The sequence below is a fragment of the Aminipila butyrica genome (assembly GCF_010669305.1).
GTDB lineage: Bacteria > Bacillota > Clostridia > Peptostreptococcales > Anaerovoracaceae > Aminipila > Aminipila butyrica.
The window spans coordinates 1,785,183-1,842,214 of the sequence record NZ_CP048649.1; the positions used below are offsets into that span (position 1 = coordinate 1,785,183).

59 protein-coding genes (2 of these 59 cut by a window edge) are annotated in these 57,032 nt (G+C 45.8%); 54 read left to right on the forward strand and 5 right to left on the reverse strand.

Annotated features, from left to right (window positions below):
• From Ami103574_RS08455 to Ami103574_RS08465, 3 genes are all read left to right on the forward strand, one after another.
• Positions 1-821, forward strand: the final stretch of a protein-coding gene (locus tag Ami103574_RS08455) for a methyl-accepting chemotaxis protein (protein WP_163066548.1). Its footprint begins 898 nt before the window's first position; 821 of the gene's 1,719 nt are visible here — the last part of the coding sequence; the start codon falls outside the window, past its left edge; the stop codon is at positions 819-821.
• 472 nt (positions 822-1,293) lie between these two features.
• Positions 1,294-3,366 (forward strand): methyl-accepting chemotaxis protein, encoded by a 2,073-nt coding sequence (locus tag Ami103574_RS08460; protein ID WP_163066549.1) that lies wholly within the window; start codon positions 1,294-1,296, stop codon positions 3,364-3,366.
• A 254-nt stretch (positions 3,367-3,620) separates the two neighbouring features.
• Positions 3,621-4,490: a GGDEF domain-containing protein gene (locus tag Ami103574_RS08465; RefSeq protein ID WP_163066550.1), complete on the forward strand. Its 870-nt coding sequence runs from the start codon at positions 3,621-3,623 to the stop codon at positions 4,488-4,490.
• 99 nt (positions 4,491-4,589) lie between these two features.
• Here the strand turns inward: Ami103574_RS08465 and Ami103574_RS08470 are convergent, their stop codons facing one another.
• Entirely contained in the window at positions 4,590-6,014 is a 1,425-nt protein-coding gene (locus Ami103574_RS08470) for a zinc-binding metallopeptidase family protein (protein WP_163066551.1), read from the reverse strand.
• A 162-nt stretch (positions 6,015-6,176) separates the two neighbouring features.
• Here Ami103574_RS08470 and Ami103574_RS08475 point away from each other — a divergent pair, with 162 nt between their 5' ends.
• The 4 genes from Ami103574_RS08475 to rpmB all read left to right on the forward strand — a co-directional run bounded on the left by Ami103574_RS08475 (position 6,177) and on the right by rpmB (position 10,263).
• Positions 6,177-6,710 carry a GNAT family N-acetyltransferase gene (locus tag Ami103574_RS08475; RefSeq protein ID WP_163066552.1) on the forward strand — a complete coding sequence of 178 codons (534 nt, stop codon included), beginning with the start codon at positions 6,177-6,179 and terminating at the stop codon, positions 6,708-6,710.
• A 352-nt stretch (positions 6,711-7,062) separates the two neighbouring features.
• The gene (locus Ami103574_RS08480) at positions 7,063-9,411 is read left to right on the forward strand and encodes an anaerobic ribonucleoside triphosphate reductase (RefSeq protein WP_163066553.1); all 2,349 of its coding nucleotides are present in this window, start codon (positions 7,063-7,065) and stop codon (positions 9,409-9,411) included.
• Positions 9,380-9,916: an anaerobic ribonucleoside-triphosphate reductase activating protein gene (nrdG, locus tag Ami103574_RS08485; protein WP_163066554.1), complete on the forward strand. Its 537-nt coding sequence runs from the start codon at positions 9,380-9,382 to the stop codon at positions 9,914-9,916. The genes Ami103574_RS08480 and nrdG overlap by 32 nt, the downstream gene beginning before the upstream one ends.
• Before the next feature lie 155 nt (positions 9,917-10,071).
• On the forward strand, positions 10,072-10,263 hold the full coding sequence (rpmB, locus tag Ami103574_RS08490) for a 50S ribosomal protein L28 (RefSeq protein ID WP_163066555.1): 192 nt from the start codon (positions 10,072-10,074) through the stop codon (positions 10,261-10,263).
• Between the two features lie 90 nt (positions 10,264-10,353).
• Here rpmB and Ami103574_RS08495 read toward each other — a convergent pair whose 3' ends face one another.
• The gene (locus tag Ami103574_RS08495) at positions 10,354-10,548 is read right to left on the reverse strand and encodes a hypothetical protein (RefSeq protein WP_163066558.1); all 195 of its coding nucleotides are present in this window, start codon (positions 10,546-10,548) and stop codon (positions 10,354-10,356) included.
• Between the two features lie 147 nt (positions 10,549-10,695).
• Between Ami103574_RS08495 and Ami103574_RS08500 the strand changes: the two genes are divergently transcribed.
• The 7 genes from Ami103574_RS08500 to Ami103574_RS08530 all read left to right on the forward strand — a co-directional run bounded on the left by Ami103574_RS08500 (position 10,696) and on the right by Ami103574_RS08530 (position 16,370).
• The gene (locus Ami103574_RS08500; RefSeq protein ID WP_163066560.1) at positions 10,696-11,097 is read left to right on the forward strand and encodes an Asp23/Gls24 family envelope stress response protein; all 402 of its coding nucleotides are present in this window, start codon (positions 10,696-10,698) and stop codon (positions 11,095-11,097) included.
• Entirely contained in the window at positions 11,094-13,133 is a 2,040-nt protein-coding gene (gene recG / locus Ami103574_RS08505; protein WP_163066562.1) for an ATP-dependent DNA helicase RecG, read from the forward strand. The genes Ami103574_RS08500 and recG overlap by 4 nt, the downstream gene beginning before the upstream one ends.
• A 226-nt stretch (positions 13,134-13,359) precedes the next feature.
• Positions 13,360-13,560 carry an alpha/beta-type small acid-soluble spore protein gene (locus tag Ami103574_RS08510; protein ID WP_163066564.1) on the forward strand — a complete coding sequence of 67 codons (201 nt, stop codon included), beginning with the start codon at positions 13,360-13,362 and terminating at the stop codon, positions 13,558-13,560.
• A gap of 165 nt (positions 13,561-13,725) precedes the next feature.
• Positions 13,726-14,262, forward strand: a complete 537-nt coding sequence (gene rsmD / locus Ami103574_RS08515; protein WP_163066566.1) for a 16S rRNA (guanine(966)-N(2))-methyltransferase RsmD — start codon at positions 13,726-13,728, stop codon at positions 14,260-14,262.
• 46 nt (positions 14,263-14,308) lie between these two features.
• Positions 14,309-14,791 carry a pantetheine-phosphate adenylyltransferase gene (gene coaD, locus Ami103574_RS08520; RefSeq protein WP_163066568.1) on the forward strand — a complete coding sequence of 161 codons (483 nt, stop codon included), beginning with the start codon at positions 14,309-14,311 and terminating at the stop codon, positions 14,789-14,791.
• A 39-nt stretch (positions 14,792-14,830) separates the two neighbouring features.
• On the forward strand, positions 14,831-15,361 hold the full coding sequence (locus Ami103574_RS08525) for an ATPase (RefSeq protein WP_163066570.1): 531 nt from the start codon (positions 14,831-14,833) through the stop codon (positions 15,359-15,361).
• Between the two features lie 37 nt (positions 15,362-15,398).
• Positions 15,399-16,370 carry a hypothetical protein gene (locus tag Ami103574_RS08530; protein ID WP_163066572.1) on the forward strand — a complete coding sequence of 324 codons (972 nt, stop codon included), beginning with the start codon at positions 15,399-15,401 and terminating at the stop codon, positions 16,368-16,370.
• A 126-nt stretch (positions 16,371-16,496) separates the two neighbouring features.
• On the opposite strand, the gene Ami103574_RS08535 is transcribed toward Ami103574_RS08530, so the two are convergent.
• The gene (locus Ami103574_RS08535; RefSeq protein WP_163066574.1) at positions 16,497-17,801 is read right to left on the reverse strand and encodes a nucleotidyltransferase; all 1,305 of its coding nucleotides are present in this window, start codon (positions 17,799-17,801) and stop codon (positions 16,497-16,499) included.
• Positions 17,802-18,098: 297 nt separating this feature from the next.
• On the opposite strand from Ami103574_RS08535, the gene Ami103574_RS08540 reads away from it, so the two are divergent.
• From Ami103574_RS08540 to Ami103574_RS08555, 4 genes are all read left to right on the forward strand, one after another.
• Positions 18,099-19,301 (forward strand): acetate/propionate family kinase, encoded by a 1,203-nt coding sequence (locus tag Ami103574_RS08540; protein ID WP_163066576.1) that lies wholly within the window; start codon positions 18,099-18,101, stop codon positions 19,299-19,301.
• Positions 19,302-19,411: 110 nt separating this feature from the next.
• Positions 19,412-19,594, forward strand: a complete 183-nt coding sequence (gene rpmF, locus Ami103574_RS08545; protein ID WP_163066578.1) for a 50S ribosomal protein L32 — start codon at positions 19,412-19,414, stop codon at positions 19,592-19,594.
• A gap of 230 nt (positions 19,595-19,824) precedes the next feature.
• On the forward strand, positions 19,825-20,550 hold the full coding sequence (locus Ami103574_RS08550; RefSeq protein ID WP_163066580.1) for a DUF1266 domain-containing protein: 726 nt from the start codon (positions 19,825-19,827) through the stop codon (positions 20,548-20,550).
• 14 nt (positions 20,551-20,564) lie between these two features.
• Positions 20,565-21,092 (forward strand): hypothetical protein, encoded by a 528-nt coding sequence (locus Ami103574_RS08555; protein ID WP_163066582.1) that lies wholly within the window; start codon positions 20,565-20,567, stop codon positions 21,090-21,092.
• Between the two features lie 300 nt (positions 21,093-21,392).
• On the opposite strand, the gene dapA is transcribed toward Ami103574_RS08555, so the two are convergent.
• Positions 21,393-22,283 carry a 4-hydroxy-tetrahydrodipicolinate synthase gene (gene dapA, locus Ami103574_RS08560; RefSeq protein ID WP_163066585.1) on the reverse strand — a complete coding sequence of 297 codons (891 nt, stop codon included), beginning with the start codon at positions 22,281-22,283 and terminating at the stop codon, positions 21,393-21,395.
• Positions 22,284-22,535: 252 nt separating this feature from the next.
• On the opposite strand from dapA, the gene asd reads away from it, so the two are divergent.
• Complete coding sequence (asd, locus tag Ami103574_RS08565; protein WP_163066587.1) at positions 22,536-23,624, forward strand: aspartate-semialdehyde dehydrogenase; 1,089 nt, start codon at positions 22,536-22,538, stop codon at positions 23,622-23,624.
• 132 nt (positions 23,625-23,756) lie between these two features.
• Positions 23,757-26,555: an FtsK/SpoIIIE family DNA translocase gene (locus tag Ami103574_RS08570; protein ID WP_246213116.1), complete on the forward strand. Its 2,799-nt coding sequence runs from the start codon at positions 23,757-23,759 to the stop codon at positions 26,553-26,555.
• 89 nt (positions 26,556-26,644) lie between these two features.
• Here Ami103574_RS08570 and cooS read toward each other — a convergent pair whose 3' ends face one another.
• Positions 26,645-28,558, reverse strand: coding sequence for an anaerobic carbon-monoxide dehydrogenase catalytic subunit (cooS, locus tag Ami103574_RS08575; RefSeq protein WP_163066589.1), 1,914 nt, complete (start codon positions 28,556-28,558; stop codon positions 26,645-26,647).
• 253 nt (positions 28,559-28,811) lie between these two features.
• On the opposite strand from cooS, the gene rimO reads away from it, so the two are divergent.
• The 34 genes from rimO to mutS form a co-directional block, all read left to right on the forward strand.
• Entirely contained in the window at positions 28,812-30,161 is a 1,350-nt protein-coding gene (gene rimO, locus Ami103574_RS08580; RefSeq protein WP_163066591.1) for a 30S ribosomal protein S12 methylthiotransferase RimO, read from the forward strand.
• Between the two features lie 2 nt (positions 30,162-30,163).
• Complete coding sequence (gene pgsA, locus Ami103574_RS08585; protein WP_163066593.1) at positions 30,164-30,703, forward strand: CDP-diacylglycerol--glycerol-3-phosphate 3-phosphatidyltransferase; 540 nt, start codon at positions 30,164-30,166, stop codon at positions 30,701-30,703.
• Between the two features lie 82 nt (positions 30,704-30,785).
• Positions 30,786-31,370 carry a CinA family protein gene (locus tag Ami103574_RS08590; RefSeq protein WP_163066595.1) on the forward strand — a complete coding sequence of 195 codons (585 nt, stop codon included), beginning with the start codon at positions 30,786-30,788 and terminating at the stop codon, positions 31,368-31,370.
• Positions 31,371-31,532: 162 nt separating this feature from the next.
• Complete coding sequence (gene recA / locus Ami103574_RS08595; RefSeq protein ID WP_163066597.1) at positions 31,533-32,732, forward strand: recombinase RecA; 1,200 nt, start codon at positions 31,533-31,535, stop codon at positions 32,730-32,732.
• A gap of 161 nt (positions 32,733-32,893) precedes the next feature.
• Entirely contained in the window at positions 32,894-33,259 is a 366-nt protein-coding gene (gene rplU / locus Ami103574_RS08600) for a 50S ribosomal protein L21 (RefSeq protein ID WP_163066599.1), read from the forward strand.
• A gap of 85 nt (positions 33,260-33,344) precedes the next feature.
• Positions 33,345-33,605, forward strand: coding sequence for a 50S ribosomal protein L27 (rpmA, locus tag Ami103574_RS08605; protein ID WP_128745471.1), 261 nt, complete (start codon positions 33,345-33,347; stop codon positions 33,603-33,605).
• A gap of 113 nt (positions 33,606-33,718) precedes the next feature.
• Positions 33,719-35,017 (forward strand): GTPase ObgE, encoded by a 1,299-nt coding sequence (gene obgE / locus Ami103574_RS08610; protein WP_163066601.1) that lies wholly within the window; start codon positions 33,719-33,721, stop codon positions 35,015-35,017.
• Between the two features lie 153 nt (positions 35,018-35,170).
• On the forward strand, positions 35,171-35,413 hold the full coding sequence (locus tag Ami103574_RS08615; protein ID WP_163066603.1) for a hypothetical protein: 243 nt from the start codon (positions 35,171-35,173) through the stop codon (positions 35,411-35,413).
• A gap of 86 nt (positions 35,414-35,499) precedes the next feature.
• Positions 35,500-36,027 (forward strand): HD domain-containing protein, encoded by a 528-nt coding sequence (locus tag Ami103574_RS08620; protein ID WP_163066605.1) that lies wholly within the window; start codon positions 35,500-35,502, stop codon positions 36,025-36,027.
• A gap of 29 nt (positions 36,028-36,056) precedes the next feature.
• Entirely contained in the window at positions 36,057-37,898 is a 1,842-nt protein-coding gene (locus tag Ami103574_RS08625; RefSeq protein WP_163066607.1) for a TIGR03960 family B12-binding radical SAM protein, read from the forward strand.
• Entirely contained in the window at positions 37,891-38,577 is a 687-nt protein-coding gene (locus Ami103574_RS08630) for a TIGR03936 family radical SAM-associated protein (RefSeq protein ID WP_163066609.1), read from the forward strand. Before Ami103574_RS08625 ends, Ami103574_RS08630 begins: the two co-directional genes overlap by 8 nt.
• A gap of 94 nt (positions 38,578-38,671) precedes the next feature.
• On the forward strand, positions 38,672-39,421 hold the full coding sequence (locus Ami103574_RS08635; protein WP_163066611.1) for a helix-hairpin-helix domain-containing protein: 750 nt from the start codon (positions 38,672-38,674) through the stop codon (positions 39,419-39,421).
• A gap of 40 nt (positions 39,422-39,461) precedes the next feature.
• Complete coding sequence (locus Ami103574_RS08640; RefSeq protein WP_163066613.1) at positions 39,462-39,932, forward strand: hypothetical protein; 471 nt, start codon at positions 39,462-39,464, stop codon at positions 39,930-39,932.
• 14 nt (positions 39,933-39,946) lie between these two features.
• Positions 39,947-41,038, forward strand: a complete 1,092-nt coding sequence (gene spoIVB, locus Ami103574_RS08645) for a SpoIVB peptidase (protein ID WP_163066615.1) — start codon at positions 39,947-39,949, stop codon at positions 41,036-41,038.
• 133 nt (positions 41,039-41,171) lie between these two features.
• Positions 41,172-41,972, forward strand: coding sequence for a sporulation transcription factor Spo0A (gene spo0A, locus Ami103574_RS08650; RefSeq protein ID WP_163066617.1), 801 nt, complete (start codon positions 41,172-41,174; stop codon positions 41,970-41,972).
• A gap of 195 nt (positions 41,973-42,167) precedes the next feature.
• Positions 42,168-42,725: a recombinase family protein gene (locus Ami103574_RS08655; RefSeq protein WP_163066619.1), complete on the forward strand. Its 558-nt coding sequence runs from the start codon at positions 42,168-42,170 to the stop codon at positions 42,723-42,725.
• A gap of 71 nt (positions 42,726-42,796) precedes the next feature.
• Positions 42,797-43,006: a DUF896 domain-containing protein gene (locus tag Ami103574_RS08660; RefSeq protein WP_163066621.1), complete on the forward strand. Its 210-nt coding sequence runs from the start codon at positions 42,797-42,799 to the stop codon at positions 43,004-43,006.
• A 78-nt stretch (positions 43,007-43,084) separates the two neighbouring features.
• Positions 43,085-43,531: a hypothetical protein gene (locus Ami103574_RS08665; protein ID WP_163066623.1), complete on the forward strand. Its 447-nt coding sequence runs from the start codon at positions 43,085-43,087 to the stop codon at positions 43,529-43,531.
• Positions 43,532-43,772: 241 nt separating this feature from the next.
• Entirely contained in the window at positions 43,773-44,942 is a 1,170-nt protein-coding gene (nifS, locus tag Ami103574_RS08670; RefSeq protein ID WP_163066625.1) for a cysteine desulfurase NifS, read from the forward strand.
• Positions 44,943-44,947: 5 nt separating this feature from the next.
• Positions 44,948-45,397, forward strand: a complete 450-nt coding sequence (gene nifU, locus Ami103574_RS08675) for a Fe-S cluster assembly scaffold protein NifU (RefSeq protein WP_163066627.1) — start codon at positions 44,948-44,950, stop codon at positions 45,395-45,397.
• Positions 45,398-45,544: 147 nt separating this feature from the next.
• A complete protein-coding gene (gene spoIIIAE, locus Ami103574_RS08680) occupies positions 45,545-46,639 on the forward strand; it encodes a stage III sporulation protein AE (RefSeq protein ID WP_163066629.1) in 1,095 nt (364 codons plus the stop codon).
• Between the two features lie 13 nt (positions 46,640-46,652).
• The gene (locus tag Ami103574_RS08685; protein ID WP_163066631.1) at positions 46,653-46,820 is read left to right on the forward strand and encodes a stage III sporulation protein AF; all 168 of its coding nucleotides are present in this window, start codon (positions 46,653-46,655) and stop codon (positions 46,818-46,820) included.
• Between the two features lie 42 nt (positions 46,821-46,862).
• A complete protein-coding gene (locus Ami103574_RS08690) occupies positions 46,863-47,075 on the forward strand; it encodes a hypothetical protein (protein ID WP_163066633.1) in 213 nt (70 codons plus the stop codon).
• Positions 47,072-47,719 carry a SpoIIIAH-like family protein gene (locus Ami103574_RS08695; RefSeq protein ID WP_163066635.1) on the forward strand — a complete coding sequence of 216 codons (648 nt, stop codon included), beginning with the start codon at positions 47,072-47,074 and terminating at the stop codon, positions 47,717-47,719. The genes Ami103574_RS08690 and Ami103574_RS08695 overlap by 4 nt, the downstream gene beginning before the upstream one ends.
• Positions 47,720-47,848: 129 nt before the next feature.
• A complete protein-coding gene (locus tag Ami103574_RS08700; protein ID WP_163066637.1) occupies positions 47,849-48,223 on the forward strand; it encodes an Asp23/Gls24 family envelope stress response protein in 375 nt (124 codons plus the stop codon).
• A 1-nt stretch (position 48,224) separates the two neighbouring features.
• Positions 48,225-48,635, forward strand: a complete 411-nt coding sequence (gene nusB / locus Ami103574_RS08705) for a transcription antitermination factor NusB (protein WP_163066639.1) — start codon at positions 48,225-48,227, stop codon at positions 48,633-48,635.
• A 2-nt stretch (positions 48,636-48,637) separates the two neighbouring features.
• Positions 48,638-49,609 carry a hypothetical protein gene (locus Ami103574_RS08710; protein ID WP_163066641.1) on the forward strand — a complete coding sequence of 324 codons (972 nt, stop codon included), beginning with the start codon at positions 48,638-48,640 and terminating at the stop codon, positions 49,607-49,609.
• Positions 49,591-50,802, forward strand: a complete 1,212-nt coding sequence (xseA, locus tag Ami103574_RS08715) for an exodeoxyribonuclease VII large subunit (RefSeq protein WP_163066643.1) — start codon at positions 49,591-49,593, stop codon at positions 50,800-50,802. The genes Ami103574_RS08710 and xseA overlap by 19 nt, the downstream gene beginning before the upstream one ends.
• 2 nt (positions 50,803-50,804) lie before the next feature.
• A complete protein-coding gene (gene xseB / locus Ami103574_RS08720) occupies positions 50,805-50,999 on the forward strand; it encodes an exodeoxyribonuclease VII small subunit (RefSeq protein ID WP_163066645.1) in 195 nt (64 codons plus the stop codon).
• Positions 51,000-51,013: 14 nt separating this feature from the next.
• Positions 51,014-51,910 carry a polyprenyl synthetase family protein gene (locus tag Ami103574_RS08725; protein WP_163066647.1) on the forward strand — a complete coding sequence of 299 codons (897 nt, stop codon included), beginning with the start codon at positions 51,014-51,016 and terminating at the stop codon, positions 51,908-51,910.
• 33 nt (positions 51,911-51,943) lie between these two features.
• Positions 51,944-53,827, forward strand: a complete 1,884-nt coding sequence (gene dxs / locus Ami103574_RS08730; RefSeq protein ID WP_163066649.1) for a 1-deoxy-D-xylulose-5-phosphate synthase — start codon at positions 51,944-51,946, stop codon at positions 53,825-53,827.
• Positions 53,817-54,614 carry a TlyA family RNA methyltransferase gene (locus Ami103574_RS08735; RefSeq protein ID WP_207710487.1) on the forward strand — a complete coding sequence of 266 codons (798 nt, stop codon included), beginning with the start codon at positions 53,817-53,819 and terminating at the stop codon, positions 54,612-54,614. The genes dxs and Ami103574_RS08735 overlap by 11 nt, the downstream gene beginning before the upstream one ends.
• A gap of 83 nt (positions 54,615-54,697) precedes the next feature.
• Complete coding sequence (locus tag Ami103574_RS08740) at positions 54,698-55,897, forward strand: pyridoxal phosphate-dependent aminotransferase (protein ID WP_163066653.1); 1,200 nt, start codon at positions 54,698-54,700, stop codon at positions 55,895-55,897.
• A gap of 34 nt (positions 55,898-55,931) precedes the next feature.
• On the forward strand, positions 55,932-57,032 hold the 5' end (the start) of the coding sequence (mutS, locus tag Ami103574_RS08745) for a DNA mismatch repair protein MutS (RefSeq protein ID WP_163066655.1). The gene runs 1,632 nt beyond the window's last position; the window shows 1,101 of its 2,733 coding nt (coding positions 1-1,101); it begins with the start codon at positions 55,932-55,934; its stop codon lies beyond the right edge, outside the window.

Sequence of the window (57,032 nt, forward strand, 5' to 3'; positions counted from 1 at the left end):
AGAAACTGAAAGAGAATATGCAGGCCCTCTTGTCGCGGCTCAATGTGACCATGGGGCAGATTAATCAGTTAGCAGATCAAGTAGCTACTGGCTCAGAGCAAATGGCTCAGGGTGCTTCGGAACTTTCTCAGGGAGCTACAGAGCAGGCTAGTTCAGTAGAAGAGCTGTCAGCAGCTTTTGCAGAAATCGGCCAGCATATCGAGCATAATGCACAAAATGCCAAGTTAGCTCGAGAAAAGGCAGATCAGGCAGGAAAGGAGCTGTCAAACAGCAACCAGCAGATGAGCAGCATGGTAGAAGCCATGGGCCAAATCACTGTTAAATCTGCTGAAATCTCTAAGATTATTAAAATCATTGAAGACATTGCCTTCCAGACCAATATTTTGGCTTTGAATGCAGCGGTAGAAGCTGCTCGGGCTGGGGAGGCTGGAAAGGGCTTTGCCGTGGTAGCTGACGAGGTGCGTAATTTGGCTGGCAAATCCGCAGAGGCGGCGAAGAATACGACGGCATTGATTCAGCAGACTTTGGAGGCCGTTGAAAACGGTTCGGAGCTTTCTGACCAGACGGCTGCATCTTTGGGAGAAAGTGCACGGATTACCCGGGAAGCGATTTCTCTGATTGATAAAATTGCTGATGCGTCCAGGGAACAAGCGGTGTCCATCGTGGAAATTAATGCCGGTGTAGAGCAGATTTCCATGGTAGTACAGACCAATGCGGCCACTTCGGAAGAGAGCGCCGCGGCCAGCGAAGAACTATCCAGGCAAGCTCAGATCTTAAAGGGCTATATACAGAATTTTAAATTGCAAGAGCTAAACTCATAAAGCAGAAGCCGCTAGGCATGGCCATGGCGTACCGGATTAGAAGGAGCGGGATGAATTGATAGAATTCATCCCGCTTTTTTGTATTATAACAGAGGCGGACCGAAGCCTTATGTTTCTGCTTCGAAGATATCTGGTATATATTTGCCTTTGTTTTTACATTTGCCACAATTATTCCTGCTAAGGCCAAGAAGGAATCCATATAAGGCGTTCACAATTGGGCTGCTGATCTCCTGCGGCAACTTTATTTTACCGAGATTTTTTTCTTTGTTTTTTCTTTTTACATTAAAAAAAGCGGCGAGCACCGGGGAGCCGTTTATTTGGTTGCGTTTAACGACATAAAAGGCTATAATGTTCTTGAAATCTTATTAACGTGGGAGGAATAGACACGCCTCGTCATTTATTTTTAATGGGGGAATGAAGAAAAGAAGGCTTATTGTTTCGTATTTAATAATAGGTGGAAGGAGAAAAAAATATGAATGAAGGAAAGATTTTGTGGAGGAACAAGCTAGCGGTAAAGATACCCATTATGATGGCGGTGGTCATACTAATTGTTATGGTCATCATGTGTACCAGCCTGAGTTTTTTAACAGGGGCGACAGTTAATAAAATGACCCAAAAGGAATTGAATTACATCGCTGATGCCAATTCAAAAGCTGTCTTGTCTTATTTGGACAGTATGAACATCTTTTCCCAAGCCTTATCCCAAGAGGTTCAGCGGTTTCAGCTGCTAGATAAGGAAAATGAGCACAAGATGCTTATTGAATCGCTGGAAGGCGTGCTCGAAAGCAATGATAAAATTTTTTCTGCTTACTATGCTTTTGAACCCAATAAATATATGCCGGATACGCCAAATGGGTTATCCTATTATGTATACCGGGATGGGACCAGCACCAAGCTGGACATTTTGAATGATTTTGATTCTTATGGGGAGGCGGAATATTATCTGCCGGCCAAGGAAAACTTGTCTACTCATGTAACAGAGCCCTACGAGTATCAGTTGACTAACGGGGAGACGATTTGGCTCATCACCTTGAGCAGCCCAGTGGTCAACGATCAGGGAGAGTTCCTGGGTGTGGCGAATTGTGATATTGATATGGGGAACATCAGCGATTTAAATTTTGCTAATGGAGAATATAAGGCCTCATATAGCTATATCGTCACCAGCCAAGGCTTTTGTATGGCCCATACCAAGGATGGGAAGGCCGTAGGAGCTGTGCCTACATCTATTTCAAACAATAAAGACATTGAATCCGCGGTGAACAAAGGTGAAGCGGTCACCAGCGAATTTGACAACCCATATGATAATAATAAGAAAGCCCTTATCATACATAAACCTCTTCAACTGGCGGGAACGGATGTAAACTGGTCCAGTGCTTTTGTGGTCAGCAAGAGTGAAGTAGAGAGTTCTGTGACACGTATGCTTTTGGCTTTGGGCGGCATCGGTGTGATGGGACTAATTATCTTAGTGGTAATCAGCTCTCTTACCGTAAAGCGGAGCTTGGCTCCGGTAGGTGCAGTTATGTGCCTGGCTGAAAAGATGAAAGGCGGCGATTTAACTTGTGATCAGGAAGGAAATGCCTGTAGCAAGGATGAGTTAGGCGTCTTGGCTCGAATATTTGCCGAAACTTCCGCCACCCTTAACGGACATATCAACGAAATTTCAACTATTTTGAAAAACGTAGGGGATGGAAACTTAGCGATTAGCATTGACCAGGATTTCATTGGAGACTTCAACAAAATAAAGATGGATTTGAACCATATACTGGATTCCCTAAATCAGACCTTCGTAGAGATTCGAACCTCTGCTGACCTAGTAGCCAGCGGAGCGGAACAGTTCTCAGAGGGGTCTCAAGCCTTGAGTCAAGGGGCAGTGGAGCAAGCAAGCTCCGTAGAGGAACTGTCGGCTAAGGTTATGGAAATCACGGAACAGGTGAAAGAGAGCTCCAAACACGCGAATGACGCGAATGATAAAGCAGAATCTGTAGGTGCTGAGTTAGAAAACAGCAATCGGCAGATGAATGAACTTTTAAGAGCTATGGATGAGATTACCGCTACATCTTCGCAGATTGGTAATATCATCAAGACCATTGAAGATATTGCATTCCAGACCAACATTCTGGCCTTGAATGCAGCAGTTGAAGCAGCCAGAGCAGGGGAGGCCGGAAAGGGCTTTGCTGTAGTGGCTGACGAAGTGAGAAACCTGGCTTCTAAGAGTGCAGAAGCGGCTAAGGATACCACCGGCCTGATTGAAAGCTCCATGAATTCTGTACAGGAGGGCGCTAAATTTGCAGAAATTACAGCGATCTCCTTGGGCAGTGTCGTTATGGGCACACAAGAGATTATTTCGGCTATTTCTGAAATTTCAGCTAAGACCGATGTTCAGTCCAGGTCTCTGGAGGAAGTGACCGCAGGAATTGAACAAATTTCTCGAGTGGTGCAGACCAATGCTGCCACAGCAGAAGAGAGTGCAGCTACCAGCCAGCAGCTATCGGCGCAGGCGCAGCTTCTGAAAGATTCCGTAGACAAGTTCCGTACCAGAGGATAGGTGCAGCCGTTTAGAAGTAAAAAGATTCGGGTGAGCTATTCCTCCCGTATAACCGTTTATAATTGACAAAACAGGCTTATTCCGCATGGGAGAAACGGATAAGCCTGTTTTGTCGTCTTAGCCAGATCGGGGCAACAAATTATTCAAAATTATTCAAAATTTTTGAGAATTTATTTGCTGGATATGATAGAATCTAAATAAGAGATGGACAAGGGCTGAAAAGCTGTATGATTCCCATGAAAAGGAGGTCTGAAATGTTTGAGTTGAAAGATATGAGTGAATCCATTAAACCCTATTGCTCAGGGGAAAGCATCTTTGATTTTTATCGGCTGATTGATCCCATGAGCCACGAGGTTTTTGAATATGATAAAGAAAATCACCTAAATAAAAAAGAAAGCCTTTGCTATGAGGCCTGGGGCCGGGAAAAGGCCTGTCCAAACTGCGTATCCAGGCATTCTTACGTAAAGCAGCGGCAGTATGTGAAACTGGAATTTCTCCAGGGAAAGGTGTTGCTGGTCATTTCCAGGCCCATCAAGATTGAGGACAAGATGTTGGCTATGGAGTTAATTAAAGACATCACCGCTAGCATGATTGGCTTCAATTATTACCGGGCAGAAAATAAAAATGTAGAAGAGATGGTATCTCAGTTTAACGAACTGGCAGTGAGAGATATCCTGACGGGCAGTTACAATTTGGATTACATAAAAAATTATATCGGCATCTTCCTACAAAAAGAAATTGCGTTCAATACCCTGACCGGAATTGCTATAGATATTGACGACTACACTTTAGTAAATTCTATGTATGGGTATATGGTAGGGAATAAAGTCTTGCAGCATATAGCTGATATACTAGAGCAGCACGCTGAGGCTCAGGGCGGTATCGCCGGCCGCTTGGGACCAGATGAGATGGGACTTTTTTTCATCAATAAGACAGCGGATGAAATTGAGCACATTTGCAGGCAGATTCAGGAGGACGTGACGGGCACACCGCTGGAAGTGAGAGATGTGAAGCTGACTATTCACGTTACCCATGGCGTAGCCTCTCTGGAGCCAGAAGACGAGCCTGATGACTTCATCGGTCGACTTTATTTTAACCTGCGGGTGGCACAAGTAGGTAAGTAATTTAAAAAAAAGCCTCTGGCTATCCGATTCACATGAAGTGAACGGACTGTCAGAGGCTTTTGAGTCCCTTCTATTCTCTTCTTTGCTTGGGAAGTACCATTAGCTGTTTTTCTCTTCAGCCGCAGGAGTCCAAGGGGTGTTAGAGCTCTCCAGGAATCGTTGTAACACGCCAATTTCTTGAATTCCGTTTTCAAAATTGACGCTCATGGAGAGGACATCTAAGTATGGCACCCGGCTTTTAAAGATGGCACATTCTGTATTTTGCATGATGGACTTGTGTTTAATTTCCTTGTTAAATTCCGTCTGAAACAGTTCGGTCAGATGAAGTTGCAAAGGACTATCCTCCTGAGCAGTCCAGATCGGGAACTGATCCGTAATCTTGTAGGATTCATCGTTAAGGCCGCAGATAATTTCAAAGGTAGAAGAAATTTCAGCCAAGGCTTCTTCCGTTTGGCTGCGGGCACAGATGGTTACATCTAAGTTTCCTGTATCCGTACGGATTGTGCCGATATTGGAGGTTGCTACAATGTTGCCTTCATCAGATTTCTGGTAGATGCCGTTAATCATGGTGTATAACAGACTGAATACGTTGGTGCTGTCGTCCTTAGAGATGACGTAGGCCGGAGGAGCAACCGGGGTCAGGGTATAGGTGTAATTCTCCTCAATATCGCCGTAGTTATCTTTAAATTTAGAGGCATCATTGTCAAACCATTTTTGGAAACGGTTGACATCATTATCATTAATCAGCACCACAGCAGTGGCACCAGTTGGATATTGAGCGGTATCTTCACCGCCATTAAAGGAGGCTAGCTCGATGAGAACGCCCTTGCTCTTGGCGGAAGCCAAGAAGTCTCCAATAAGCTTGATGGGATTAGGATGGCTGCCGGAGGTAATGCCAGAGCTGCCTCCATTCAGACCTTTGATGGAGAGCTCATAGGCGTTGGGATAAGTCGGTTCAATCCATTGCAGCTGCTTGGAAAAATCATATTCGGCGGTACCGGCACTTCCTACGGTGAAGCTGGTCTTTTCCGCCCAAGTTAAGTTGATTAGGTTGTCACCCCGCAGGTAGTTGGCGCTGATATACTGAGCACCGGGGAACTCGGTATCTGTGGCGGCGGTAAACAGGACTCGAACAAAGCCGTGGTTTTCCACCTGATCGATTAAGTAAAGGGCGGTGGCCATAGCCTGATACTGCTGAGCAGGGTCACCGATGCCGATGGAGCATTGGAAGGTGGTGGTCTGAGCCTCTTCATATCCGGCAGTAGCCTTTTTGGACATGATGACGTTATTTTGCTTGTCGTAAGACACTGGTATATTCCGGGCTCCAGCCCAATCTATTAAGTATTCTTGACAGGCTTCCAAATCGGCAGTATTGGGAAGATTTTTCAGCAGATCTTGATAAATGATATCCAGTTGAGTATTCAGTGTTTCTTCAAACTCTGTCTCGCTCTTGTTGAAGAAACAGCCTGTAAAGGACAGCATCGTCAACAAGCTGATGAGACATATCGCTACTATTTTTTTCATAAACTGCTCCTATTATCGTATTAAACGCTTTCTATTTTAAGTATTTTCCATTATAATAATAATGTGCCTGATTATCATAACACAATGTTAAAAATTTTTACAGCCATTTAATAAAATCTTCATAATTTAAAGTGAGGGAAGCATTCAGAAGGAGGAATGAGCATGGAATCCATAAACATTACAGTACGACCTACTATTTTCAGTGATTGTGAGCTTTTTGCCAAGTGGGAAACAGACCCTTTGGTGACCAGGTTTTTCAGTATGAATTCCGACCGGAGTTATGAAGACATCGTTCGAGAGTTTGTTTCCAGAGAGGTAGACAAAACAAAATTACAGTATACCATTTGCCAGGAGGACCAGCCCATCGGACGAATTTACATCAGCCGTATAGATGAGGAGAGTGATTCCCTGGACATCACTCGCATATACATAGGAAATCACGACAATCGGGGGAAGGGCTATGGGGAAGAAGCCTTGAGGATGCTCTTGGAATATTGTTTCGTAAACCTCCACATGGAACGGGTAACGCTGGATCACTTTGAGGGCAATGATGTAGCGGCGGCCCTTTATAGAAAGCTAGGCTTTCGTCCAGAGGGCGTGGCACGAAACGCTTGTAAAAAGGACGGCAGATATTATGATTTGTATCTCTTATCTCTTCTGAGGTCAGAGTATTACGGCAAGATTCGAGATAAATAAAGTAAAAAAGCGACACGGCTTTACAAGAGCACAGAGTAAAGGACAACGTAGTCCTGCTCCTGGGACAAGGTATGTACTCTGTGCTATTTTCATGGTGAAAATTTTTTTGGTCCTGCGTTAAAGTCATACAAAGGCTTTCAGGAAAACTATGGGAGCAAATAAGATAAAACTCTGATTTTCTTACTTGACTTTGCGGCTTTAACGGGTATAATTTTTATTGGGGCCACACTAGATATAGTGGAAGTCGCCCCAGATATGACGGATAATAACAATATATCTTGTGAAACGTTGAAAAACGGGGTTTTGCATTTATATTGCTTTTAAAAGAGTAAAAGCATAACAGGAGGAGACAATGGATACGATTAAACACATTAAAAAGCGGGATGGCCGCACGGCTCGATTTGACATCGATAAAATTGCTGCTGCCATTTACAAGGCAGCTCAAGTCTTAGGGGGGCATGACTATGAGATGTCTAGATATTTAGCTAGACAGGCTGAGCTTTATCTGATTGAAATCAAGCATACGGAGGCTCCTACTGTAGAAGAGATACAAGACGCGGTGGAGAAGATTCTCATCGAGAATGGTCACGCTAGAACGGCCAAGGAATACATCTTATACCGAGCTGAGCGGACCAGAATTCGAGAGATGAACACGAGACTGATGAAAATCTATGAAGACCTGACTTTTAAGGAAGCCAAAGAAAACGATATTAAGCGGGAAAATGCCAACATCGATGGAGATACGGCCATGGGAACCATGCTCAAGTACGGGTCCGAGGGTGCCAAACAGTTTTATGAGATGTACGTGCTGAATCCGAAGCATTCCAAAGCGCATACGGAGGGAGACATTCATATTCACGACTTGGATTTTCTGACTCTTACCACCACCTGTTGCCAGATTGACTTGATTCACCTGTTTAGAGGGGGATTTTCTACGGGGCATGGATTTTTAAGAGAGCCGAATGACATTCAGAGTTATGCGGCTCTGGCTTGCATTGCTATTCAGTCCAATCAGAACGATCAGCACGGCGGACAGAGCGTGCCGAACTTTGATTACGGCATGGCCGATGGCGTGAAAAAGACGTATAAGAAATTGTACTGGAGCAACCTGGGTAAGCTGATGAACATTCTCTATGATATCGAAGACGGCGTGGAGTCTGCTAAGACCATGGGCCGTAAGATTGAAGAGCAGGAAGGCTTATATCCGGCTATGGGAGATGATAGTGCCTACAAGGAGAAGGAAGCGGAGCTGTTGGCTGACCGAGTGGAAACGGCAGATATCCCTAAACTTCAGAAAAGGGCGCAGAAATATGCCGACCAGGAAGTGCGGCGGGCTACTTATCAGGCGATGGAAGCCTTTGTACATAACCTGAATACGATGCATTCTAGGGCTGGAGCGCAGATTCCATTCAGCTCCATCAATTACGGTACAGATACCACACCAGAAGGTCGATTGGTCATCGAAAATATTTTGCTGGCTACCGAAGCTGGACTGGGTAACGGCGAGACGGCCATTTTCCCTATTCACATCTTTAAAGTGAAAGAAGGAGTTAACTATAATCCAGGAGAGCCCAACTATGACTTGTTTAAGCTGGCTTGCAGAGTGTCGGCCAAGCGGCTGTTTCCGAACTTCTCCTTTATCGATGCGCCGTTTAATCGACAGTTTTATAAAGAGGGAGACCCGGACACCGAAGTGGCTTACATGGGCTGCCGGACCAGAGTTATGGCTAACGCATATGATCCAGAACGTCAGGTGGTGGGCGGCCGCGGAAACCTGAGCTTTACCTCTATTAACTTGCCGCGGATGGCTATTAAAGCGAATGGAAACCTGGATATTTTCTTTGAAGATTTGGAGAGGAAGCTGCAACTGGTCTTTGATCAGCTGTTGGAACGCTATTACATCCAGGCTTCTAAAAAGGTTAAAAATTATCCATTTCTCATGGGACAGGGGATTTGGCTGGATTCTGGCAAGCTGAAGCCTAACGACAGCGTAGGCGAGGTTTTAAAACATGGGACCCTGACGGTAGGCTTTATCGGCCTGGCTGAATGCCTAAAAGCACTTATTGGCAGCCACCATGGCGAGACGATAGAAGCGCAGAACTTGGGTCTGAACATCATTGGCTACATGCGCAAACGCTGTGATGAAGAAACTAAAAAGACAGGCTTTAACTATTCCTTGATTGCCACTCCGGCGGAAGGCTTATCCGGACGCTTTGTGCGCATGGATAAAGCTAGATACGGGATTATCGACGGTGTCACGGATCGGGAATACTACACCAATTCCTTCCACGTGCCAGTATATTATCCGATTTCCGCTTTTGAAAAGATTAAGCTGGAAGCTCCGTACCATTCTCTGACGAACGGTGGTCATATCTCCTATGTGGAGTTGGATGGGGATCCGTGTAAGAATCTGGATGCTTTCGAGCAAGTAGTTCGCTACATGAAGGAGAGCGGCGTGGGTTACGGATCCATCAACCACCCGGTAGATCGGGACCCGGTATGCGGCTATACCGGCATCATTGATAACGAATGCCCGCTGTGCCACCGGACGGAAGAAGATTCGGATACCGGCTTTGAGCGAATCAGACGGATTACCGGCTATCTGGTAGGTACTGTGGATCGGTTCAACAACGCCAAGCAGGCAGAAGAAAAAGAGAGAGTGAAACACGATGTGTCAACAGGACAAATGGAATCCATCTAAGACAGAGACCCTGCGAATTGCTGGGGTGATACGGGAGTCCATCGTAGACGGGCCGGGTATCCGCTTTACGGTTTTCTGTCAGGGTTGTCCCCATGACTGCCCTGGCTGTCACAATCCCCATACTCATGATTTTGCAGGAGGCTATGATTGCAGCATCGCTAAGATTTTGGCAGAGGTGGATAAGGACCCGCTGCTGACGGGAGTAACCCTCAGCGGCGGAGAACCCCTGTGTCAACCAAGGGCTTGTGCTGAATTGGCCCGGCAAGTTCAGGAAAGGGGTCTAGATGTGGTATTGTTTTCCGGTTACACCCTGGAGGAGCTGGAAGCCATGGCAGAAAAGGAACCAGCTGTAGGCGACCTGCTGGCCCGGACTGATTATTTGATTGATGGCCGATTTATTCTCGCTGAAAAAGATTTGACTTTACAGTTTCGCGGGAGTCAGAACCAGCGGGTTATCGACATGAAGGCTACCAGAAAACAGGGGCAGTTAGTACTGGCTACTTAAAAGAATCGTTACCATTGGTAAAATAATTTACGAAATATGTAAAAAAGCCTTGTACAAGAGAGAATAGTTGTGATATAATATCGCTTGTTCGAGTTCATTCGAAGGATTTGAAAAAATGCTTAATTGCTTAAGATATTTAAAGGAGGTGCGGCAAGATGTCAAGAAAATGTGAAGTTTGTGGTAAAGGACAGGTTTCTGGAAACAATGTATCCCATTCAAACAGGCATACCAAAAGAAAATGGAATGCAAATATTCAGTCAGTTCGAATCAATGATAGCGGAACTGTCAGAAGAGCTAACGTATGCACAAGATGCATCCGATCCAACAAAGTAAACCGTGCCATCTAATCATAAGATAGAAAAAATTAGACCTGCTGTATAGCAGGTCTTTTTGTATGTATGTGTGAGTTGTTTCGGCCGTCGGGCCTTGCCAGCAAGTTATCGCAGCTTCAAGCCGCAGTACACCAGCAACCCGCCCAGCAGTAGAATCCAGGCTTTTATAGGCAGGAAAAAAGCGCAGACCGATACCAAGCCAAAAACAATCATGATGAATGCCAGATTCTTGGAGTCGCTTTTTTTGCAGTTGCCATGATTTCTTGCCGGCTTTCCACAGCCGTATTGCTTGTTTCCCATGATATTACACCCCATATAGCTTATGCGGTTAACCGCCGATAGGTGCCAAGAAAAATTCAGATTAGTCGTTTTATTCCTACAGCTAATGTGATAAAATATCAATAATATACGGAACAGGCGTTTAGCGCCTTTGGGGAGGAAAGCGGTTTGCTATATAAAAAGGATTTGGAAGAGGGCAGCATTACCATTGGAAAGGCGGTTATCGCCAAAATTGTTACGGAGACTGTGGCTCAGTTTAGGGGTAAGGTCCGGATTTCTAATTATAAAAACAAGGCCATGAGTTTTGCGGCTAAGCTCGGTGTCACGGATGAGATGAACAATATGGAGATTTCCATGGGAGCCAAAGGGCTGGATATCAAACTTTATATTGTGGTGAAGTTTGGCACCAGTATTGGTATGGTGACCAATAAGCTAATCGGCGATATTCACGACAAAGTATACCAGTATACCTCCATCGAACCGAATAGCGTGGCGGTGGTGATTACTGGCACCATGTCGAAGAACATTGCCAGGAGAAATATTGAAGTCAGGAGAGACAGCGAGCGATGAATTTGAAGGATGCAGTTTCTGCCATCAAAGGCGTTGGCCCTAAAAAAGCAGAGGCCCTGAAAAAACTGGATATCGACAGTGTTGAAGATTTCTTGTACTTCTACCCTCGGAGTTATCAAGATTGGAGGCAAGCTACGCCGGTGGGTCAGCTGCGGGACGGAGAATTGTCACTGATTCAGGGGACGGTGAAGCTAAAGATCAAGGGTGGTTATGGAAAGAAGCAAACGCTAAAGCTGTTAGTATCTGACGATAGCGGCAGCGCTGAGGTAGTATTTTTTAACGCGGCTTATCTGCTGAACAAGTTTGAAGTGGAACAAGTCTATTTTTTTTATGGCAAAGTATCGGTAGAATATGGCAAGGTGCAGCTGCGCCATCCGGAATTTTTAAAAAGCGGGCAGAAGCCAGCTTACGGTATTCTGCCAGTTTATCCCTTGACTCGAGGCATTTCCCAGACAGACCTATATAAATGGCAGCACATGGCTCAGCATCTTTTGAATCAGCTGGAGGAACCTCTGAGTCAGCAAATGCTGGAGCGAAACAAACTGTGCAGTTTAATGTATGCCTTGGAGAACATCCATTTCCCTCAGGATAGAAATCACCTGAAGGCGGCAAAATATAGATTGGTATTCGACGAGCTATTATTTTTGCAAATTGGGCTTTTATCGGTAAAAAACCGAATTACTTCTGAGGAAAAAGGCATTGTCTTTCCAAAAGAAATAACAACGGAGTTTTTTGTCAACCGCTTACCCTACAGCCTTACAGAAGCTCAAGCGCGGGTGCTGGAAGAAATTGAGGCAGATATGGAGACGGACAAGGTCATGAATCGCCTGGTTCAGGGTGACGTTGGCTCTGGTAAGACGGTAGTGGCCGAGGCGGCTTTGTACAAGACGGTAAAAAGCGGCTTTCAAGGCGTTTTGATGGCGCCCACGGAACTGTTGGCGAAACAGCATTTCAATGGGCTCAGAGAAGAGTTTGAGGGCCATGAGGTGGAAGTGGGGTTTTTATCTGGCAGTATGACAGCTAAAAACAAGCGAGAGACCCTGGAACGATTGGCAGAAGGCAACATTCATGTACTGGTAGGCACTCATGCGTTGATTCAGCCTACTGTTCAGTTTAAAAAGCTAGGTTTGGTTATTACCGACGAGCAACATCGTTTTGGCGTCAATCAGCGAAACCTGTTGACGGAAAAAGGTCAGAATCCAGATGTGCTGGTGATGACCGCCACACCCATCCCACGTACCTTAGCGGTGGTTCTCTATGGGGATTTGGATATTTCTGTAATTGATCAGCTGCCTCCGGGCCGGCAACAGATTATTACCCAGGCTTTTCATAAGAATAACCGAGCCAGTGCTTACAACTTTGTGGGTCAGCAGGTAGCAGAAGGGCGACAGGCTTATGTGGTGGCTCCGCTGATTGAAGAATCAGAGACACTGGAAAATGTGATTTCGGCGGAAGAATTACATCAGCAGCTGCAAAAAGAATTTAAAGAAGCGAAGGTAGGCCTGCTCCACGGAGAGATGAGACAAGCAGAGAAGGATGTAATCATGGAGCAGTTTTATGAGGGGACCATTCACATTCTGGTGTCTACGGTGGTGATTGAGGTGGGCATCAATGTGCCCAACGCCACGGTTATGGTTATTGAAAATGCGGAGCGCTTTGGTCTGGCGCAACTGCATCAGCTTCGAGGCCGAGTAGGCCGAGGTCGTCATCAGTCCTACTGTCTTCTTTTATCAAAAGGGGAGACGGAGGTGTCCAAAGAGCGAATTAGCACGATGGTGTCTACCTCCGATGGTTTTGCCATTGCAGAAAAAGATTTAGCCCTTCGTGGTCCAGGAGAATTCTTTGGCTTTCGTCAGCATGGTCTGCCAGATTTAAAGCTGGCGGATTTGGGCCGCCACACCAAGATTCTTCTTCAGGCGAGAGAAGAGGCCCGTGCTATTTTGCAAAAGGATCCCAAGCTTCTCACAGAAGAAATGGCGGGTATTCGGGCAAAAACCATTCAGCTTTTTGGTGAAAATGCGGTATTGAGCATTTAAGAAAGCAGATAAATCAATAGAAATTTATCCGCAGATTTTTATAACCAAAACAAACCAGTCTATGAAATTATTACATTGAATATAAAAACCTCCTCGGGTTAAATTAATAACGTAAACGGCAGATGGATCTCTGAGAGAAAAAGTTTTCTCAGAAAACCATCTAACTGTAATTTTTTAAACGGCGTGGAAAGCAAAGCTTTACCATAAGCCGAGATGGAGGTAAAAAATGACATTACAGGACAAGATGAATAAGAGTTATAAGCCAGCACTGAAGAACATGAAGACAGAGGTTGCTTCTGAATTGGGTCTGTCTAACTATGACAGCATGGATAAGGGTAACCTTACAGCAAGACAGAACGGTTATGTAGGCGGATATATGACCAAGAAGCTGGTTGACATGGCTGAACAGCAGTTATCCGGAAAATAATCGGAAAACTAAATCAGACAATTTGTTGATTTTATGACATTTTGTTAGAAACGAAGAATATCTACTGATTCCAGTAGATATTTTTCGTTTTTTATGATAAAATAGGGAAGCGAAAGCGGTAGCCTGTAGGGCTGCGGAGATTTTTGAAAGAACGAGGACATATAGTTGCGAATAATAGCAGGAGATTTAAAAGGCAGGAGATTGGCAACTCCACGAGATAACAAGGTAAGACCTACCTCAGATAAGGTGAAGGAAGCCATTTTCAACATGATTTCCGGCTGCTATGAGGACGAAGTGGTGGCAGATATTTTTGCAGGTACCGGGAATTTGGGGCTGGAGGCTATCAGCCGGGGTGCCAGCCACTGTTATTTTGGGGACAAGTCCAAGGACAGCCTGGCTTTAGTACGAGAAAACGTGAATACTTGCCGGGTTGAGGATCAAGCAACTATCATATGGGGCGATTGTCACATGGTTTTAAAGCGCATACCTCAAAAAGTTCAAGTAATTTTTTTGGATCCGCCCTATCAGGATGGACTGATGATTTCCTGCATTGAAAAAATACAGGAACTGGGATTGTTAGCAGAAGATGGGTGCATCGTGGCGGAACACAGCTTGGAAGAGAAGCTGCCAGAGGCCATTGGTGCATTTGAAAAGCTCAAGGAAAAAAGATATGGAAAAATTGCTGTTTCCATTTACGGATAAGTATGCTACAATGTTTGGTAGCAAAAAATAGTTAGGACCAATAGATATGAAACAAAAGGCATTATATGCCGGATCTTTTGATCCGGTGACCAATGGACATTTAGACTTAATAAAAAGGGCAGCGAAGCTTTATGATAACTTGGTAGTAGGGGTTATAACTAACCCTTCTAAGAATCCACTGTTTACGGTGGAAGAACGAAAGCTGCTGATTCGGAAGGCGACTGCCCATCTGCCCAATGTGGAGGTAGATGACTTTTCGGGACTTTTGGCTGAGTATGTGAATAAAGGTGGCTTTGATGTGGTGGTCAGGGGGCTGCGGGCTGTCAATGATTTTGAAGTAGAGATGCAGATGGCGCAGATGAACGCCCGGCTGTACGACGGAAGGGTGGAGACCGTATTTCTCATGACCTGCCCAGAATTTTCATTTTTGAGCTCGAGCATGGCAAAGGAAGTGTTCATGCTGAATGGGGAGATTGGGGGCTTAGTTCCCGACCCAGTACTAGAATATATGATTGAAAAATTCAGATGATGTACGCATAGAAACAGGAACGCAGGGAGGGTATTTTCAATGAAAGTATTGGAATTGTTAGATGAAATAGAAGAGATTGTAGATACAAGCACTAGTTTTCCGCTGACGGGAAAAATCATGGTGGATGCAGAAGAGATTCTGGAGATTGTCAAGGAGATTCGCGTGGAGCTCCCAGACGAGATTCAACAGGCTCAGTGGATTAAAGACGAGAGACAGCGTATATTGGAAGAAGCCAAGAAGGAATATGAAACGGTTATCAATGATGCCAAAAGACAGGCGGAGGTGCTGACAGAGAACGATGATATTGTCGTCCGCTCCAAGATGCGGGCCGACGAGATCATGCGTATCGCCGAAGAGAACTGTAAGCAGCTGAAATTGAACACCTTTGATTATATTGACAGCATTCTCTTCAACTTTCAGAACAAGATGGAACAGTTAAATGTGACCTATTTTGCGGACATGTTCAACAAGATGGAAACAACCTTTCAGAGTGTCAATGCCACGTTGGTATCCAATCGGACTGAAATCAAAGATTTGGCGTATAAGACCCAGATGGACAAGGAAGATTAAAGCGTATAATATCCATGATAAATTCATAAGATTTATCATGGATATTTTTTATGGCGCCATCAGGGCGCTGCGATCAAAAGGTCGATATATGATGGCCGTCCTGGGAGCGGGACTGGCCTGTCTATTTATGGTTATCTTTCCAGAAACAGCGCTGCTGTCAGCCCAAAAGGGAATCGCTATCTGGGCAGCCAACATCTTGCCGGCCATGCTGCCATTTTTTATTTGCGTTCACTTTATGAACAGCATTGGTATCACTAGGTATTTGAATCCCAGCTGTTTTGCCTTTTCGATGAGTGCTTTGTCCGGCTATCCCATGGGTGCTAAGGTCATCGGTGATATGGGCCGCAGTGGACATATCCCGCCGGTAGAATGCCGCCGGCTGGTGAGCTTTTGCAGTACCTCTGGTCCAGCCTTTATGGTGGGCTCCGTAGGTGCCTCCATGATTGGCAACAACATCAGCGGCATCATCATCGCTGTATCCCATCTGGGAGGAGCCTTGCTGAATGGCGTGTTGGTTACAGGGCTGATGGCTGTTTTCAGTGAGGAATACCGCACCTATAAGAAGCGGGACAGGCGCAACCAGGGAAAGAGAGGAGAGGCTTTTTCCGGGGATTACCTGGATGCCTTCACCAATTCCATTCTATCAGCCTTTCGCTCTTTAGGCATTATCTTGGCCTATATCATCCTCTTTATGATGATGACTGATACGATGCAGCTGTGGGGCGTGATGGATGGAATACATAACATATATTATGTTGGAATATTTAAAGGAATCTTTGAAATGACGGTGGGATGTTCTGCTATCAGCGGCACCATGGCTGTGACGTTGGCCCAGAAGACCATCGGCTGTAGTTTGTTGATTTCTTTTGGAGGACTGTCTATCTTAGGGCAGTCTATGAGTATGCTTCAGGGGTCGGGCGTTCACTTTTCCTACCTTCTGTTGGTGAAGCTTTGTCACGGAATTTTGGCTGCGGTCTTGGCCTTTGTGCTGGTGCAGTTATTTTTGTAAAAACCCTTCGTGATATTTCGCCCACGTTACTTTCGGCGATATTTTCTCCATAATAAAAAGCCTCTGAGCGATGTCTTTCTAAATCTCAGAGGCCTTTTTATATACTTCGCTTATCTCATTTGCACATTAAAGCTGCTTTAATGTGGGCTTTTTATATGGCTGGTGGACTTGATCGGAATGATAATAGAGATTTTTTTCTGTCAGCAGATTATAGAAATCGCTGGCTAGCAAGTCGTAACTTAATAATAACTGGCACTCTTGAAGCTGTTCTTTCTGCTTGTTGATGTTGGTAATCAACGGCAGAGCAGTCTTTTTGCTTTTTTTCAGCAGTTTCAGTAATTGAGATCCGCCTTGGCTGAAACCCAGAATCCGTCCGTAGCCTTGATTCTGCTCCAGGATAGCTGCCATGTCTGTTTTGGTCAAGCCTACTAAGACATGAGCCAGCAGGCGGCTAATACGAGTGGCAGTGTAGCGCTTGGACTTTAGCAGCTCTTGAAGTTGAGTGAGGCTGTCCGCTCGGCGAATGCTATCTTTCAACTTGTGCTCCAAGCCTTCGCTTACGGAGAATATTTGGTTTAGATCGGTGTCGCTGGCAGTAAGAATCCGGCTCCGCAGGAGGTTTAGATACAGCTGATCGGATTGGAAAGATGACCGGGGAAAGCATTCGTTTTCCGGGTGTAATGCTGAATTTTGCTGACAGCCGGTCAGCTCCCGCAGAAGGATGGACAATACCGGTTCTGGCAAGGTGTCTTTCAACTGCTGAAAATCGATTTTGCGGTGAGCCAGCTGTTTACGGATAGCGGAAGCAGAGGCCAAGGGACCAGTTAGGGTCGGCTCGTGGTAGCTGGAACCTAAACGTTTGACTGTAATTGGAATTATGTCGCTTTTGGTGAGGGTCAGCTGCTTTAGGTATTCAACAGCCAGAATATTGTTGGGATCGGCCAGCAGCTGGGCGCAGTGGGGGCCCAGGCAGCGAGTTGCGGCTTCCGCTCTGGCCTTGGGATAGGACAGTCCGGCATGGAGGCCGTTTTTCAAGGCAGCGGAGAATTCTTCGCTTTCCTGGGCTAAGAAAGCAGCTGTTTGCTGGAGCATGTCTAAGTCCCCCGATTCGCTGCCAAAGGACAAGTGGGTGATGCAGCCCAACCGGTTGAACAGCTCTACTGCTCCTCTGGCAAAGTACTCTGCACTGTTGCAAGCAAAAGCGAAGGGCAGCTCTAAAACCAAGTCTGCGCCACAGTTGACGGCCATTTCTGCACGGCTCCACTTAGATGTGAGAGCAGGCTCTCCTCGCTGGGTGAAATTACCGCTAATGAGAACCACCACAAAATCGGCCTCCGTCTGCTGGACAGATTGCCTCAGCTGGTAAAGGTGGCCGTTGTGAAAAGGATTGTATTCGGCAATGATGCCTAAAACGTTCATGTTTTTATTCATAAGTATATGATATCACATTTTTTGCAGTTTATAAATCAGCAATTCGGAATCAATATCCATACAATTATAAAAATTCACAAAAATCCTACAATTTTATGCACCTTATACACAAAAAAATCCTTAAATCGGGCTAACCTTTTACCAATAGGGGTTACTATAATAGAATCCTATTGTGTTATTATGTATATTTATAACAAAAACTGCTGAACCGGGCTTGAAAAATTGAGGAATTGGGGTATAATATTATGAGTTGCTTTTATAAATAAAACAAACCACATATATTACGGAGGAAATAAGATGAAAGTATTAGTAATCAATTGCGGAAGCTCATCATTAAAGTATCAAGTTCTTGATATGACCACTGAAACTCTTTTGTGCAAAGGTCTGGTAGAGCGAATCGGTATGGATGGCTCCATCATTACCCATGAAAAGGAAGGAATGGACAAGTTCAAGCTGGAAACACCTATGGCGGACCACAAAGAGGCTATCGGGCATGTACTGGATGCGGTACAGGATGCAGCGCATGGTGTTGTTGCGTCTATGGACGAAATCAGTGCTGTAGGACACAGAGTGGTTCACGCTGGTGAGAAATATGCTCATTCTGTATTGATTACGGAAGAGGTTATCAAGGCACTGGAAGAGTGTATCGAATTAGCACCGCTTCACAACCCGCCGAACCTAGCTGGTATTGCCGCTTGTCAGGCTTTAATGCCAAATACACCGATGGTGGGCGTATTTGATACGGCTTTTCATCAGACGATGCCTCCGGAATCCTATATTTATGCCATTCCTTACGAATATTATCAGAAGCATGGCATCCGTCGATATGGCTTCCACGGCACCAGCCACAAGTATGTAGCTGAACGGGCTGCAGACATGCTTAGCTGCGCTTTGGACGACCTGAAGATTATCACTTGCCACTTGGGAAATGGAGCATCTGTTTCCGCTATCAAGAGAGGTAAGTGCATTGACACATCCATGGGATTTACTCCGCTGGAAGGTCTGGTTATGGGTACTCGTTCTGGTGACATTGACCCAGCTATCGTAACTTATATCCGTGAAAAGGAAGGCCTGCAGGCTGGTGTAGCCAATGAAATCTTGAACAAGAAGTCTGGTGTTCTGGGTATTTCCGGCGTTTCCAGCGACTTTAGAGATATTGAAGATGCTGCTGCTGAAGGCAATGAAAGAGCACAGTTGGCTTTGAAGGTGTTTGCTCATAAGGTTCGCTTCTATATTGGTGCATACATTGCAGAAATGAATGGTGTAGATGCAATCGTATTCACTGCTGGTTTAGGTGAAAACGGCATCGACATGCGTGATATCATTTGCCACGATATGGGAAATCTAGGTATTAAGCTGGATTTGGTAAAGAACAAGGTAAGAGGAAAAGAAGCTATCATCAGCAGAGATGATTCTAAGGTGAAAATCTTGTTGATTCCTACGAATGAAGAGCTGATGATCGCAAGAGACACATACAATATTACAAAGAATTTAAAATAATTATTGACAGATGTGCCCGATAAAGGTATACTTTAGTAGTTGCATTTGTCGTGGGTCATGCCTGCGATGATATAAATACAAAGAGATACGAGCAAAAGGAGGTGTAGAAAATGGCAGTTCCAAAGAGGAAAACATCTAAAGCAAGAAGAGACAAGAGAAGATCACCAAACATGAAGAAGGCATTACCTGGACTTTCAATTTGTCCTCAGTGCCACGAGCCAAAACTTCCACATAGAGTTTGCCCGAATTGCAATTTTTACGATGGTAAGGAAGTTATCGCTTCTGAAGCATAAGCAAGTAAACACACAAAAAATTTTAACACCGGAATTTCATCCGGTGTTATTTTTTCGGTTTAACCAACAGGAGCATAAGCTAGAGGAATCCTATGAATCACAAGTATATTATTTTAACAGCCATGTACCACTATGAGTTGGTACCTCAGAAAAATCATTCCTCTGCCACACAGATAAGGCATATTTTGACCACTACCAATCCACATTCGTGGGTATTTGGCGCCAAGCGAATGATGAAGAAAGCATTGCAAGAAAATTATGGGATAAGAAGTCGCAAGACAATGCAGGATGAAATTGATTCTTTTACGATGACTATCTGCGAAGATTGTGCCATTTATGGGTTATTGATTGAGCTGTATTTATTCAATCCTACAAAGTTTTTACATACCACATCAGATGAGGCGCAAGTTCTTTTGGCTACCCTATTGGAAGATAACCAGAAAAATCCGCTAGGACAGATTTGGAAAGCACTGCAGCTAAGGGAGGCACAAGGGGAGTATGTTCAAAACATAAGCAAAACTGCGGCTAATTTTTTTGAAGATGAAAATATGGACTATGTGAGAGAGCTGTATGAGTTATTCCAGAAAAATCGGACATGGCTAACGAAAACTGGGGGCATGTCATTTGCAGGGTTCCAGCTGTCGCGCATTATTTCTATTTTGGCAGATAGCCATATGTGTGGCTACTTAAGTGATGACGCGGCCAGAAAATCAATGGACTATTATGGTGCTATAGCCGAACAGCTTTTTCCAAATTGGGAAGCATTTTTGTTCAGTGCGGTGTTGGGCAAACAAATGATGTCGGGGGCCAGTGGACAGTTTATTATTGGCGCCGCCGACTATATAGCCAGTTGCTGCGCACTTGCGGCACACCCCAGCAAGCTCTTGGAGCTTTCCGAGGTATGGGTAGGCAGTGATACCACTTTTTTTGTTAATAGCTTTACTAATTATTCTTAAAGGAGAAAATACATATGATACAAGCAGAAAATGAAATTCGTCTTTTCCAGGATACGGTAGTACCGATTTTTGAAAAGCATGGCATGGGGTATACGGTGACTGACGATGTGGAAAACAAGCGTTTTTACTGTATACCAAGCGGTACAGCGGCTTACTTTGGAGTTACTGTGTTTGAAGCAGATGTGGCTGAATTCCGCGCCAACATGCAGGCAGATGAATTGCCTATTTTTGTAGCCAGCAAATCGTTGATTACCAGTAAAGGTATACATATCCACATTAAAAAGCTCTTTCAAAAAAAACAGCACATTTTTATTGCATGGAACCAGGTGCCGGATTTAGAATGGAAGATTAATTCATTGCAACAAATCGAATTAATCCTTGAGGGGAATAAGGTAATCGAGTTCCAGCCAAACCTAGAGCGTCTTGGTTTGTCACAGGATGATGTTTGGAACAAGGGCACTAAAAAAGTCACGCCATTGTATCAGCCGGACTTAGATAACCTAACAAAGGTCTTTGCCGAACTAAAACAAGTGTTTAGCTAATTCCACTTTTTTGAGAGGCAATAGCTAGGGGCTGCAAAAAATAGTTGACTTTAATCTTGTAACCAAAAAATAAAAAGAACCCTTAAGATTTCTAGGCTTTAAAATTGCATGAATCTTGTAGGGTTCTTTTTTATTTTTTCATTTTTAAATCAATAATATTTGTTTCAATTTTGCCCCAGAACATATAGCTTTTATTCTTTCTATGTCTTTTTGGGAGCGATTGCTTTGACTCTTTTCATGTTGGTATAAGTGCAGATTGAAAACCTTGCAATTTCTTTGAAACGGATTACTACGCCAGCTTTAGATGCTGGTGTTTAGAAGTCCGTAGCTTTTCAGCTCGCTGGAAAGCTGGTACAGCGTTTTATTTTCTGGCTCACAGAGCGGCATGCGATATTCCCGCTCAATAAGGCCAAGCATGTTTAACGCCGCTTTAATCGGAATTGGATTGACCTCTAGAAAGAGAGCATCGATTAGAGGTTTCATGCGGATTTGCATTTCCCTGGCCTCCTGAATATGGCCTTGAAGATAGGCATGAACCATCCGATGGGTGTCCTTGGGGATGACGTTGCCCATTGTCGATATGGCCCCTGTACTGCCCATAGCCAGAAGAGGGACAATCATGTCATCATTGCCAGAATAGAGAGCGAAGTCCGGCGAGATGTATTTGGCCATGTCCACTACCTGAGACAGGTTCCCGCTGGCTTCTTTGATGCCGACAATGTTGGGATGGGTGCAGAGTTCAGCCACAGTCTTCGGCGTAATGTTGACACCGGTACGGCTGGGCACGGAGTACAGGATACAGGGAATGTGCACCGAATCGGCGATGGCCTTGTAATGGCGGACCAGACCCTGTTGGGTACACTTGTTATAGTATGGGGTTACCAATAACAGACCGTCTGCTCCAGCTTCTTCCAGCTGCTGAGACATCCAGATGGCATGGCTGGTGTTATTACTGCCGGCTCCTCCCAGAACGGGCACACGGCCTCCAGTCTGTTTTACGGTAAAGCGGACAACCTCCACGTGCTCTTCATCTGTCAGGGTGGAGGCTTCGCCGGTGGTGCCGCAGCTGACCAAAGCATCAATTCCCTGATCGATTTGCCAGTCGATCAGCTTGCCTAATGAATGAAAATCCACCTTTCCTTCTTTGAAGGGGGTGACAAGCGCTGTGGCTGCGCCTGTGAAAAGTGTCATATGCTAATCATCCTTTCCTTCCATGATTGTGAAATATATAAGTTTCCTTCTTTTAATATATTCCCGGGTGAAGCAAAAGTTTTCTATTCTCATAAAATATCAAGAGAATCCTTAAAATATATTGAATACGGGAAAATTTGTGGTAAAATAATAAATTAATAAGGAAAAATAGTGATATTGCATAAAAAATATAATTTTTCTAAGGTGAAGTTATAAAAAGTATTCCTGTATATAGAGGATGAGGAGGGTAAAATGGAAAAGAAGTTAAAAGTAGGCATTCTAGGCGGAACCGGCATGGTTGGACAGCGTTTTATTTCTCTGTTGGAGCAGCATCCCTGGTTCGAGGTGACTACCATAGCCGCCAGCCCAAGGAGCGCGGGACAGACTTATGAAGCAGCGGTAGGGCCACGGTGGAAGATGGATACGCCTATACCCGAATCGGTGAAGCAGATGGTGGTCATGGATGTCAATGAGGTAGAAAAGGTGGCTGCTACGGTAGATTTTGTGTTCAGTGCTGTAGACATGGCAAAAGAGGAGATTAAACGCATCGAGGAGGCTTACGCCAAGACAGAGACCCCAGTGGTATCCAACAACAGTGCGCACCGGTGGACCCCAGATGTGCCTATGGTGATTCCAGAAATTAATCCAGAGCACTATGAGGTGATTCATCATCAGAAGCAAAGGCTGGGCACTTCCAGAGGTTTTATTGCTGTAAAGCCCAACTGCTCTGTTCAAAGCTATGTGCCTGCACTGACGGCTTGGATGGAATTTGAACCATATGAAGTGGTGGCTACGACGTATCAGGCCATATCAGGGGCCGGAAAGAACTTTCAAGATTGGCCGGAAATGGTGGAGAATGTGATTCCTTATATCGGCGGAGAGGAAGAGAAAAGCGAGCAGGAACCGCTGCGGATTTGGGGCCATATCAAGGACGGTGTCATCGAAAAGGCGGCTGGACCGGTTATCACCTGTCAGTGCATTCGGGTGCCAGTGTTGGATGGTCACACGGCTGCGGCTTTTGTGAAGTTTAAAAAGAAGGTGACCAAAGAACAACTGATTGAAAAGCTGCGAAGCTACCGGGGCTTTCCTCAGGAGGCGGCATTGCCAAGCGCACCGAAACAGTTTATTCAGTATATGGAGGAGGAAAATCGGCCTCAGGTTCGGGCAGATGTGGACTACGAAAAGGGCATGGGCATCTCCATTGGCCGCGTTCGGGAGGATCACGTCTACGACTTTAAATTTGTAGGCCTGTCTCACAATACGGTCCGGGGAGCGGCAGGCGGCTCGGTGCTGTCGGCAGAAGCATTGGTGGCCAAGGGCTACATCAAGGCAAAAGAATAAAGTATTGCTGGGAATTAATTGGTAGTTTTTAAGAGGGTTTTCTTTGAAAACCCTCTTTTTTATGGTATAATAATCCCTATTATGGAAAGTAGTTCAAGCCTTATGGTTTGAACAGATGAGGTGTGATATCGTATGGCAGAGGAAAAAAGAAAACCCGGACGACCTGCCGGGTCTAAAAATAAAACAGCAGGGGCGGGAAAGAGCACAGGCACCAGAAGGAGCAGCGCGAAGAAGCCGGCGTCTGTCCAGAGTCCCACGGGCAGCCGGGTGAAAGATGAGATTTGGTCAGCGATTATTGTCGCTGTAGGTATTTTTTTTGCGGTAGCTATGCAGACGAAAGCCGCAGGAGAAGTGGGGGTAGCCATTAAAAATTTCTTCTTAGGCTGCTTTGGTCAGGTAGCCATGCTGCTGCCTTATTATCTGATTGCTTACGGCGTACTGCTTTTCTTAAAAAAGACCGCTCATATCAACAGACGGTCAGCGATTCTGCTGCTGGTGACTTTCTTGATGATTTCGATCCTCTTCAGCGGAAGATACGTGGATCAGGGGCCTTTAACTTTCGCCTATGTAGACTTTTCAGGCTGGTTTAAGGCAGGCATTAAAATGGCTAACGGCGGTGTCATCGGCATGTTTTTGGCTATGCTGGTCATTGTGGCTGTGGGTACCACGGGGTTATACATCTTCGCTACCCTGGTGATTCTGGTCTGCCTGATGCTGATTATCAATACGCCTATTTCCCAGTTTATGGAGAATTACAAGCTGAAACGCCAGTTAAAACGGGAGATGGCAGAGCAAGCTGCGGAGGAAGAGGCCGAGGTTCTATCTGAAAAACAGAAGAAATTGGAGCAAGACTTGCGGGAGGATTTGAAAAAGACTTATACGCCTCCTGTCAACCACACTAAATCCAGCGAAAAAAAGAAAAATATTCTGGCCTATATGAAAGATGATTTATTGTTCAGTAAGACTGCAAAAGAAAAAGAGGCATCGGATACCGCGGAAGCAGATGGACCAGCCTCCGCAGAATCAGCCAAATCAGAGAGTAAAATCAGTTACGGACTGGAGCAGGCGGCCCCGGTACCTACCGGCTTCGGACTGGCCGATGACGCCATCATTATCGGAGGAATCAGTGCAGCGACAGCCGCCGCTCAGGCGGCCACAAAGGCTCCTGCTACTGAACGCCTCTTTGAAATACCCGATTTTCATCAGTCTAAAGGAGCTGACAGCACTGGTCCAAAATTGAATATCTATCAGGAACCAGATACGGGTGTTCAGCCCTTTAAATCCGGAGAGGACAAGCCTGCTTCTGGGCCAGCCTCTGGGGTCAGTGCACTCAACAAGACGGACGTAGAAGGCGGCCAACAGATGCAGATGAAGCTGTCCAAGCAGGAAGCGGCCAGCGCCAAGCTGGAGCCTGCCGAGCTGAATTTGAACAAGGGAGCAGATGCCCTCGCCAACTACGAGTTTCCTTCCATCGATCTGCTGAACAAAAATACGCAAAATAAAAATGACGCAGCCACAGCCAATAGCTTGAAAGTCAAGGCTGCTAAACTGGAAAAGACCTTGCAGGACTTCAAGGTGGATGCCAAGGTGGTTCAGGTGACCCAAGGTCCGGCGGTAACCCGCTACGAGATTCACCCTAATACCGGGGTCAAGGTCAGCAGCATCGTCCGTCTGTCCGACGATATCGCCCTCAATCTGGAGGCCAAGAGCATCCGTATTGAAGCCCCTATACCGGGAAAAGCGGCGGTGGGTATCGAGGTGGAAAATGAAAAGATTAATATGGTTACCCTGCGGGAAATCGTGGATGCTAAAGAATTTAAAGAATCTAAATCCAAGATTACTTTTGCGGTGGGCAAGGATATCGCTGGTAAGGCTATTGTGGCAGATTTAAAGACCATGCCCCACATGCTCATAGCCGGTTCTACCGGATCGGGAAAGAGCGTGTGCATCAACAGCATTATTATCAGTATTCTTTACAAGGCTAAGCCTGACGAAGTAAAATTTGTGCTCATCGACCCGAAGGTGGTAGAACTGGGCAATTACAATGGCATTCCCCACATGCTCATACCGGTAGTTACGGAGCCGAGCAAGGCGGCAGCGGCCTTGAACTGGGCCGTGGCGGAGATGACCGACCGCTATAAGAAGTTTGCGGAGGAAGGGGTGCGAGATTTGGCTGGCTTCAATGAGGCGGTCAGAGAAAAGGCACAACCGGATCGAGTGATGCCGCAGATTGTCATTATCATCGACGAGCTGGCCGATCTGATGATGGCAGCACCTTCTCAAGTAGAAGAATCCATATGCCGGCTGGCCCAGATGGCCAGAGCTGCGGGAATGCACTTGATTGTAGCCACCCAGAGGCCGTCAGTGGATATCATCACTGGCGTCATTAAAGCCAATATTCCTTCCCGAATTGCTTTCGCTGTATCTTCTCAGTTTGACTCTCGAACTATTTTGGACATGGCGGGAGCCGAAAAGCTGGTAGGGAAAGGGGATATGCTCTTCAACCCATTGGGTTCCGGAAAGCCGGTGCGGGTTCAGGGCAACTTTATCTCCGACAGCGAGGTACATAGTGTCATCCAGCACCTAAAGAGCCAGTGTACGGAGACGGAATATGCCAGCGAGGTGCTTTCCACCATTGAGACGGCCAGCACTGCTGAAGTATCGGATGATGGAGATGAACTGCTGGCAGAAGCCATCGAAACGGTGGTACGGGCTGAGCAGGCTTCCGTATCCATGCTCCAGAGGCGGTTCCGCATCGGTTACAACCGAGCAGCCCGCATTGTGGATATGATGGAAGCTCGGGGGATCATCGGCCCGGCGGATGGCAGCAGGCCCCGGCAGGTACTGATGAGTCTGGATGAGCTGCTGGAGCTGCGCACAGAAGGGGCCGAGGTAATGGAAGACACCGCGGTACCGGAAGAAATTTTATAAATAATTTGTAAATAAAAATAAAGAAATTAAAAATAACGGTTAGAAATTCTCTCAACCGTTATTTTTGTTTTCTTTAATCCCTCAACTTATTATTTCAATCCCATTTGCTGTCTCTTTTTCAAAATATGAGCTTTAATATCTTTTGCCGCTTGGATTGGATCATCTCCCAGGGCAATTTTCCCGCCGGTCAGGCTTTCTACATCTTCGGTAACCAGTTTGACAAGGTTCGGTGCTCCCGTCACAAAAGGTGTTGGGGAGAGATGGGTATAGGCCCCGTAAGCCAGGGCAAATATGCCGTCAATTGTGGCTTTTTGCTCCATCCATTCGGGGGCGGTGACAGCGATTGGCAAATCAGGAATATCTACCTTTAAGTGATCGGCAAGAGCTGTAACCAACATGGATATTCGACCAGTATCCGTACAGGTGCCGAAACTCAATACCGGAGGAATGTTTAATGCTCTGCATACAGACTGCAAGCCTTCTCCCGCCAATTCAATCGCATCTAAATTACATAGGCCTGCTACCTCAAGGGCATGATTTCCGCAGCCTCCCGCTACCACTAATATATCGCCTTTTATCAACTCTTTGGTTATATTTACGGTATTCCAATCCTGGGGGCCATTTCTCAAGGTTGAACAGCTGGCTAGGGCGACAATTCCTTTAATCTGTCCTTTGGCGATAACATCAACAAGGATATCTAAATCATTGTTGATGGCACCCAATACGGCTTCTGTGGAAAAGCCAGCAATGGCTTTTGTTTTATACTTCGGCACTAATGGTTTAATTTGCTTGTGTCTCTTTTTGAAATTTTCAATGGCTATATGAATACAATCCTCGGCCATTTGAGCTACTTTCTCAGGATAGTAAGGCATGGTATGAGCTGTACCTGGTACGCCGATTATGGTGCTGACACTGATCAGCGCTACCTGATATTTTTCTGCATACTGATCAATTGCTGGCGGAGAGCAGTTCTCTTCCATCACTAGTGCATCGACGGTTCCCGTTGCCAAGAATGGTTCGATGGATAACCAGTCACCCATCAAACCCACAAACACATCATCTACTTCAAACCGTTGCAGCAATTCCTGTCCGGTTTCGATGGAGCCGACAATATGGATGCCTTTGGCTCCAGCTTTTTTAGCCAGTTCTTGGTAGGCTGGCATTTTCGCTTTCTGTAATGCGGCGACGCCTACCCAAGGTTGATGACCGTTAAAGGCAATGTTTACATAATCTGGATCCATAATGCCCAAGTCCACATCCACTTCATGAGGCATGGGGGTGCCAAACAAGATATCCTGCACCATTTCCAGTCCGATTTGGGCTGTATAAATGGTGGAAAGGCCTAACCGCAGAGCCTTTTTAGCCAGAGAAACATAGTCCCCATCTACGTTTGTCAGGCAGCTGGCAATGGAAAGCTCTACCTCATGTTCGACTCCGGAAGGATAAATGTGTAGATTTTCCCAAATAGGTTTTCTCTTTTGGGGTGCGAAAACTTCAACCATGACACTTTTTTGATCTGGTGTGATTTTCATTTCTTTATCAAGAAATTCAGCCAATTGAATGGCGAGAGCTGAGCTGTCCTGATTGGGATTGATGGAGACTTTTTCACACATCCACTTTAGCTTGTTTTCATCAGCAATAATAAATGACGTTTTTCCTTCACCAGTAGCCTTGAGTGTTCGGAAGGCTTCATAGGCGTGATGAGCATAGGTGGCTGCACCCATGATGTTTTGCATGAGAAGGTTTCTCATAGCCATGGCATCTGGGCCGATACCACAGACTCCTTTATCCGCTCCCGCTTTTTCACTGATTCGGCAAGGTCCCTGGGTACACAGCTGACAGCTGACCCCTTGAAGACAAAAATTGCAGCGTATTTTATCCTGTGGGTCCCATCTGGAAAATACGCTGGAAAGGCCGTCTTCCTTAATTCGAATCAGCATTTCTTCTACGGAATCGTGAATACTGACTCGTTCTGCCATTTTTTTAGAAATTGTTTCTGACATAATTAACCTCCTGGTTTGTTTTCGTAGCAAGTAATTCCCCCTTAGTATGCCAATTTTGCTAGAATTTCTAGGGGAAATATGAAAATTTTATAAAAGTATTTTCAGCGCGTAAAAGCCTATTAAATTAGATAAACTGTTTTTTAGTCTTGCTATGCAAGCGCTTTTGCAAGGGTTGTCTTTGAAAAGTGATAAAAATATATTGATTTATTAGCGGTTGCTGTTAAAATGGAATAAGTAATTTGAGAGGTATATTATGAATAATAAAAATGAGAAGCAAAAAAAATATAACATTTATCTATGTACGCTGGGTTGTGCTAAAAATGTCAGCGATTCTGATATGGCGGCAGGTCTGCTGGAGGAGCGAGGTCATCACATTGTCCATCATCCCATGGACAGCGATGTAATCATGGTCAATACCTGTGGGTTTATTAACGACGCCAAGAAAGAATCTATTGACAAGATTTTGGAAATGGCTGGTTTGAAGGATGAAGGAGAGAAGAAGCGGTTGCTTATCGTTTCGGGCTGCTTGTCTAAGCGGTATGGGGCTGATCTCTTTGAGGAAATGCCAGAGGTAGACATTTTTATCGGGGTTAATGAATACCATCGGCTGCCGGACATTCTGGAAGCCCATCAAGCCAAGCGGGAACTTCACATAGAGGACTGCGCTCCGGACTTCATGGAGCTGAGCAGCAGAAAGCTGGCGGACAACCCCTATACGGCTACCGTTAAAATTGCAGAAGGCTGCAACAATGTCTGTGCCTATTGCGTTATCCCTCACATCCGTGGTCATTTCCGCAGCCGCAGGGAGGAGGATATCCTCCAGGAGGCAGAAATGCTGGCCCAGAGAGGCTGCAAGGAACTGATTTTAATTGCACAGGATGTGACGGCTTACGGAGTAGATTTGTACGGAGAATTTCGCTTGGCGGCTCTGGTAAAGAAGCTTTGCCGGATTGACGGGCTCCAGTGGATTCGCCTGATGTATTGTTATGAGGACCGGATTACGGATGAACTGATTGAAGTCATGGCCAGCGAAGAAAAGGTCTGCCATTACTTGGATATTCCCATCCAGCACAGCAGTGATGTCATCCTAGAACGTATGAACAGACGTTCTACACACCAGAGCATTGTCAGCAAACTGGAAAAGCTGCGAAAGGCCATACCGGACATTCACATCCGCACCACCTTAATTACTGGTTTTCCTGGGGAGACCAAGGCTGAATTTGACGAGCTGTATGATTTCGTTCAGGAGATGAAGTTTGAGCGGTTGGGCGTATTCGCCTATTCGAAAGAAGAAGGAACTCCGGCGGCAGACATGGATGGACAAGTACGCCGAGATGTGAAAGAGAAGCGCAGGGATTCCATCATGCGGCTTCAAGTGGAGCTTTCCCTGGAATGTAATCAGAAAAAAATCGGACAGGTGCTGCCGGTGCTGGTGGAGGAGCAGGATGAAGACGGGACCTACATAGGCAGAACTCCTTATGATGCGCCGGAGATTGATAATTCTGTGCTCTTCACTTCCCAACGGGAGTTGAAGCCGGGGGACTTGGTACAAGTTCGCATAGAAGACGCCTTTGATTACGATATAGTGGGAGTGGAGGTATAGAGATGAATTTACCAAATCAATTAACTGTAGGACGGATTATTGCGGTGCCTTTTTTCGTGGGACTTTACATGCTGGGTTACGACTTAATTGCCTTTGTCATTTTTATTGGGGCGTCCTTAACGGATTTGCTGGATGGGCAGATTGCCAGGAAATACAACTTGGTGACCAATTTCGGCAAGATTATGGATCCCCTGGCGGATAAAATCCTAGTGTATTCAGCTTTTTGCCTCATGGTAGACAATGGCTTGGTGCCGGGGTGGATGCTGATTGTAATTCTGGCCAGAGAATTTGCTATTGCTGGTATGCGGACGGTAGCTGCTTCGGAAGGTTTAGTTATTGCGGCAGGCATGAGCGGAAAGATTAAAACCGTGCTGCAAATGATTGCTGTTCCGTTGCTGCTGCTAGTGAATATTCCTCAGCTGGGAGCGGCACTGCCTATCATTCAGCTGCTGGCACAGGGCTTCCTGTGGGCTTCTCTGATCATGACAGCTTATTCCGGCGTGGAATACATCGCGAAGAACAAGTCGGTCTTTTCTATGTAATAGGTAAATAAACCATATATCTGCCTGGCAGCAAAGGCTGTTCAGGCAGTTTTTTCTTGAAGCCGGGAAGGAGCGGTTGTGGATGATGAGTGAATGGCAAATCAAAAGAGGGCTACCAGTGGAGGCTATAGAGCTGGCCATCAACGGGGAGCCGCTAAAAGTAGAAAAAAGCAGTCGTCAGGGGTTTGCGGCGGAGTTACCTGTTCAGGTGGGCGGGATGCTGTTGGAGCGGGGGCTGACTATTGCCAGTGCGGAGTCCTGCACCGGAGGTATGTTTGCTCAAACGTTGACGGATATTCCAGGAATTTCGGCGGTTTTTGACCGAGGCATCGTCACCTACAGCAACCGGGCGAAGATGGAGGAATTGGGAGTCCGGCAGGGGACGCTGGCACAGTATGGGGCTGTCAGCGCCCAGACGGCGGTGGAAATGGCCGAGGGCATCCAGCGGGTAGCCGGGACGCGAATCGGTGTGTCCGTGACGGGGGTAGCCGGTCCTGGCGGGGGCTCAGCAGAAAAACCGGTAGGTCTAGTATATGTCTGCGCTGTGTTGGATGAGAGACGCCTCTGCCGGGAGCTGAGGCTGAATGGAGATCGGACGGCCAACCGGACTGCTTCCATGTATCACATGTTTCACATGATTGGAGAATTGATAAAATTAAAGGGTTAGATGAACTCAAAGAACTTGACTTGGAAAAAAATGTATATTAATATAAAGATAATCCCGGGGGAAGTTTAATTGGAGATTTGCAGAAAAAGGTATTGACCAAAGTTTGGAAATAGGGTATGATTAGTAAAGAACAAATGTTCACTAGGATTAGGAGGGAAACACATGGCATCTAATGCGAAAAAGGAAGTTAATATAAATTTAAATAAGAACGAAAAAGAGGAGGCCTTGAAAGAGGCTCTGGCACAAATTCAGAAGCAGTTTGGCAAGGGAGCTATCATGAAGCTGGGAGATGATTCGGCTAGATTGAATATCGAAGCCATCTCTACGGGATCGGCCAGCTTGGATATGGCCACTGGTATCGGCGGCATTCCTAGGGGCCGTATCGTTGAAATTTACGGACCAGAATCCTCTGGTAAGACGACCTTGACTCTGCACATCATTGCAGAAGCGCAGAAGGCTGGCGGTAAGGCGGCCTTTATCGATGCGGAGCATGCCTTAGATCCCGAATACGCGAAAAATCTGGGGGTAGATGTGGACGAACTGCTTGTCTCTCAGCCAGATACGGGTGAACAGGGGCTGGAAATCTGCGAGCTGCTGGTTCGCAGCGGCGCATTAGATGTAGTAGTAGTGGACTCGGTAGCCGCTTTGGTGCCGAAGACGGAAATTCAGGGGGAGATGGGCGACAGCCATGTGGGACTGCAAGCTCGACTCATGTCACAGGCCTTGAGAAAGCTCACAGGTAGTATCAATAAATCCAACACCTCGGTGGTTTTTATCAACCAGCTTCGTGAAAAAATTGGGGTTATGTTTGGCAGTCCGGAGACCACTACAGGAGGTCGAGCCTTGAAGTTTTATTCCACCATGCGTCTGGATGTGCGGAAAATTGAAAGCATTAAATCCGGAGACGAGGTTTTGGGCAACCGAACTCGGGTGAAGATTGTCAAGAATAAGGTGGCGCCACCTTTCAAACAGGCGGAGTTCGATATCATGTATGGAGCCGGTATCTCCAGAGAAGGAGATGTACTGGATTGTGCCGTAGATGCTAAAATCATCGAAAAGGCAGGTTCCTGGTACAGCTTTGAAGGAAACCGCATCGGTCAGGGACGGGAAAATGTCAAGCAGTACCTGGGCGACAACCCAGAGATTCTGGTGAAAGTGGAAGAGCTGTTGAAAGAAAGTCTAAAGGCGAAGAAAGAAGAGCCGGCGGAAGAGAAAGAAGATGCCAAGAGCAAAGGAGGCAGAAAGAAAGCTTCTGCTGGCAAGGATTCAGAAAAAGAGGCCATGGCGGATGAACAAGCAGCGCTGGAAGCAGATTTAAACGAGCTTATGGTGGATGAAGATGGCGTGGTGCTGGAGCCTTAATGTGAGAATTTTAATGAAATTTTCCAGAGAAAACATTTGACAGAGCATGTCCTCTGTGGTATCATATTTTATTGTAAGCCGCTCAGAAAAGGTTTGATAAAAGTAACGAAATCGTTGCTACCTATGGATGGCGAGACTGGATAGAGGAGGTAAGAAAACCAATGTACGCAGTAATTGAAACAGGCGGAAAGCAGTACAGAGTCCAGGAAGGCGATGTAATCACTGTAGAAAAGCTGGATATCGCAGCTGGTGAAAAGATCACTTTCGATAAGGTACTCTTATTAAGTGACGGGGAGACCATTAAGGTGGGCGCTCCTTACGTAGAAAGCTGCAACGTAGCAGGAACTGTAGTGGAACACGGCAAAGGACAGAAGGTCATCATCTTCAAGTACAAGTCCAAAAAAGACTACAGAAAGAAGCAGGGACATAGACAGCCTTATACGATGATCAAGATTGAAAAGGTTTCTGCTAGAAAAGCTAGAAAGACCAAGGCAGCAGCGGAAGCTGAAGAAGCAGTAGCAGAATAATTCATAGAAGCCGATCATCGATAAGTTCGCTTATCATATGGGCTGAGAAATCAGCCGGGCAGAACAGAAAAAAGGAGGTGTGGTCATGGCAAGTAAGAAGGGAGTAGGTAGCTCCAAAAATGGTCGCGATAGTGAGTCCAAACGATTAGGAGTCAAGAGAGGCGATGGTCAGTACGTAAGCGCTGGCAGCATCCTGGTTAGACAGAGAGGAACAAAGTTCCACCCTGGTAACAACGTAGGCATTGGCGGAGATGATACTTTATTTGCTAAGATTGACGGAGCTGTAAAGTTCGAAAGATATGACAAAACAAGAAAGCAAGTAAGCGTTTATCCAAAAGAAGCGTAACGAATGGAAAGCCCCTATTTATCATAGGGGCTTTTAAAGTAGTTAAGCTGATTTTCGAAAGAGGAGCTTCAGGGGGAGTGCATCTCCCATATAGAGGAAGGAGAGGCTCAGGAATGTTTGTAGATAGAGCCAGAATAACCATCAAATCAGGCAAAGGCGGGGATGGCGCTGTAACCTTTAGAAGAGAACCATTCGTTCCAGAAGGCGGTCCAGATGGAGGCGATGGCGGCAAGGGCGGCGACGTCGTATTCATGGCTGATGCCAGCCTGCGGACCTTGATGGATTTTAGGTATAAGAGAAAGTACGAAGCAGAAAGTGGCCAAAATGGCATGAAGAAGAAGCGGTTTGGTAAAAAGGGAGAAGACCTTATCATCAAGGTTCCCCCTGGAACCGTAGTCATAGATGAAGAATCCGGACTGGTGATGAGAGATTTGCTGAAGGCGGGAGACCGATTTGTGGCAGCTAGAGGCGGTAAAGGCGGCAAAGGAAATGTCAACTTTAAGAACTCTGTACGTCAGGCTCCCAACTTTGCAGAAGGCGGCGGCTTTGCTAAAGAAAGAAGTGTGGTATTGGAGCTGAAGTTGATTGCTGACGTGGGCTTGGTAGGCTTCCCTAATGTAGGGAAATCCACCATCCTGTCCGTATCTACGAATTCCAATCCTAAGATTGCCAATTACCACTTTACTACTATTACACCCAATCTGGGCGTGGTGTCCATTTTCGATGACGGTTTTGTCATGGCAGACATTGCGGGCATCATCGAAGGAGCTCACGAAGGGGCTGGTTTGGGACATGAGTTTTTAAAGCACATTGAAAGAACGAAAGTTCTCATCCATGTAGTAGATATATCTGGCTCCGAGGGACGGAATCCCATTGAGGATTTTGACAAGATTAATCTGGAGCTGAGTCTGTACAATGAGAAACTTTCTAAAAAGCCTCAGATTGTAGCAGCCAACAAGATGGATATGGTGGACGAGGAAGACGAAGCCTATTTGGCTTTTAAAGAATATGTGGAGGCCAAAGGCATTAAAGTATTCCCTATATCTGCCCCGATTAATGTAGGTATTCACGAGCTGCTGGCGGCGGCTGCGGCCTTGTTGAACAAGTTGGCGCTGGAGCAGCCGGAAGAAGAGGAAGAATATCAGTTCTTCGACTTTGACCGCGATGATGTGGAAGAGGACTTCAAGGAGATTTATACTTCTGTAGAGGAAGATGGAACCTATGTGGTTTCGGGAAAACAGTTGAGAAAGATTTTCGATTCCACCAATTTCAACGACAGCGGTTCGCTGCGCTACCTGTATAAGTATATCGAGAAAAAGGGTGCGCTAGCCGCGTTGAAAGACATCGGCCTGGAAGAGGGCGACACCATAAAGATATTCGATTATGAATTTGAATATTTCGAGGAATATTGATGGAAGGCAGGCAGTTCCCAAAGAACTGCCTGTTTTTATCTGAGGGAAAAGTTGTTTTCAACCGTTTTGGTGGAAATGGTGCCGCTACTTTTGGTCTGGGACACATGTTTTCCAACCTGTCTGCGTATAAATAAAGGATAGGGGGGAAGGTATATGGTAATCGGAAAACAGATTTTAATTTGCACGGTTGTGGGGGTACTTTTTGCCGCCGGTCAAAGTTCGTCGGATCAGCGGGTGGCGAATATTATAGGCAAAGCCCAGCAGGTAGTGTGCAGGGATTACACCGTTTCGGAGGTAAAGTCAGCCTGCTTTCAGGCGGCTTCTGGGGTGGAAAAGGCTACCGGTCGGCTGAAAAATGCTGCCCGGTATGTGGAAGAAACCATGGTCAGTCTGTAGCGAGATGTGTTATGATATGGTAGAATAAATCCAGCATAGAGAAAAACACGGGGACTTGTTCCCCAGGGAAAGGTTTGGTTACACATATGGGACGCAACTATTTAACGACAGAAGAATGTTTGGACTTGCTGGAGCAGTATCATACCCCTCCTCATGTAATTCGTCATTGTCAGGCTGTAGCCCAGGCTGCGGTCCTGCTGGCAGAGGCATTAAACGAAAAGGGCAGCCGACTGGACGTGCCTCTGGTTCAAAGTGCAGCCCTGATTCATGATATTGCCAGAACAGAGGAGCACCACGAGATCAAGGGGGCAGAGATTGCCCGAAATCTGGGATATTCTCAAATAGCGGATATTATTTACGTCCATATGAATTACGATATGAAAAAAGAAGTAGATCAATTGACAGAGGTAGACATGGTTTGCTTTGGAGACCGGGTGGTGAAGGAAGATCATTATGTGGGCTTGGCGGAGCGGATGGATTATGTCGTACAAAAGGCTAAAAATCACCCTGGGGCAGAGGAACGAATCCGCAGCAAACAAGCGGAAACGCAAGTTCTTTTATCGAAGATTGAAGAACATCTAGGCATGACCATCGATGAACTGATGAAAAGATAAAACTATTCAAGGAAGGGACCAATTTTTTAATGAACGCACATTTAGATAATATACTGAAAAGGGTTGAAAAGCCGGCTAGATACATCGGCGGCGAGCTAAACTCTGCTAATAAGCCGATAAAGCCGGACATGCTGCGGTTTTGCTTTGCTTTTCCGGATACCTATGAAATAGGCATGTCTTATCTAGGCATGCAGATTTTGTATCATATCTTAAATAAAGAGGAACATATTTTCTGCGAACGGACTTTCTGTCCTGGACTAGACATGGAACAACTTTTGCGGGAGGAAAACATGCCGCTGTTCACCCTAGAGACGAAAACGCCTGTTCGAGAGATGGATTTTTTGGGGTTCACCCTCCAATATGAACTGTCGTTCACCAATGTTCTGAACATTTTAGATTTGAGTGGGCTGCCGCTGAGACGGCAGGACCGAGATGACTCCTGTCCCATCGTCATTGCAGGAGGCCCTTGTGCCTATAATCCGGAACCGTTGGCGGACATTGTGGATATTTTTCTGGTAGGTGACGGAGAAGTCTTGCTCCCGCAGCTCTTTGGGGAATACCGACTGTCTCAGGCAGCGGGTGAAAGCCGGGAAGACTTTTACAAGCGGGCGGTAAAACTGCAAGGGGTATACATCCCTAAGTTTTATGAGCCAGTTTATGGAGAAGATGGACAGATTATCCGGGTGGACAAGCTGTATGAGGAGGCTCCAGATCGAATTTTGCGAGCCATCCTGCCTGAGCTAGAATCCGCAGAATTCCCTGTAAACCCGATTGTTCCTTTCATTGAAACGGTCCACGATCGAGCGGTGGTGGAGACTTTTCGTGGTTGTACCCGAGGCTGCCGATTCTGTCAGGCGGGTATGATTTACCGGCCCGTGCGGGAGCGGAGTATGATGCGGATTCAGGAACTGGCGGAAAAACAGCTAGCCAATACCGGACATGAGGAATTGTCCCTGTTGTCTCTGTCTACCAGCGATTATTCACGTTTTGAGGAATTAGCCGGGGGACTTATGAGCATGTGCAAGAATAGCAATGTTTCCTTGTCTTTGCCGTCTCTGCGGCTGGATTCTTTTTCCTTCAAGGTATTAGAGGAAATACAAGGCTATAAGAAGTCGGGGCTGACCTTTGCGCCGGAAGCTGGTTCTCAGCGGTTGCGAGATGTAATTAACAAGGGTATCACCGAAGAGGATATTTACCATGCCGTAGAGCAGGCCTTGGAATTGGGTTGGAAGAACATCAAGCTATATTTTATGAGTGGACTGCCGGAAGAGACCTTTGAAGACTTGGATGGCATCTGCCGCATTGCTGCTGATATTGTGGAGATGAACCGAAACATTAACGGCAAGGGACGCTTTAATGTCACTGTCAGCGTGTCTAATTTTGTTCCTAAGGCACATACGCCTTTTCAGTGGATGGCCCAAGATTCCGCAGAGCAGTTTCGAGAGAAACATTTTCACCTGAAGGATCAGCTGCGTCCAATGCGGGGAGTCACCTTTAACTACCACAGTACGGAAACCAGCGTGCTGGAGGCGGTGTTTGCCAGAGGAGACCGACGGACTGGCAAGGCCTTGATTCGGGCCTTTGAGCTGGGTTGCAAGTTTGATGGCTGGACGGAACACTTCAAGTATTCAACTTGGATGCAGGCCTTTGAAGAAACAGGAGTGGATAAAGATTTCTATACAGTCAGAGAGCGAAGCTATGAGGAGATTCTTCCATGGGATATCATTGACAGCGGTATCAGCAAGGCCTTTCTGATAGCAGAAAACGAGCGAGCGAAGAAGGCGGAAACCACTCAGGATTGCCGGAAGGGTTGTGTTGGCTGTGGGATGAATCAGCATGTTCCGTGTGAAATGGAGGGTATCAATGGCTAAATATGTATTAAAGTTCTCCAAGGAAGGCTTTTTTAAATACACTTCTCACCTGGATCTGATGCGTTTTTTCAAGCGAAGCTTCAAGCGGGCGGGTATTCCCTTGGACTATTCCCAGGGATTTAATCCGCACCCAAAGATGAGCTTTGCGCAGCCGCTTTCCTTAGGCTATTCCAGCCAGTATGAGCTATTAGAGTTTGAGACTTCTGCCAGTTTGTCTGCGGCTGAAATCAGTGAAAGACTGCAAGCTATTTTGCCGGCTGGGCTGACTATCTCTGCTTGCGGGGAGTATCAGCAGGAGGGCAAGTCTCTAGCTGCCCTGACTCAGGCAGCGGAATATCTAATCGCTATCCCCCTGCCAGAAGCGGAGTTGAAAGGCAGAACGGACCGGCAGCTCTGTGAGGACTTTCTGGCCCAGGAGCAGATTCTGGCAAAGAAGCAAAAAAAGAAATCTAAAGAGTGGGTGGATATGGATATTAAGCCTAAAATCATCCAGTTGGAACTTTCCTTTGCTGGCGAACAACTGTTTGCGCATGCCAAGCTGGATGCAGGCAGCGACTCCAACCTGAGCCCTGAATTGCTTATCGAAGCGTTGCTGGGGTTCCTCCAAGCCCAAGTATCCCGATATGATATTGAGGTTTTACGAAAGAAACTCTTTTTCAGCAATAAATTTTCCATATAATACCAAAATTTCTGTTGACACCCATAAATATTCAGTGTAAAATAAAGTAAAAATACACAATAAATGCATTTATTTTTTACAGGGGAGGTATGGGATGAAATGTTTTTTAAACCGGGATTATGTAGAGAATTTTGTTCGTTATCACAAAAAGGAGATTGTGAAGGTAGCCATAGGCTTTAGCTTGTTTATGGCTGCTTTTTTTGTTTTTTGCTTTCGGGACAGTGAGGAAAAACAGGAGGAATTCAGCCTGATAAGCGGATCCAGTCAGCAGGTACAAGAAAACGAAGTAGAGAGGGACTCTGTGACGGTTGCCGGGATCCAGGAAGAAGTTGTATCAGAAAAGCCAAAGAAAATTTACATTGATATCAGCGGGGCAGTGGAAAAGCCTTATGTTTATGAGATGCAGGAGGGGGACCGCGTTTACGAAGCCATTGCCTTGGCTGGCGGACTGTTGGCGGATGCAGATATCAGCACCTTAAATCTGGCGCAGGCACTAAAGGATGAGGACAAAATCACCATCTACACCAAAGAGCAGATTCAAAAGGGACAGACAGAAATGCCCATCCAAAAGGGAGAGAATTCTGGGATAACAAATGGCGGCAGTTCCAGTCAACCAGCATCTGGGAGCCAAGCCGGACTAAGAAATTCTTCAGGAATGGTCAATCTGAATACCGCCAATTCAGAAGCCCTACAGACCATAAATGGGATTGGACCCTCTACGGCAGAAAAGATTCTTGTTTATCGGACAGAACACGGTTCCTTTAAAAAAATCGAAGAGCTGATGAATGTCAGCGGAATAGGAGAAAAAACCTTTGCCAAACTAAAAGATAAAATTACGGTTTAAAACTGGGTTTTCTGTTAAAACTATCCCTAGAGGTGGTTTTATGTTTACGAGAAAAAAACGTTTAGCAGAACGAAAAGAATTTTATATTGCATTAGCGGCGGTATTGGGCGTGGGGTATCTGATGTTTAATGTGCTCCTGACTCCGGAGACCCCGGCAGAAGGGCAGGATATCAGTGCTAACGCCGGCCGTACTGTAAAGCAAAGTACTGAAAAAGTCAGCCAGGATTCGGACAAGGATCCTCTTGAAGAGGAACCGGTTCAGAAAAATAGCGAAGAGAAGGATGAGAATCCTAGTCAAGAAAATCAGGCCAGTGAATATTATTTAGTGAAGGAAGCCGATGGAGTCATCAAAGTCTATCAGTATGATGACAGCGGGCAGGAACAGTTGCTTCGGACCACGGATATTCTCTTCTCTCTCCTGGGTAAGGAGGATCAAAACCTGTTTTCTGAAGGGGTGGTGGTCCATTCCGAGGATGAGCTACTGGAATTATTACAAGACTTTGAAAGCTAGGAGTTATTTGCTTTATGAGAAAAATGAAAGTTCAGGGAATCGTTAAAGGCTTAGGTGTCTTTGTTTTGTCTATGGCTGTCATCGCCGGCATTTCTTTTGTTGTTAAGGAAAAGGAAGAACCAGCACCTGCGGCTATCAACGTGGTGACGGAAAAAGTCATCATGCCAGGAGGACAGTCCATAGGCGTAAAGATGGACGTGAAGGGGGTGCTGATTGTAGGCTTGCAGGAGATTGAGACTCTCACTGGTGAAGTAGTCAATCCAGGATTGCTGTCGGGCCTGCAAATTGGGGATACTATACTGGAGATAAATGGCCAGAAGGTGTATCGAGCCGCAGAGGTACAAACTATTGTCAATCAAATTCGAGGTGAGGTACTGCTGAAATTGCAGCGAAAGAACCAAGCCATGGAGCTGACCTTGACGCCGGTAGTGGCCAAGGCAGACCACATGTATAAGCTGGGTATTTGGGTAAAGGACAAAACGGCCGGCATCGGCACCTTGACGTATTATGATCCGGAAAGTGATGTCTACGGAGCATTAGGTCACGCCATAACTGATCCGGAGACTGCGGCAATTCTGCCGGTAGCCGAAGGCGAGCTGGTCCATTCCAAGGTGGAGTCGGTGAAGCAAGGTAAGGCTGGAGAGCCAGGGGAGATTCGAGGAATCTTTTATGAGGCGGATGCCCCGCTGGGAAGCTTAAACAAAAACACGGAGTTTGGTATTTTTGGAAAATTATATGGGAAGATTAACCATCCGTATTATAATCAGCCAATTCCTATCGGATATCAGGATTCGGTGACTCCGGGGCCGGCTTATATTCTGACAACTTTAGATAACAATCAGGTAGAATGCTACGAAATCGAAATTGAAAAGGTAAATCGACAGACAAAGCCAGATACGAAAAGTATGACTATAAAGGTGACAGATGAGCGACTTTTGAAAAAAAGCGGTGGTATTGTGCAGGGTATGAGTGGCAGCCCAATCATTCAAAATGGAAGGCTTGTAGGGGCTGTAACCCATGTATTTGTCAACAATCCTCAGAAGGGTTACGGCATCTTTATCGAATGGATGCTGGAGGAGCAACTGTCGAAGCCTGGAAAAACTTGACTAAATTTTCGTGAGTTTTCTGAGAATTTCTGTTGCATAAACCATAGAAAAAGTATAAATTAATAGTTGCTGGAGTATTGCTAAAAAATATAATAACTTGTGTAGGTTGTTATGAGAAGAGAGGGGATATGTGATGACAAAAATTAGTGTCGGAATTGCAGATGATAATAAGGACTTTTGCGAAATTCTGAATGATTATTTCATGGAACAGGAAAATATTGACATTACCTTTATAGCAAATGACGGAATACAAACTGTAGATTGTGTAAAAAAGTTTTTGCCAGATGTGCTAATCTTAGATATGATTATGCCGCATTTGGACGGATTAGGTGTGCTGGAAAATATCAACAACATGGATTTGCCTAAGTATCCGAAAACAATTATGCTGTCCGCAGTCGGACAAGAATCCATTACCCAGAAAGCGACGAAGCTGGGTGCAGAATATTACTTGGTAAAACCATTTAATCTGGGCGTTCTCTCCAAGAGAATCAATCAGCTTTTTGGTGAAGAGATGGAGGAGGTATCTGGAAAACTTACCAGCATCCGGACAATAGTCAACGACAATACGGTAAAAATGAACAATGACCTGGAAGTAGACATTACCAACATCATTCACGAGGTAGGCGTACCTGCACACATAAAAGGGTACCAGTATCTGAGAGATGCCATCACTATGGTGGTAGAGGACATGGACCTCTTGGGAGCCGTTACTAAAGAACTCTACCCATCTATTGCTAAACTGAATAACACCACCCCGAGCCGGGTAGAACGAGCTATCCGCCATGCCATCGAGGTGGCTTGGAACAGGGGCAAGATTGAGACCATTAATTCATTGTTCGGATATACCGTACATAATGATAAAGGCAAGCCGACTAATTCGGAGTTTATCGCCATTATAGCCGACAAGTTGCGGTTGGAGAGGAAAATTTCCTAGAGAGCTAGGGAGTAAGATAAAAGGCGCTGAAAGTTTGCATAAACAGTATGTTTCTGCCAGCTTTCAGCGTTTTTTCGTGGTATGATAAGGACGAGTAAATTTTTCCAGGTTGACAGCCTTTCTGTGCCTATTATATAATTTAAAGGATTGCAATGTACCAAAACTTATATTCAAAAATAGGAGAGGTAGATACAGATGATATATGGATATGCAAGTGTTTCGGCAAAGGGGCAGTTTGATGCCATCTCCTTAGAGGAGCAGACCCGGCTGATTAAACAGCGGTATCCCAGCGCAGAGATGATCGTAGAAACGTATGAAGACCCCAAGGAGAGGCCTGTCCTGAGAGAATGTGTGGACAGCATGTACGGAGGGGATACCTTAGTGGTATCCCGGCTGGACCGGCTGTGCAGTACCATAAAGGAGGGAATCTCTTTTATCGAATATGGCTTGAGCCGGAATGTCCGCATCAACATCATCAATGTAGGTATGGTAGATAGCACCCATACAGGCCGGATGATTCTCAACATTATGACTGCTTTTGCAGAGTTTGATAAAGCGATGATCGTGGAACGAACTCAGGTGGGCAAAGCTATCGCTAAAACCAAGGAAGGATTTAAAGAAGGACGTCCTAAGAAGTTTACCGATGCAGAGATTGAAGAGGCTTTAAATCTGTTGAAGACGAACAGCTATAAAGTGGTAGAAGAGCGGACAGGTATCAGTAAGAGCACCTTGATTCGGGCCAGGCGGGCCTGAAATCCAGCTTTTATATAAGCCGGGCCTAGGCCCAACACAAGAAACAGAAAAAAGAAAAGAGGAACAAAATTATGATTTCTAATGAACATATCGACCGGATTAACCAGTTGGCAAAAAAATCCAAGGGAGCTGGTTTGACGGAAGAGGAGAAGGTAGAGCAGCAGCAGCTTCGTAAAGAATATCTGGCTCAATTCCGAGCAAACTTTCGCAAGCAGTTGGAAAATATCGAATTTATTGAGGACAGAAAAGAAGAGGTCGAAATAGACATAAAAGTGAATTAAAAAACTTTTACACCCCAGCGAGAAGTAACAAATTTCTCGCTGGTTTCTTTATATAGTATTTCTGGAGGTATGTGTACTATGAAGAAATACTATCACTTGTTGACCTTTGTTGCGGTGATCGTGATTATCACCAGCATCTTTTCTGGTTTTACCCAGCCGGTTGAAGAGGATGTGGTGTCAAAAAGGCTGGAGCAGCGGACAAGCATCCTGCAAAAAGCTTTTTACAATCAGATTACCAAGGAGAAGGCAGAAGCTGAGTTAGAAAAGATCGAGACCTATCCCATTTTGACAGACGATATTAAACAATTGAGAGCGTGGGAGGACACGGAGATAGATGTGGTAAAAAAAATGAGCATTAATGCAGTAAAATCTGAAAAAAATTTGTTAGAATATATGACTTACCGGGTAGATATTATGTGGGAAATGAGTGGACTGCATGAGGACTACTTCATGGAAGGCGGTTATCATGTGGTTCTTAAAAAAAGTGACGGCCAATATAAGCTGTCTTGCTTTGCACCCCTGTGATGGGCTGAAATGCCCACAGAACGTCAAATATTATACTTGAAAGCGGCTGGACAAGCTGACAGTCTTCTCACGTCTGTTGGCTCTTTTCTGTTTCATCTACGGACCCAGAGGGGTTTAAGAAATATAAGCCTTAAATCATATTTATTTACTAGGAAAAATAAAAAAAGGGGTTTATATTTTTGAAATAGTTGGTATAATATTGATTGGAACTTAATGTCATGTATGATTAAAGGAGCAAATTATGCGACAGGTATATCTAGATTATTCAGCAACGACTCCTGTTAAGGAAGACGTATTGAAAGAAATGATTCCATATTTCACAGAGAATTTTGGGAATCCGTCCAGTTTATATACGATCGGCGCCGCTTCCAAGGAAGCCATAGAAAAGGCGAGAACGCAGGTGGCCAAACTGATCCATGCACAGGAAAAAGAACTATTTTTTACCTCTTCAGGAACGGAGGCCGACAACTGGGCCGTCCTGGGAGCAGCAGATACATTAAAGGCTAAAGGAAACCACATTATCACCACAAAGATTGAGCATCATGCGATGCTGCATTCCTGTGAATATTTGGAAAAGCATGGGTATGAGGTGACTTATTTGGATGTGAAGCCCGATGGACGGGTGGACCCAGAGGCACTGAAGGCCGCTATTACGGATAAGACGATTCTCATCAGCATCATGTTTGTTAACAATGAGATTGGAACGGTAGAACCGATTAAAGAACTGGCTGCCATCGCAAAGGAACGAGGGATTCTCTTCCATACCGATGCTGTTCAGGCTCTTGGAAACGTGCCGATTGACGTAAAAGACCTAGGGGTAGACCTGATGTCGATATCGGCTCATAAAATTTACGGGCCAAAGGGCATTGGTGCTTTGTACATCCGCAAAGGCGTAAAGCTGTCCAACTTTATACACGGCGGCGGCCAGGAAAGCAAGAAGAGAGCGGGAACAGAAAATCTTCCCGGTATCGTAGGCTTTGGCAAGGCTGCTGAGCTAGCTGGGGAAAACCTGGACAGTCACGTGGCAAAAATCAGCGGTCTGAGAGATTATTTCATTGACCAGATCACTTCCAAGATTGAAAACGTAACGGTGAACGGCAGCAGAGAATTCCGTCATCCGGGCAATGCGAACCTGACTTTTGAATTTATTGAAGGGGAAGCCATGCTGCTGTACTTGGATTTGCGGGGAATCGCCGTATCCACCGGTTCAGCTTGTTCCTCGGCATCCCTATCACCTTCTCATGTACTTTCCGCCATTGGTGTCCCAGTGGAAAACATCCACGGTTCCTTGCGCTTTACCGTAGGGGATTTTACCACCAAGGAAGATTTGGATTATGTGGTAACGGAGTTGGTGGAAGTCGTAAATAAATTAAGAAATATTTCTTCTATTTCTAAGACGAAAGGTTGGTAATAAATATGGCAATGTATAATGATAAAGTAATGGATCACTTCATGAATCCACATAATGTAGGAGAACTGGAAAATGCAGACGGTTCTGGCACATACGGAAGCCCGGTCTGCGGCGATATGATGAAGATTGACATCAAGGTAGAAGACGACGTGATTAAGGACGCTAAATTTAAGACTTTTGGCTGCGGCTCTGCCATTGCGTCTTCCAGTGTAGCAACAGATATGATTATTGGTCTGACTGTTGATGAAGCGCTAGCTGTAACGAACAAGCAGATTATCAATGAACTGGGAGGCCTGCCGGCTATCAAGATTCATTGCTCTGTTTTGGCCGATCATGCCATCAAGTCTGCTATCTATGATTATGCGCAGAAAAATGGGAAGAGCTATAAGGGACTGGAAGGCTTTGACCCGGATGCCGATGAAGACGATCACCACGACAGCTGTGAAGTGGAATAAAAAACAAGAAAAGTAGAAATGCGCAAGCTGACTATTTATCCCGTCAAACGTAATGTTGACGGGATTTTTTTTGTGCAAAAAATTTCGGCATAAAGAAGGGAGGCTGTCCATATACATGAAATATGGACAAAGGTGAGGTAGATACATATGGATTATAAAAGTATTATACAGGAACAACTGGCCAAGCTGGAACTCAGTGAGCTGGAAGAGATTATGGACAGTGCTACGTTAGACAGCGGCAACCGAATGCCGGATATCAGTATTCAGGGTTTAATTGATAACGCTATCAACGGGCAGCCCATATTTGATTCACAGACGATGATTCATGGCTTTATAGACCTATTTCTATACGAAATTAAGAGCAGTATCATCTTAGGGGTTCAACTGGTGACTATCTGCATTGTAATCGGGCTTTTGACGAATCTGTCTAATTCTTTTGGCAACAAGGCTGTATCCCGGCTGGGTATCGTGGTCTGTGGCTGCTTTGTTATCGGTTTGTGCCTGAATAACTTTTCACAGACGTTTAACATGTGTGCGGACACCTTGAATACGATGACCAGAACCATGCAACTTTTGCTGCCAATTCTCATTCCGCTATTGATTACGCTTGGAGGGTTCACCAGCGGGAGTGTATTGAATCCGGTTATCGCCGGGGCCATCACCATGTTTAACACCATCTTGCAAACATTTATTCTGCCGGCTATCTTTATTTCTTCTATTTTCATTCTGGTCAACAGTTTGACAGAGCGGGATTATGTCAATAAGCTGGGAGTCTTCTTGCGAAGTACGGCTACTTTTGCTACCGGTCTGTGTGTAACCTTCTTTGCAGGGCTTACGGCCATACAGGGATTTGTCACAGAGACGGCAGATGGTATGTTAGTCAACACCGCCCGCTATTCGGTCAATAACTTCGTGCCCATCGTGGGGGGCTTTGCGGCAGATTCTATCGACATGGTGCTGTCCTGTGTGGGGGTAATAAAAAATGGTATCAGCATCTTTGGGGTTATTCTGGTCCTGCTCTTGCTGGCCATTCCCCTGATGAAACTGCTGGCCATTGCCATGGTCTATAAGATTACTGCCATCGTCATCGAGCCGATTGGGAACAAACAAGTGTCTGGCTGCATGAATGAGATGGGCAACTCCGTGATTACTATGGCCGTAGTCCTGTTCTTGGCGGCGCTGATGTTTCTGGTGTTTCTAACCATCATCATCGGCATTGGCGGCGGCAGTCTGCTGAGATAGGAGGCGGGGGAAAATGGAAATCATAAAAGAGTGGGTGCGGAATATATTTGTTATTGTGGTAGCGCTGTCCTTTATTGAAACACTGCTGCCCTCCAGTGAAATGCAAAACTATGTAAAGTTTGTCTTTTCTCTCATTATTCTGGCTACGATTTTATCGCCCCTGCTTATTTTTCTGGAATAAGAAAGGAGCGAGGAAATATATATTACTGTGGAGGATTTTCTTGTGAAGAAAAGAAAGCGCAATGGCTCTGCCAAGATCGTGATATACAGGCTCATAACCGCCGTGGTAGTCCTCTGCTTGACACTGCTGACCTTTCTGGTCGTCACCAATAATAAAGACGGCAGAAGGCAAATTGTAGATGAAAATGGCGGGTTTGAAGTGAGCGTACCGGGTATGTTGTCCGAGGATGAGGAGAATGGGGGATCTGTACAATGAATAAGGTTTCTAAAAAGAAAAAGCTGGCTCTGTTTGGTTTACTGGCTCTAGTTTTATGTCTGGCCTTAGCAAATCAATCGCTGAACAAAGAGCAGGCACTAAAGACTTCAGCGGAGTATACGGATTATGAAAAAGAAGAGATGCTGGAGCACGATGGAGATGTTTTAGTGGATAGTTTAAATATTAAGTCCATAGCCGGAGACCAGTCTAACGGCCAGCAGGCAGCGGACAGCTCCAGCAAAGGCGCGATTAATTCCGAGGTAGTAACCTCAGATGATGTAGCGGAACTTTCCAATGCCGACACCTACTTTGGAGAAATTCGCAGCACCATTGATTCAGATCGGAATCAGGTGATTTCTATGTTGGCGGATGCCGCAGCGGAAACGGACAATGCGGTGGAAAAGGAAAATGCCACCCAGCAAAAGTTGAAAATAATCGGTTACATGGAAAAGGAAAAGACGATTGAAAGTCTGATTTCTGCCAAGGGCTTGCCTGAGTGCTTAGTGCTTCTTACGGACAATGCGGTTAATGTAACGGTGAACAAGGATCAGCTGGAACAGACGGATGTCGCTAAAATTTGTGACATTGTTATAAGAGAGACTGGCAGACCAGCTAACCAAATCATTATTCAAAGCAAAGTTTAATATTCCTTCGGACCCTCAAGTGGCGAAAAGCTCAGGTGTTTCCCTGTGTCTAGAACCCTTGGGGGTCTTGTCTTAAGGGTGGATGTCTGCTATAATATATGCAGGATAAACGGACTTGAGGTGATAATTATGAGCATTGAGCAGGAAGAGCGGCTGGGAGCTGTGAAAATATCGGAAGATGTCATCGCTATTTGCGTGATAAATGCGGCTTTAGCCACCAAAGGGGTGGCGGCATTAAGCGGGGGGCTGACCGATACCATTTCTAAAAACATACTTGGCAAAGCACCTCTGAAAAAAGGCATCAAGATAGCAAAAGAGGATGAGGAACTTCTCATCGATATTTATGTGATCGTCCATTACGGGGTGAAGATACCGGAAGTTGCGTGGAATATTCAAAAAAATGTAAAAAAAGAGATTGAAAGCATGGTAGATGTACCCATCAAGACAATAAACATTCATGTCCAAGGCGTACATTTTATGGAGCAGAAAGAGCAGGAGGAGTAATATGAATCGCAGCGAGGCGAGAGAAGTGATGATGCAGCTTTTATTTCAAGTGGACGTGCAGCAGGAATACAATGTGGAAATAAAAGAAAAGTTTTTAAAAGATATAGAGGGCATCAACAGCCATAGGCCTTACATTGACGGCCTATTTAAACAGCTTTTAGAGCACCGGGAGGAGATCGACCAAAAGATTGGTGAGGTCAGCGCTAACTGGAAGATGAGCCGTATGAACAAGGTGGATTTGGCCATCCTGCGCCTGTCTATCGGGGAATTGCTTTATATGGATAAGATACCTACCTCCGTGTCTATTAACGAGGCGGTTCTATTGGCAAAAAAATTTGGCACAGCTGATTCTGCAAAATTTATCAACGGAATTTTAGGCCACATAGCCAGAGACCTTTCTGGGGCAGAATAAAGATGGACAAGATGTGCGTGTTAGGCATTGATACCAGCAATTATCGGACTTCCATCGGTGTGATAGATCAAAGAGGTGAAATCCTATTGGACGAAAGGCGGCTGCTGCGTGTTAAGCAAGGAGAACGGGGGCTGAGACAATCAGAGGCTCTTTTCCAGCACGTAGAGAATCTACCGGAACTATTTGCTGCGTTGGAGCGCTTGACACTGGATATTAGGGCGGTGGCCGTATCCAACAAGCCTCGTCCTGTAGAAGGCTCCTATATGCCTTGCTTTAAAGCAGGCTATGGTTTTGGGAAGGCGGTGGCCCATAGCTTAAGGGTGCCTCTTTTCTGTTTCTCTCATCAGGAGGGCCATCTGGAGGCCATTAAGCATTATAGTTCCACGGGGGATGAAGAGGCGTTTTTAGCTTGGCACCTGTCAGGAGGAACCTGCGAGCTTCTTCACGTAAAAGATGGACAAATCCACATCGTCGGCGGCAGCAAAGATATTTCTTTTGGACAGGTCATCGATCGGATTGGTGTATTGCTAGGTATGGCTTTCCCTGCTGGAGAAGAGATGGATGTCAAGGCTCTGACGGATGCCGCCAGAGAAAGAACAGGAGATGCGCACCTCAGTCGGATTAAGCTGGATGGACTATATTTTAATCTGTCTGGTATAGAAACGCAGTGCGGAAGACTTTTACAAGAGCATGGAGGGAAGGCACAAGAGGCAGATCAGCTGATTGGAGAACTCTTCCAGAAGATTGGCGAGACGATTACGGCAGTTTCAAAAAAAGCAGCCAAGGAATTGGGGGTTCGGCACATTCTGTTTTCCGGAGGGGTTTCCGGCAGCCGGTATATTCGTACTCAAATAAAGAACAGTTTTGCTGGACAGCCGATAGAAATTGAATTTGGCCGGCAGGAGTTGGCAGGGGATAACGGGATTGGTATTGCATTGTTGGGAGGAAAGAGTTTATGGCCATCAAGCCGATAAAGGTTTCACAATTAAACGCATACATCAAGCGGGTACTGCAATCGGACCCACTGCTAGGTGGACTGTCGGTGATTGGAGAGGTGTCCAACTTAAAGTTTCACGGCACCGGCCATGTATACTTCACGCTGAAGGATGCAACCAGCAAAATCAATTGCTTTTTGCCCGCAGAGAATGCAGAACGCTTGCATTTTGAACTGGCTGATGGCATGGAAGTTACGGCAGAAGGATACATCTACCTTTATGAAAAGGGCGGTACCTATTCTTTGAATATCCGGGATATTCAAGTATCGGGGCTGGGTAATCTGAGTATTGCTTTTGAAAAGCTGAAAGAAAAATTAGCGCGGGAAGGGTTGTTTGATGAAAAACATAAAAAACCTCTACCCTTTTTCCCGCGGAAGATTGCGGTTATTACCTCAGAATCGGGAGCGGCTGTCCGAGATATTATTAAGATTATCAAAACTAGGAATAATATCGTTGATGTGCTGGTCTATCCGGTGTTGGTCCAAGGGCCGGCGGCAGCCCCCGAGATTGCGGAGGCTATTCGCCAGGTAAACCACCTGTTTCCCGATACGGATACCATCATCACCGGACGGGGAGGCGGGTCCATGGAGGAACTGTGGGCTTTTAACGAAGAGATGGTAGCCAGGAGCATATTTGAATCCCGTATACCCATTATTTCTGCGGTAGGACACGAAATCGATTTCACCATTGCGGACTTTGTGGCGGACAAAAGAGCGGAGACGCCTACGGCAGCGGCACAGATGGCTGTACCGGATGTCCGTCAGCTGAAAGCCGGATTGGCACAGCTTCGGGGAAATCTAGAGCATCGAATGTCCTCCTTGGTCAAAAGCAAGGAGTTGGCCCTGCAAAGCTGTAACATCCAGGCCTTAGCTTCCAAGCTGGAAAACCGTATTCACCTCCAGCAGCTAAGCATCGGGGAAAGACAGAAAGAAATGTTTACGCATATGGGCAATCTGATATATAATAAGAGAAACAGGATTGATGCCCTCCGAGATCAGCTGGAAGCCCTGAACCCTCGAAAAGTGATGGAGCGGGGCTATAGCATTATCACGGATCAAAAGGGGAATGTCATCCAATCCATAGAAAACTTGCAGCCAGGCGATTCGGTGATTGCGGCTGTAAAGGACGGAAGCTTTGCCGCTGACGTAACCGAAATAAGGAAGGATAAGTAGCCATGGCAGCTAAAAAACAATTATCGTTTGAAGAAGCGCTTGAAAAGCTGGAGCTTTCCGCAGAACACTTAAAAAGTGAAAATGTATCTCTGGAAGATGCTTTAAAGAGCTTTGAAGAGGGAATCGAATACTATAACAAGTGCAACGACATCCTAAGCAGTGCAAAACAGAAGATCGAACTCTATTCAAAGCAATAAAGGAGGACTGTGCTATGGATAACACGTCATATGCAACCTATAAAAATTTAATTGATGAACACATCTTGGACTTTCTGCCGGAGATTGACCACAAAAGCATCACCTTATATGAGGCCATGAAATACAGCTTAACTGCCGGGGGCAAACGGCTGAGACCCACTTTGCTGCTGGCTGCCTGTGAATTTGTAGGCGGAGATCGGCGCACAGCTATTCCTTATGCCTGTGCCATTGAATATATTCACACGTATTCTCTGATTCACGATGACCTTCCAGCTATGGACGATGATGAGCTTCGACGGGGCGTTCCCACTAATCACGTGGTATACGGAGAAGCCATGGCTATTTTGGCGGGAGACGGACTGCTGACTTCAGCTTTTGAGGCGATGAACAAGGATATGCTTTTATATCTCGATGATTCTGTAAAGCTAAAACGCCGGATTCGGGCTATTTATGAAATTTCCAAGGGCGCAGGCTGCCGAGGTATGGTGGCTGGGCAAGTGGCCGATATGGAAGCGGAAAACAAACAGTGCTCCAAGGAAATGCTGGATTACATTCACTTCAATAAAACGGCAGCCCTTATAACGGCTTCTGTCCGAGCAGGTGCTTACTTAGGCGGTGCTACGGAAAAACAGTTGAGGGACCTGACTGGCTATGGCGAAAACCTGGGCCTGGCCTTCCAGATTGCTGACGACATGCTGGATGTGTGCGGTGATGAACTGGAGATGGGCAAGAAGGCCGGAAATGATGTGAAGAAACATAAGGCCACTTATCCATGTCTGTACGAGATGGAAGATTGTAAGGCTTATTTAAACGAACTGACTGAAACGGCTCTATCCTTTTTGGAATGCTACTACGACGAGGCGGAATTCTTTAACACCTTTGCGCAGGAGATGGTGGTTCGCGGTAAATAATTGGCAAAGGAGCTCACTTTAGAGAAGGGTGTTATGGGAGAACGAAGAAAAATTACACTGTCCACGGGAGATTTTCCGGAGGATTTAAAGCACATGTCCAACGACGAATTGGACCTGCTGACATATGAAATAAGAGACTTTTTAATTGAACATGTATCGAAAACAGGAGGCCATCTGGCCTCCAATTTGGGAGTCGTAGAATTGACTATTGCGCTGCATACCGTGTTTGACAGCCCCAGAGATAAGATTATCTGGGATGTAGGGCATCAATCTTACGTTCATAAGATTTTGACAGGACGAGGGGATAAGTTTTCTTCTCTGCGGCAGTATGGCGGCATGAGCGGCTTCCCTAAGCGGGAAGAAAGCCCTCACGACTGTTTTGATACGGGCCACAGCAGCAATTCCATTTCTGCGGCGGCAGGCATAGCAGCAGCTCGAGATTTTCAAGGAGAAAACTTTGACGTAGTGGCGGTTATCGGGGATGGGGCCTTGACCGGAGGCTTAGCCTTTGAGGCTTTGAACAATGCGGGAGCATCTAAGTCTAAAATGATTATCATCATTAACGACAATGGGATGTCCATCTCTCAGAATATCGGCGGACTATCCCAGCATCTGAGCAACCTGCGGATGTCTTCCACCTATTTGGATATTAAGAAGCAGATTAAGAAAGCGCTGAAAGGCATTCCCCGGGTGGGAGAAAGCCTGTATGCCGGAGTGGAGCACCTACGGGATTCTATCAAATACGCGGTGGTAGAAGGCGCTCTTTTCGAGGAACTGGGGCTTAAATACATGGGGCCCTTTGACGGTCATAACATCGAAGATTTGACCACAGCCTTAATGTTGGCTCGGAATGTAGAGGGTCCAGTAGTCCTCCACGTGCTGACCAAAAAGGGGAAGGGGTATAAGAATTCGGAGAACAGTCCGGATAAGTTTCATGGAGTGGCTCCCTTTAATCCCACTACGGGACTTCCGCTTTCAACAGAGGATGGATTTTCCTATTCTCAGATATTTGGCAATAAGTTGATTCAGCTGGCTGCTAGAGAGGAAAGACTGGTAGCCATTAGTGCAGCCATGATTCACGGCACCGGTTTAAGCAAGTTTGCAGCCAGGTATCCTCAGCGAATGTTCGATGTGGGTATTGCCGAGGGTCATGCCGTATCTTTTGCTGCAGGGATTGCCGCAGGGGGATATCGGCCGGTGGTGGCCATCTATTCGACTTTTTTACAGCGGGCTTACGACCAGATGATGATTGACGTCTGCATGCAGAATCTGCCTGTTATTTTTGCCATCGATCGGGCTGGAAATGTCGGTGCCGATGGAGAAACCCATCACGGCGTTTTCGACCTCTCCTATTTAAGCCATATGCCCAACATGAAGGTGTTGGCTCCAGCAGATGGAACAGAACTGGCCCTGATGTTGGATTATGCACTGACTTTAAATGGCCCTTGTGCGATTCGTTATCCTCGAGGGGAGGCACCGGACCTGACCACTGTATACCAGGAGGATTATGGTCCGATAAACCGAAGCAAAGTAATTTTTTTCGGAGAGGAACTGATGATCTTGGCGGTGGGTAAGATGGTTTCTGTGGCCTATGAGGCCTGTGTACGCCTGCGGCAGCAGGGAGTTTCAGTAGGGCTGGTAAATGTGCGGAGCATTTGTCCCCTGGACGAAGAAGCCATTTTACAGATAGCTAAACAAGCCAAGCGATTGATGACGGTAGAGGACAATGTGCTCCAGGGCGGATTTGGTCAGCAGGCCGCCGGATTGCTGAGCAGAGAAGAGGTATTGCTTCCCTGCCGACATGTAGCCTGGCCCAATGTTTTTGTGGAACATGGCGATGACCGAGAGCTGTTTGGAAAATATAAATTAGATGTGGACGGTATATGCGAAAGGGTGCGTGACTTTATTGAAAGATAGACTTGATGTAATGCTGGTAGAAAAAGGCCTTTTTCCTTCCAGAGAAAAGGCTAAAGGAGCCATTATGGCGGGCATCGTCTATGTGGACGGACAGCGAGTAGATAAAGCGGGAACGCCGGTCAGCGATACCAGTGAATTTTTTGTGAAGGAAGATATTTGTCCTTATGTGAGCCGAGGCGGTTTGAAGCTGGAAAAGGCCTTGGAGGTTTTTGATTTCCAGCTGGAAGGTGCAGTCTGTGCTGACATCGGGGCATCCACTGGAGGCTTTACGGATTGTATGCTGAAAAACGGTGCGGCCAAGGTCTTTGCCATTGACGTGGGCTATGGGCAGCTGGCTTGGAAGCTGAGGAACGATCCGAAAGTGGTCAATATGGAAAAGGTCAACATCCGCTATTTGGATGTGGATACTGTCGGTCGAAATATGAACTTTATCAGTATTGACGTGTCGTTTATCTCTCTAAAGCTGGTTTTCCCTGTAGCTAGTCAGCTCTTGGCAGATACGGGCAGCATTGTCTGTCTGGTGAAACCTCAATTTGAAGCGGGAAAAGAGCAAGTAGGCAAGAAAGGCATTGTCCGGGATATCCGGGTCCATAAAGAAGTTCTGCGAAACGTGGCAGGCTATGCCAGAGAATGGGGCTTATATCCTCAGGCGTTGACTTTTTCTCCAGTAACTGGAGCTAAAGGAAACATCGAGTACCTGCTGCACTTAAAGAAGGTAGAAAGTGATTCTTTTACCGATGAAATGATTGAGCAGATTGCTGATTTGTCTCATCAGACTCTAGATTGAACCGTTGTTTTCAATTTGGTACTCCGGCAATACGTCTTTCAGCGGTATTGCCTACATAATAAAATAAAAAAGGAGAAGGTAACATGAAATTATCACAAAAAGTACAGGACATGCAATTTTCGCCTATCAGAAAATTCAATGCGTATGCTATTGAAGCGAAGGCGAAGGGTAAAAAGGTTTACCATCTGAATATCGGGCAGCCCGATATCAAGACTCCAAAAGCCTTTATGGATGCCATCAAGGGCTTTGACTCAGAGGTCCTGGCCTATGCAGAATCCGGCGGGCTGGTGCAGCTGCAAGATGCTATCGCCAACTATTTTAAACGCTTTGATATGGATATCCAAAGACAAGACGTGCTGATTACCAATGGCGGATCCGAGGCTCTGAATATGATCTATACCTGCATTTTGGATTATGGCGACGAAGTGCTGGTGCCGGAACCGTTCTATACGAATTACCAAACCTTTATTTCAGCAGCGGGAGGCAAAATTGTTCCGATTACTACCCAAGCGGAAGAGGGTTACCAATACGCTTATGGGGATCGAATTGAAAAGGCTATCACGGAGAAGACCAAAGCTATTTCCCTGGTTAACCCTGGAAACCCTACTGGCACGATTCTCAGCAGAGAAGAGATGCGTGTCATCGCCGACGTGGCGAAGAAGCATGACCTGTGGATTATAGCTGACGAGGTATACCGAGAATTTGCCTACGATGGACGGGAAATGACGTCCTTTGGTCAGTTGGAAGATATAAAGGAGCGGGTAATTATTGTGGATTCCGTTTCGAAGCGGTTTTCTGCCTGCGGTGCCCGAATTGGCTGCATCGTGTCCAAGAACCAAGAACTCATGTCCAATGCACTGAAGCTGGCTCAGGGTCGGCTGTGCTGCCCAACGCTGGATATGATTGGAGCTACCGCCTTATATGAGCTGGAACCTTCTTATTTTAACGAGGTACGGGTGGAATATGAGGGCAGAAGAGATGCGGCTTACGAGGAAATCATGAAGATTCCTGGAGTGGTTTGCCACAAGCCAGGCGGTGCCTTCTACATTATGGTTAAACTGCCGGTAGAAAGTTCAGAGGACTTCCTAGTATGGCTACTGACAGAATTTGAGGACCAAGGCGAGACTGTTATGTATGCGCCAATTCAAGGATTTTACGGCACGGCAGGTCTGGGCCGGGATGAACTGCGAATTGCTTATGTATTAAATAAAGAGGACCTGGTTCGAGGAGTGGAGCTGATTCGTCTGGGTCTGGAAAAGTATAAAGCCTTAGGATATAAATAAATCCGCCTGAAAGAAAAAGGAGTATAGAGAATATATGCAATTAACACCAATGATGCAGCAATATATGGAAATTAAACAAAATCATCAGGACTGTATTTTGTTCTTTAGGCTCGGCGATTTTTATGAAATGTTTTTTGAGGATGCCATTACGGCTTCCCGAGAAATGGAAATAACCTTGACGGGCAAAAACTGCGGTCAAGAGGAAAGGGCTCCCATGTGCGGAGTCCCTTTTCATTCCGTAGACACGTATATCGCTAAGCTGGTGGATAAGGGGTATAAGGTTGCCATCTGTGAGCAAGTAGAGGATCCTGCCACGGCAAAAGGTATCGTCAAGCGTGAAGTCGTACAGATTGTTACGCCGGGGACCATCATCAGCCAAACCATGCTTAATGAGAAGGAAAATAATTACCTGGCCTCTATCTATTTGAGAGAGGAAGGGGCGGGCATTTCCTACTGTGATATTTCCACCGGAGAGCTGCATACTACCAGCATCGAAGGCAGCGATACCTTGGAGATTCTTTTAAATGAGCTGGTGAAAATAAAAGCCAAAGAAGTTATTATTAATCAATCGGCGGAAAACTTTGTTTCTCTTGAAGAGATGAAGAAGATAACGGATGCATATTTTAACCCACTTCCAGAAAGTTACCATAATATAATTACAGCAAATGATGCTATATTAAAACAATTTCAGACAAAATCCCTGACTGGACTTGGGCTGGATGGAGCTGAGACTGCCTGCTTATCCTTGGGGGCGCTTTTAAGCTACCTCTTTGAAACTAGAAAGCATAGCTTGAGCCACATCACCCAAGTGATGGTGTACGATATTGGTTCTCACATGTCTTTAGACAAGTCTACTATCCGCAATTTAGAGATTACGGAAACCCTCTACGAGAAACGGGTTCAAGGGTCGCTTTTGGGCATTTTAGACAAAACCCACACCGCCATGGGTTCCAGAAAGATGAAGCAGTGGCTCAGGGAACCGCTGAACAGCAGCGGGCCCATCAATCAGCGGCTTGATGCGGTGGAAGCCTTGGGAGATCAGATTATTCTACGCAATAACATTAAGGAGTGCTTGAAAAAGGTCTACGATTTGGAGCGGCTGGCCGGACGAATCGCCTGCGGCAACGCCAACGGA

Excerpts from the sequence above, each read along its gene's own strand:
- Ami103574_RS08460 (WP_163066549.1), top strand. The coding sequence starts at position 1,294 with ATGAATGAAGGAAAGATTTTGTGGAGGAACAAGCTAGCGGTAAAGATA.
- Ami103574_RS08465 (WP_163066550.1), top strand. The coding sequence starts at position 3,621 with ATGTTTGAGTTGAAAGATATGAGTGAATCCATTAAACCCTATTGCTCA.
- Ami103574_RS08470 (WP_163066551.1), bottom strand. The coding sequence starts at position 6,014 with ATGAAAAAAATAGTAGCGATATGTCTCATCAGCTTGTTGACGATGCTG.
- Ami103574_RS08475 (WP_163066552.1), top strand. The coding sequence starts at position 6,177 with ATGGAATCCATAAACATTACAGTACGACCTACTATTTTCAGTGATTGT.
- Ami103574_RS08480 (WP_163066553.1), top strand. The coding sequence starts at position 7,063 with ATGGATACGATTAAACACATTAAAAAGCGGGATGGCCGCACGGCTCGA.
- nrdG (WP_163066554.1), top strand. The coding sequence starts at position 9,380 with ATGTGTCAACAGGACAAATGGAATCCATCTAAGACAGAGACCCTGCGA.
- rpmB (WP_163066555.1), top strand. The coding sequence starts at position 10,072 with ATGTCAAGAAAATGTGAAGTTTGTGGTAAAGGACAGGTTTCTGGAAAC.
- Ami103574_RS08495 (WP_163066558.1), bottom strand. The coding sequence starts at position 10,548 with ATGGGAAACAAGCAATACGGCTGTGGAAAGCCGGCAAGAAATCATGGC.
- recG (WP_163066562.1), top strand. The coding sequence starts at position 11,094 with ATGAATTTGAAGGATGCAGTTTCTGCCATCAAAGGCGTTGGCCCTAAA.
- Ami103574_RS08510 (WP_163066564.1), top strand. The coding sequence starts at position 13,360 with ATGACATTACAGGACAAGATGAATAAGAGTTATAAGCCAGCACTGAAG.
- coaD (WP_163066568.1), top strand. The coding sequence starts at position 14,309 with ATGAAACAAAAGGCATTATATGCCGGATCTTTTGATCCGGTGACCAAT.
- Ami103574_RS08525 (WP_163066570.1), top strand. The coding sequence starts at position 14,831 with ATGAAAGTATTGGAATTGTTAGATGAAATAGAAGAGATTGTAGATACA.
- Ami103574_RS08530 (WP_163066572.1), top strand. The coding sequence starts at position 15,399 with ATGGATATTTTTTATGGCGCCATCAGGGCGCTGCGATCAAAAGGTCGA.
- Ami103574_RS08535 (WP_163066574.1), bottom strand. The coding sequence starts at position 17,801 with ATGAATAAAAACATGAACGTTTTAGGCATCATTGCCGAATACAATCCT.
- Ami103574_RS08540 (WP_163066576.1), top strand. The coding sequence starts at position 18,099 with ATGAAAGTATTAGTAATCAATTGCGGAAGCTCATCATTAAAGTATCAA.
- rpmF (WP_163066578.1), top strand. The coding sequence starts at position 19,412 with ATGGCAGTTCCAAAGAGGAAAACATCTAAAGCAAGAAGAGACAAGAGA.
- Ami103574_RS08550 (WP_163066580.1), top strand. The coding sequence starts at position 19,825 with ATGATGAAGAAAGCATTGCAAGAAAATTATGGGATAAGAAGTCGCAAG.
- Ami103574_RS08555 (WP_163066582.1), top strand. The coding sequence starts at position 20,565 with ATGATACAAGCAGAAAATGAAATTCGTCTTTTCCAGGATACGGTAGTA.
- dapA (WP_163066585.1), bottom strand. The coding sequence starts at position 22,283 with ATGACACTTTTCACAGGCGCAGCCACAGCGCTTGTCACCCCCTTCAAA.
- asd (WP_163066587.1), top strand. The coding sequence starts at position 22,536 with ATGGAAAAGAAGTTAAAAGTAGGCATTCTAGGCGGAACCGGCATGGTT.
- Ami103574_RS08570 (WP_246213116.1), top strand. The coding sequence starts at position 23,757 with ATGGCAGAGGAAAAAAGAAAACCCGGACGACCTGCCGGGTCTAAAAAT.
- cooS (WP_163066589.1), bottom strand. The coding sequence starts at position 28,558 with ATGTCAGAAACAATTTCTAAAAAAATGGCAGAACGAGTCAGTATTCAC.
- rimO (WP_163066591.1), top strand. The coding sequence starts at position 28,812 with ATGAATAATAAAAATGAGAAGCAAAAAAAATATAACATTTATCTATGT.
- pgsA (WP_163066593.1), top strand. The coding sequence starts at position 30,164 with ATGAATTTACCAAATCAATTAACTGTAGGACGGATTATTGCGGTGCCT.
- Ami103574_RS08590 (WP_163066595.1), top strand. The coding sequence starts at position 30,786 with ATGATGAGTGAATGGCAAATCAAAAGAGGGCTACCAGTGGAGGCTATA.
- recA (WP_163066597.1), top strand. The coding sequence starts at position 31,533 with ATGGCATCTAATGCGAAAAAGGAAGTTAATATAAATTTAAATAAGAAC.
- rplU (WP_163066599.1), top strand. The coding sequence starts at position 32,894 with ATGTACGCAGTAATTGAAACAGGCGGAAAGCAGTACAGAGTCCAGGAA.
- rpmA (WP_128745471.1), top strand. The coding sequence starts at position 33,345 with ATGGCAAGTAAGAAGGGAGTAGGTAGCTCCAAAAATGGTCGCGATAGT.
- obgE (WP_163066601.1), top strand. The coding sequence starts at position 33,719 with ATGTTTGTAGATAGAGCCAGAATAACCATCAAATCAGGCAAAGGCGGG.
- Ami103574_RS08615 (WP_163066603.1), top strand. The coding sequence starts at position 35,171 with ATGGTAATCGGAAAACAGATTTTAATTTGCACGGTTGTGGGGGTACTT.
- Ami103574_RS08620 (WP_163066605.1), top strand. The coding sequence starts at position 35,500 with ATGGGACGCAACTATTTAACGACAGAAGAATGTTTGGACTTGCTGGAG.
- Ami103574_RS08625 (WP_163066607.1), top strand. The coding sequence starts at position 36,057 with ATGAACGCACATTTAGATAATATACTGAAAAGGGTTGAAAAGCCGGCT.
- Ami103574_RS08630 (WP_163066609.1), top strand. The coding sequence starts at position 37,891 with ATGGCTAAATATGTATTAAAGTTCTCCAAGGAAGGCTTTTTTAAATAC.
- Ami103574_RS08635 (WP_163066611.1), top strand. The coding sequence starts at position 38,672 with ATGAAATGTTTTTTAAACCGGGATTATGTAGAGAATTTTGTTCGTTAT.
- Ami103574_RS08640 (WP_163066613.1), top strand. The coding sequence starts at position 39,462 with ATGTTTACGAGAAAAAAACGTTTAGCAGAACGAAAAGAATTTTATATT.
- spoIVB (WP_163066615.1), top strand. The coding sequence starts at position 39,947 with ATGAGAAAAATGAAAGTTCAGGGAATCGTTAAAGGCTTAGGTGTCTTT.
- spo0A (WP_163066617.1), top strand. The coding sequence starts at position 41,172 with ATGACAAAAATTAGTGTCGGAATTGCAGATGATAATAAGGACTTTTGC.
- Ami103574_RS08655 (WP_163066619.1), top strand. The coding sequence starts at position 42,168 with ATGATATATGGATATGCAAGTGTTTCGGCAAAGGGGCAGTTTGATGCC.
- Ami103574_RS08660 (WP_163066621.1), top strand. The coding sequence starts at position 42,797 with ATGATTTCTAATGAACATATCGACCGGATTAACCAGTTGGCAAAAAAA.
- Ami103574_RS08665 (WP_163066623.1), top strand. The coding sequence starts at position 43,085 with ATGAAGAAATACTATCACTTGTTGACCTTTGTTGCGGTGATCGTGATT.
- nifS (WP_163066625.1), top strand. The coding sequence starts at position 43,773 with ATGCGACAGGTATATCTAGATTATTCAGCAACGACTCCTGTTAAGGAA.
- nifU (WP_163066627.1), top strand. The coding sequence starts at position 44,948 with ATGGCAATGTATAATGATAAAGTAATGGATCACTTCATGAATCCACAT.
- spoIIIAE (WP_163066629.1), top strand. The coding sequence starts at position 45,545 with ATGGATTATAAAAGTATTATACAGGAACAACTGGCCAAGCTGGAACTC.
- Ami103574_RS08685 (WP_163066631.1), top strand. The coding sequence starts at position 46,653 with ATGGAAATCATAAAAGAGTGGGTGCGGAATATATTTGTTATTGTGGTA.
- Ami103574_RS08695 (WP_163066635.1), top strand. The coding sequence starts at position 47,072 with ATGAATAAGGTTTCTAAAAAGAAAAAGCTGGCTCTGTTTGGTTTACTG.
- Ami103574_RS08700 (WP_163066637.1), top strand. The coding sequence starts at position 47,849 with ATGAGCATTGAGCAGGAAGAGCGGCTGGGAGCTGTGAAAATATCGGAA.
- nusB (WP_163066639.1), top strand. The coding sequence starts at position 48,225 with ATGAATCGCAGCGAGGCGAGAGAAGTGATGATGCAGCTTTTATTTCAA.
- Ami103574_RS08710 (WP_163066641.1), top strand. The coding sequence starts at position 48,638 with ATGGACAAGATGTGCGTGTTAGGCATTGATACCAGCAATTATCGGACT.
- xseA (WP_163066643.1), top strand. The coding sequence starts at position 49,591 with ATGGCCATCAAGCCGATAAAGGTTTCACAATTAAACGCATACATCAAG.
- xseB (WP_163066645.1), top strand. The coding sequence starts at position 50,805 with ATGGCAGCTAAAAAACAATTATCGTTTGAAGAAGCGCTTGAAAAGCTG.
- Ami103574_RS08725 (WP_163066647.1), top strand. The coding sequence starts at position 51,014 with ATGGATAACACGTCATATGCAACCTATAAAAATTTAATTGATGAACAC.
- dxs (WP_163066649.1), top strand. The coding sequence starts at position 51,944 with ATGGGAGAACGAAGAAAAATTACACTGTCCACGGGAGATTTTCCGGAG.
- Ami103574_RS08740 (WP_163066653.1), top strand. The coding sequence starts at position 54,698 with ATGAAATTATCACAAAAAGTACAGGACATGCAATTTTCGCCTATCAGA.